General features: G+C 64.6%; 47 protein-coding genes, 1 tRNA gene and 2 pseudogenes (2 of these 50 cut by a window edge). 20 read left to right on the top strand and 30 right to left on the bottom strand.

The genetic code is table 11. From position 1 onward, the window contains the following. The 3 genes in view from BM052_RS11315 to BM052_RS11305 are tightly spaced (at most 14 nt apart) and all read left to right on the top strand, a layout consistent with a single transcriptional unit that may run on beyond the window. Positions 1–250, top strand: the final stretch of a protein-coding gene (locus BM052_RS11315; protein WP_091146770.1) for a ShlB/FhaC/HecB family hemolysin secretion/activation protein. 1,481 nt of this gene lie to the left of the window's left edge; 250 of the gene's 1,731 nt are visible here — the last part of the coding sequence; the start codon falls outside the window, past its left edge; its stop codon occupies positions 248–250. 14 nt (positions 251–264) lie between these two features. After that, positions 265–7,098, top strand: a complete 6,834-nt coding sequence (locus BM052_RS11310) for an S-layer family protein (protein ID WP_091146769.1) — start codon at positions 265–267, stop codon at positions 7,096–7,098. 2 nt (positions 7,099–7,100) lie between these two features. Then, the gene (locus tag BM052_RS11305; protein ID WP_177198438.1) at positions 7,101–10,259 is read left to right on the top strand and encodes a CHAT domain-containing protein; all 3,159 of its coding nucleotides are present in this window, start codon (positions 7,101–7,103) and stop codon (positions 10,257–10,259) included. Between the two features lie 33 nt (positions 10,260–10,292). Here the strand turns inward: BM052_RS11305 and BM052_RS11300 are convergent, their stop codons facing one another. From BM052_RS11300 to BM052_RS11265, 8 genes are all read right to left on the bottom strand, one after another. Continuing rightward, complete coding sequence (locus BM052_RS11300) at positions 10,293–11,183, bottom strand: phosphorylase family protein (RefSeq protein WP_091146765.1); 891 nt, start codon at positions 11,181–11,183, stop codon at positions 10,293–10,295. Beyond that, a complete protein-coding gene (locus BM052_RS11295) occupies positions 11,173–11,799 on the bottom strand; it encodes a TetR family transcriptional regulator (RefSeq protein WP_091146762.1) in 627 nt (208 codons plus the stop codon). The genes BM052_RS11300 and BM052_RS11295 overlap by 11 nt, the downstream gene beginning before the upstream one ends. Positions 11,800–11,837: 38 nt before the next feature. Next, positions 11,838–12,638, bottom strand: coding sequence for an SDR family oxidoreductase (locus tag BM052_RS11290; protein ID WP_091146759.1), 801 nt, complete (start codon positions 12,636–12,638; stop codon positions 11,838–11,840). A 183-nt stretch (positions 12,639–12,821) separates the two neighbouring features. Continuing rightward, positions 12,822–13,124, bottom strand: coding sequence for a hypothetical protein (locus tag BM052_RS11285; RefSeq protein WP_143084817.1), 303 nt, complete (start codon positions 13,122–13,124; stop codon positions 12,822–12,824). Between the two features lie 80 nt (positions 13,125–13,204). After that, on the bottom strand, positions 13,205–14,653 hold the full coding sequence (locus BM052_RS11280) for a putative 2OG-Fe(II) oxygenase (protein WP_177198437.1): 1,449 nt from the start codon (positions 14,651–14,653) through the stop codon (positions 13,205–13,207). A gap of 27 nt (positions 14,654–14,680) precedes the next feature. Then, the gene (locus tag BM052_RS11275; protein ID WP_177198436.1) at positions 14,681–15,844 is read right to left on the bottom strand and encodes an aspartyl/asparaginyl beta-hydroxylase domain-containing protein; all 1,164 of its coding nucleotides are present in this window, start codon (positions 15,842–15,844) and stop codon (positions 14,681–14,683) included. Positions 15,845–15,860: 16 nt separating this feature from the next. Next, a complete protein-coding gene (locus BM052_RS11270; RefSeq protein WP_091146750.1) occupies positions 15,861–17,912 on the bottom strand; it encodes a tetratricopeptide repeat-containing sulfotransferase family protein in 2,052 nt (683 codons plus the stop codon). A 108-nt stretch (positions 17,913–18,020) separates the two neighbouring features. Then, the gene (locus BM052_RS11265) at positions 18,021–21,095 is read right to left on the bottom strand and encodes a TonB-dependent receptor domain-containing protein (protein WP_091146747.1); all 3,075 of its coding nucleotides are present in this window, start codon (positions 21,093–21,095) and stop codon (positions 18,021–18,023) included. A 513-nt stretch (positions 21,096–21,608) separates the two neighbouring features. Here BM052_RS11265 and BM052_RS11260 point away from each other — a divergent pair. The 3 genes from BM052_RS11260 to BM052_RS11250 all read left to right on the top strand — a co-directional run bounded on the left by BM052_RS11260 (position 21,609) and on the right by BM052_RS11250 (position 27,667). Next, positions 21,609–22,157, top strand: coding sequence for a hypothetical protein (locus BM052_RS11260; RefSeq protein WP_091146745.1), 549 nt, complete (start codon positions 21,609–21,611; stop codon positions 22,155–22,157). A gap of 378 nt (positions 22,158–22,535) precedes the next feature. Then, complete coding sequence (locus BM052_RS11255) at positions 22,536–25,682, top strand: TonB-dependent receptor domain-containing protein (RefSeq protein WP_091146743.1); 3,147 nt, start codon at positions 22,536–22,538, stop codon at positions 25,680–25,682. Positions 25,683–25,732: 50 nt separating this feature from the next. Beyond that, the gene (locus BM052_RS11250) at positions 25,733–27,667 is read left to right on the top strand and encodes a tetratricopeptide repeat-containing sulfotransferase family protein (protein ID WP_091146740.1); all 1,935 of its coding nucleotides are present in this window, start codon (positions 25,733–25,735) and stop codon (positions 27,665–27,667) included. On the opposite strand, the gene BM052_RS11245 is transcribed toward BM052_RS11250, so the two are convergent. The 3 genes from BM052_RS11245 to BM052_RS11235 all read right to left on the bottom strand — a co-directional run bounded on the left by BM052_RS11245 (position 27,637) and on the right by BM052_RS11235 (position 30,051). Then, positions 27,637–28,767 (bottom strand): glycosyltransferase family 4 protein, encoded by a 1,131-nt coding sequence (locus BM052_RS11245; RefSeq protein WP_255406087.1) that lies wholly within the window; start codon positions 28,765–28,767, stop codon positions 27,637–27,639. The genes BM052_RS11250 and BM052_RS11245 overlap by 31 nt on opposite strands. 124 nt (positions 28,768–28,891) lie before the next feature. Then, entirely contained in the window at positions 28,892–29,239 is a 348-nt protein-coding gene (locus tag BM052_RS11240; protein ID WP_177198435.1) for a GtrA family protein, read from the bottom strand. A gap of 119 nt (positions 29,240–29,358) precedes the next feature. Beyond that, entirely contained in the window at positions 29,359–30,051 is a 693-nt protein-coding gene (locus BM052_RS11235) for a hypothetical protein (RefSeq protein ID WP_091146735.1), read from the bottom strand. Positions 30,052–30,258: 207 nt separating this feature from the next. Here BM052_RS11235 and BM052_RS11230 point away from each other — a divergent pair, with 207 nt between their 5' ends. Together BM052_RS11230 and fahA are read left to right on the top strand one after the other, a co-directional pair. After that, positions 30,259–30,702 (top strand): RrF2 family transcriptional regulator, encoded by a 444-nt coding sequence (locus tag BM052_RS11230; protein ID WP_091146734.1) that lies wholly within the window; start codon positions 30,259–30,261, stop codon positions 30,700–30,702. 101 nt (positions 30,703–30,803) lie between these two features. Beyond that, positions 30,804–32,147: a fumarylacetoacetase gene (gene fahA / locus BM052_RS11225; protein ID WP_091146731.1), complete on the top strand. Its 1,344-nt coding sequence runs from the start codon at positions 30,804–30,806 to the stop codon at positions 32,145–32,147. A 25-nt stretch (positions 32,148–32,172) separates the two neighbouring features. Here the strand turns inward: fahA and BM052_RS11220 are convergent, their stop codons facing one another. The 3 genes from BM052_RS11220 to BM052_RS11210 form a co-directional block, all read right to left on the bottom strand. Continuing rightward, positions 32,173–32,484, bottom strand: a complete 312-nt coding sequence (locus BM052_RS11220; protein WP_255406093.1) for a PilZ domain-containing protein — start codon at positions 32,482–32,484, stop codon at positions 32,173–32,175. 162 nt (positions 32,485–32,646) lie between these two features. Continuing rightward, complete coding sequence (locus BM052_RS11215) at positions 32,647–34,134, bottom strand: AMP-binding protein (protein ID WP_091146727.1); 1,488 nt, start codon at positions 34,132–34,134, stop codon at positions 32,647–32,649. 25 nt (positions 34,135–34,159) lie between these two features. Then, positions 34,160–34,236, bottom strand: a tRNA-Arg gene (locus tag BM052_RS11210). A gap of 99 nt (positions 34,237–34,335) precedes the next feature. On the opposite strand from BM052_RS11210, the gene BM052_RS11205 reads away from it, so the two are divergent. Both BM052_RS11205 and recF read left to right on the top strand, forming a co-directional pair. Then, positions 34,336–35,124: a queuosine precursor transporter gene (locus tag BM052_RS11205; RefSeq protein WP_091146724.1), complete on the top strand. Its 789-nt coding sequence runs from the start codon at positions 34,336–34,338 to the stop codon at positions 35,122–35,124. Positions 35,125–35,171: 47 nt separating this feature from the next. After that, a complete protein-coding gene (recF, locus tag BM052_RS11200; RefSeq protein ID WP_091146723.1) occupies positions 35,172–36,284 on the top strand; it encodes a DNA replication/repair protein RecF in 1,113 nt (370 codons plus the stop codon). Positions 36,285–36,301: 17 nt separating this feature from the next. Here the strand turns inward: recF and rbfA are convergent, their stop codons facing one another. The 11 genes from rbfA to pspF all read right to left on the bottom strand — a co-directional run bounded on the left by rbfA (position 36,302) and on the right by pspF (position 46,668). Then, complete coding sequence (rbfA, locus tag BM052_RS11195) at positions 36,302–36,694, bottom strand: 30S ribosome-binding factor RbfA (RefSeq protein ID WP_091146720.1); 393 nt, start codon at positions 36,692–36,694, stop codon at positions 36,302–36,304. A 14-nt stretch (positions 36,695–36,708) separates the two neighbouring features. Next, positions 36,709–37,245, bottom strand: a complete 537-nt coding sequence (locus BM052_RS11190; RefSeq protein ID WP_091146719.1) for a DUF1697 domain-containing protein — start codon at positions 37,243–37,245, stop codon at positions 36,709–36,711. 537 nt (positions 37,246–37,782) lie between these two features. Further along, complete coding sequence (infB, locus tag BM052_RS11185; RefSeq protein ID WP_091146716.1) at positions 37,783–40,425, bottom strand: translation initiation factor IF-2; 2,643 nt, start codon at positions 40,423–40,425, stop codon at positions 37,783–37,785. Between the two features lie 17 nt (positions 40,426–40,442). After that, complete coding sequence (locus BM052_RS11180) at positions 40,443–41,225, bottom strand: DUF448 domain-containing protein (protein WP_091146714.1); 783 nt, start codon at positions 41,223–41,225, stop codon at positions 40,443–40,445. Then, the gene (gene nusA, locus BM052_RS11175; protein WP_091146711.1) at positions 41,206–42,825 is read right to left on the bottom strand and encodes a transcription termination factor NusA; all 1,620 of its coding nucleotides are present in this window, start codon (positions 42,823–42,825) and stop codon (positions 41,206–41,208) included. Before nusA ends, BM052_RS11180 begins: the two co-directional genes overlap by 20 nt. 3 nt (positions 42,826–42,828) lie before the next feature. Further along, positions 42,829–43,389, bottom strand: coding sequence for a ribosome maturation protein RimP (gene rimP, locus BM052_RS11170; protein ID WP_091146709.1), 561 nt, complete (start codon positions 43,387–43,389; stop codon positions 42,829–42,831). 346 nt (positions 43,390–43,735) lie between these two features. Then, on the bottom strand, positions 43,736–44,041 hold the full coding sequence (locus tag BM052_RS11165; protein WP_255406085.1) for a JAB domain-containing protein: 306 nt from the start codon (positions 44,039–44,041) through the stop codon (positions 43,736–43,738). Between the two features lie 29 nt (positions 44,042–44,070). Then, entirely contained in the window at positions 44,071–44,574 is a 504-nt protein-coding gene (locus BM052_RS20095; RefSeq protein WP_218151547.1) for a hypothetical protein, read from the bottom strand. A 29-nt stretch (positions 44,575–44,603) separates the two neighbouring features. Beyond that, complete coding sequence (locus tag BM052_RS11160) at positions 44,604–44,927, bottom strand: hypothetical protein (RefSeq protein ID WP_255406084.1); 324 nt, start codon at positions 44,925–44,927, stop codon at positions 44,604–44,606. Positions 44,928–45,001: 74 nt separating this feature from the next. Further along, a complete protein-coding gene (locus tag BM052_RS11155) occupies positions 45,002–45,517 on the bottom strand; it encodes a helix-turn-helix domain-containing protein (RefSeq protein ID WP_091146707.1) in 516 nt (171 codons plus the stop codon). A 113-nt stretch (positions 45,518–45,630) separates the two neighbouring features. Next, positions 45,631–46,668 (bottom strand): phage shock protein operon transcriptional activator, encoded by a 1,038-nt coding sequence (pspF, locus tag BM052_RS11150; RefSeq protein WP_091146705.1) that lies wholly within the window; start codon positions 46,666–46,668, stop codon positions 45,631–45,633. 164 nt (positions 46,669–46,832) lie between these two features. Between pspF and BM052_RS11145 the strand changes: the two genes are divergently transcribed. The 6 genes from BM052_RS11145 to BM052_RS11120 all read left to right on the top strand — a co-directional run bounded on the left by BM052_RS11145 (position 46,833) and on the right by BM052_RS11120 (position 49,252). Beyond that, entirely contained in the window at positions 46,833–47,027 is a 195-nt protein-coding gene (locus BM052_RS11145; RefSeq protein WP_091146702.1) for a hypothetical protein, read from the top strand. Further along, entirely contained in the window at positions 47,024–47,914 is an 891-nt protein-coding gene (gene pspA / locus BM052_RS11140) for a phage shock protein PspA (RefSeq protein WP_091146700.1), read from the top strand. The genes BM052_RS11145 and pspA overlap by 4 nt, the downstream gene beginning before the upstream one ends. A gap of 93 nt (positions 47,915–48,007) precedes the next feature. Further along, positions 48,008–48,397 (top strand): PspC domain-containing protein, encoded by a 390-nt coding sequence (locus tag BM052_RS11135; RefSeq protein WP_091146698.1) that lies wholly within the window; start codon positions 48,008–48,010, stop codon positions 48,395–48,397. Between the two features lie 38 nt (positions 48,398–48,435). Further along, a complete protein-coding gene (locus BM052_RS11130; protein WP_091146696.1) occupies positions 48,436–48,720 on the top strand; it encodes a hypothetical protein in 285 nt (94 codons plus the stop codon). Then, entirely contained in the window at positions 48,717–49,007 is a 291-nt protein-coding gene (locus tag BM052_RS11125) for a hypothetical protein (RefSeq protein ID WP_091146693.1), read from the top strand. Before BM052_RS11130 ends, BM052_RS11125 begins: the two co-directional genes overlap by 4 nt. Next, on the top strand, positions 49,004–49,252 hold the full coding sequence (locus BM052_RS11120) for a hypothetical protein (protein WP_091146691.1): 249 nt from the start codon (positions 49,004–49,006) through the stop codon (positions 49,250–49,252). Before BM052_RS11125 ends, BM052_RS11120 begins: the two co-directional genes overlap by 4 nt. A gap of 362 nt (positions 49,253–49,614) precedes the next feature. Here BM052_RS11120 and BM052_RS11115 read toward each other — a convergent pair. Beyond that, a pseudogene (locus tag BM052_RS11115) lies at positions 49,615–50,950 on the bottom strand (IS1380 family transposase). Positions 50,951–51,192: 242 nt separating this feature from the next. Here BM052_RS11115 and BM052_RS19480 point away from each other — a divergent pair. Next, complete coding sequence (locus BM052_RS19480; RefSeq protein ID WP_143084814.1) at positions 51,193–52,014, top strand: hypothetical protein; 822 nt, start codon at positions 51,193–51,195, stop codon at positions 52,012–52,014. A gap of 145 nt (positions 52,015–52,159) precedes the next feature. Here the strand turns inward: BM052_RS19480 and BM052_RS19475 are convergent. From BM052_RS19475 to BM052_RS11095, 4 genes and pseudogenes are all read right to left on the bottom strand, one after another. Continuing rightward, positions 52,160–52,318, bottom strand: a pseudogene (locus tag BM052_RS19475) (IS701 family transposase); the annotation flags it as partial. Positions 52,319–52,337: 19 nt separating this feature from the next. Further along, on the bottom strand, positions 52,338–53,609 hold the full coding sequence (locus BM052_RS11105; RefSeq protein ID WP_091146686.1) for a TolC family protein: 1,272 nt from the start codon (positions 53,607–53,609) through the stop codon (positions 52,338–52,340). After that, positions 53,606–53,809: a YgaP family membrane protein gene (locus BM052_RS11100; protein ID WP_091146682.1), complete on the bottom strand. Its 204-nt coding sequence runs from the start codon at positions 53,807–53,809 to the stop codon at positions 53,606–53,608. Before BM052_RS11100 ends, BM052_RS11105 begins: the two co-directional genes overlap by 4 nt. 32 nt (positions 53,810–53,841) lie before the next feature. Beyond that, a complete protein-coding gene (locus tag BM052_RS11095) occupies positions 53,842–55,122 on the bottom strand; it encodes an NAD(P)/FAD-dependent oxidoreductase (protein WP_091146680.1) in 1,281 nt (426 codons plus the stop codon). A 101-nt stretch (positions 55,123–55,223) separates the two neighbouring features. Here BM052_RS11095 and BM052_RS11090 point away from each other — a divergent pair, with 101 nt between their 5' ends. The 3 genes in view from BM052_RS11090 to BM052_RS11080 are tightly spaced (at most 27 nt apart) and all read left to right on the top strand, a layout consistent with a single transcriptional unit that may run on beyond the window. Next, entirely contained in the window at positions 55,224–55,562 is a 339-nt protein-coding gene (locus BM052_RS11090; protein WP_091146677.1) for a rhodanese-like domain-containing protein, read from the top strand. Between the two features lie 27 nt (positions 55,563–55,589). Next, the gene (locus BM052_RS11085; protein WP_091146674.1) at positions 55,590–56,615 is read left to right on the top strand and encodes an efflux RND transporter periplasmic adaptor subunit; all 1,026 of its coding nucleotides are present in this window, start codon (positions 55,590–55,592) and stop codon (positions 56,613–56,615) included. Further along, positions 56,612–57,671, top strand: partial view of an efflux RND transporter permease subunit gene (locus tag BM052_RS11080; RefSeq protein WP_091146673.1) — the beginning only. The gene runs 2,186 nt beyond the window's last position; 1,060 of the gene's 3,246 nt are visible here — the first part of the coding sequence; its start codon is at positions 56,612–56,614; the stop codon falls past the right edge of the window. Before BM052_RS11085 ends, BM052_RS11080 begins: the two co-directional genes overlap by 4 nt.

Below are 57,671 nucleotides of genomic sequence, written 5' to 3'. Positions count from 1 at the left end.
GCTGCCGATCGCCAACTTCAGCGTGCAGGCCAGCGGCTTCTACGACTGGGTCCATCTGGAAAACCTCGATCCCGGCACCAACGAGCCCAAGCGCACGCTGCGCTCGGTCGGCGGCGGGCTGCGCTTCATCCTGCCGCAGCGCCTGGTGATCGACCTGACTTATGCGCACCCGCTCGACAAAGTGCTCAGTACCGATGCCAAGAAGCCCGCGGATCGCCTCCTGATCTCGCTCACGGCCAAGCTGTTCTGATGGGGAGAGGTACGATGACTGCCGACATTCGTAGCACGGGCCGTTCCAGGTTCGCTCGCCCTGCCCGTCGCAACCGCAGGCTGGGCCTGCTCGCTTCCAGCGCGCTGGTCGGCTCGGTTCTCCTTGCGTCGCCCGCGCTTGCCCAGAACCTGCCCGAGTTGCCGGGCAACCCCCCGCTTCCCGCCGCCGCCAATGGCGCCGACATCTCGGTCGCCGGGCCCAACATGACCATCGATCTCAACGATGCCAGCCGGATCATCGATTTCGCGTCCTACAACATCAGCGCCGGCCGGACCGTTACCTATACCACCGACGACACCTCGCTGACCGGCCTGGTCGCGGTCAACCGCGTGCTGACCGGCGGCGGCGCCTCGCAGATCGACGGTTCGATCGTCGCCAGCCTCGGCGGCGGCAATTCGATCAGCGTATGGCTCATCAATCAGGAAGGCATCACTTTCGGATCGAATGCCACCTACAGCGGCGGGAGCCTGATGCTCTCGACGCTCGATTTCACGGATACCGTCGATGCCACGTTCCGCGCCAACTTCGCGGTCGCCGGGGCCGCGACGTCCACGCCCTTCGGCTTCTCCGGAACCAGCACGAGCCCGATCGTCCTCGGCAGCGCCGGTCTCAACGTCTCCGGCTCGATCGTCGCGGTCGGCCAGAACATCACGGCCGACAGCGCGCTGACCACCGCCGACGGTTCGATCGTCCTCATCGCCGGGACCGACGTCACCTTCGGTTCGGGCCTCGGCAACCCGCTCAGCTTCACCGTCAACGCCGGCACCGCGCTTGGCGGCGCGGTCACTGTCAACGATGACCTGACGGGACAATCGGTCATCGTCGCGGGCGGGCTTCAGGCCAATCTGACGGCGGCCCTGCTCAATGTCGATGCCGCCGCGACCCTCACCGCCACCGCCAACGGCGGCACCGTGACCCTCGCCACCGCGAGCACCAGCCACGGCGCCGACACGATCACCATCAACAACGGCTTGAACGCGGCGCCTTCGATCGTCACGGACGGCAATCTCACCGCCGCCGGCATCGCTGCCGACATCGTGGTCAATTCGGCGGCCGACCTGACCGGGGCGAGCGCCTTCGACGCTACCGGTAACGTCCTGATTACGACGACCGGCCTCGCCAACCTCACCGGCGCGATCGACGCGGACAACGCCATCACCGTCACCACCGGGGACGACGCGACCCTGGGCGGGGATCTGACCGCCGGCACCGATGTCTCGCTGACGGTGAGCGGCAATGCGCAAGTCACCGGCGCGGTGACGGCCACCGGGCAGGACATCCTCGCCCTCGTCGGCGGCAATGCCTCGTTCACCGACACGCTCACCGCCGGGCGCGACATCGACCTTGGCGCCGGAGGCACCATGACCGTCGGCGCCGATGCCCTGGCGGGCCGGGACTACCTTACTCAAGGCTCCAGCGTCACGCTGGGGGACGTAGGCCAGACCTTCACCCAGAGCGCGGGCCGGGCAGTGACGGCACACGCCGTCACGGGCGACGTGACCGGCCTCGGCACCCTCACCCTGCAATCGGGCGGCGGCGCCGACGCGACCTTGCAGGCCGACGCCGGGGAAGTGAATTTCGCATCCGCCACTACGGTGGACGCCGGCACGGGCGATGTCGTCGTGACCAGTTCGCCGGCGATCACACTGGGCGACGTCACCGCCGCCAACCTGTTCACCTTCGGCAATACGGCCCTGACCTCGACCGGCGCGATCACCACCGGCAACCTGACGATCGCCAATGCCCTGACGATCAATTCCACCGCGGCCTCGGTGACGACCGGCGACATCGACATCCAGAACTCCGGCGCGGCGCTGACGATCCTGGCAGGCGGCGTGGCCAGCGACGTGACGACCGGCGCGCTCGCCACCAATCGCGGAGACATCCTGGTCTCGGCGGGCCGGGACATTGCCCTGGACAGCGCCTCCACCGCACTCACCGATCCGCCCAATGCACCGGTCGCGGGCTCGATCGGCCTGTCCTCCGGCCGCTCGACGCAGACAGGCGCGCTGATCGCCGGCACCGACATCGCCATCCGCGCGGTGGGCACGATCGCCGTGACCGACGCCACCGCCGGAGACGACATAGACGCCCTCGCGAACGGCGATATCTCGCTGACGAACGGCACGATCCTGGGAACCGGCGCCGATACCAGCGCCGTCACATTCGGCGCGACGCCGGGCATCGCCGGCGCGGTAAGCCTGGCCGGCGCGGAAGACCCGGCGCTGGTGGGATCGACGCTGCGGCTCATGTCCGCCGGCGCGGGCGTGACTTCAACCGGCACATTGGCCAACGACGGACCGGGCAACGTTGATATCTTCACCAACGGCGACATCGACCTCGCCACGGTGACAGCCGCGAACGGCTCGATCTCGCTCCTGGGCTTCGGCTCGGTGAACGCCGCCAGCCTGACCGCCAGCGACGACATCCTTGCCGGCGCCGCCGTCGATATCAATTTCGCCAGCGCCACGGCGACCGGCGGCACCCTCGATATCGATGCGACCGGCAATGCGCGGGTCGACATCGGGATCGCCGGCACCGTGATCGATATCAGCGCGGGCGAATCGATCAATTCAGCCACCTCGCTGACGACCAGCGGCGGCAACGTGGTGCTCGACGCCAATAACGCGATTTCGTTCAACGCTGTTGCGGCGGGGGGCGGCAACGCCAACCTCACCGCGACTGCCGGCGCGATCAACGGCACGAACGTCTCCGCCGATCTCGACGTGAACGCCACTGCCGCAACCAATGTCACATTGGCCACGGCGACCGCCGGCGGCGCGCTCAATGTCGGTGTCGGCAACAATGCCTCGGTCGGCACTGGCACCGCCGCCACGCTGATCGACATCGCCGCGGGCGGCACGATCACCTCCGCGACCTCGCTGACGACCACGGCGGGTAACGTGCTGCTCGATGCGGTGGGCAACATAACCGTTGACTCGATCACCGCCGGCGGCGGCAACGCCAACCTCACTTCGGCCGCCGGTTCGGTCACCGGCGGCAATGTCAGTGCCGGGATCAACGTCAATGTCTGGGCCGCTACCGACGCGGCCCTGGCCAGCGCCACGGCCGGCGGCCTGCTCGATGTCGACGCAGGCAACAATGCCTCGGTCGGCACCGGCGCTGCCGCCACGCTGATCGATATCGACGCGGGCGGGGCCATCACCTCGGCCACCTCGCTCACGACGACGGCGGGCGACGTGCTGCTCGATGCGGTGGGCAACATCACTGTCGGCACCGTCACGGCAGGCGGCGGCAACGCCAACCTCACTTCGACCGCCGGTTCGGTCACTGGCGCCAATGTCGGTGCCGGGATCGACGTCAATGTCCTGGCCGCTACCGACGCGGCCCTGACCAGCGCAACGGCCGGCGGCGTGCTCGATGTCGACGCGGGCAACAATGCCTCGGTCGGCACCGGCGCCGCCGCCACGCTGATCGACATCGACGCGGGCGGCACGATCACCTCCGCGACCTCGCTCACGACGACGGCGGGCGACGTGCTGCTCGATGCGGCGGGGAACATAACCGTTGGCTCGATCACCGCCGGCGGCGGCAATGCCAACCTGACTTCGACGACCAGTTCGATCAGCGGCAGCGCGGTCCAGGCGGACCTTGCCGTCAATGCCGCCGCGCCGGGCGACGTGACGCTCGGCTCCGCCTCGGCGGGGACCAATTTCAATGCGAACGCCGGCAACGACCTGTTGGTCGGCATCGGCACGGCGGGGGGAACGATAAACGCCATCGCGGGACGCGACATTGCCTTCACCTCCGGAACGGCCGGCATGGACATCAACGCCAACGCCGGTCGCAACGCGGCGTTCACGGCAGCAACCGCCGGGGGCATTCTCAATGTCGATGCCGGCGGCAATGCCGCTGTCGGCACCGGCCAAGCCGGTTCGCTGATCGATGTCGATGCGGGCGGCGCCATTACCTCGGCGACCTCGCTTACGACCACGGCCGGAGACGTGCTGCTCGATGCAGCGGGTAATATCACCGTCGCGGCCGTGACGGCTGGTGGCGGCAATGCCACCCTGACCTCGACCGCTGGTTCGGTCACCGGCGGCGATATCAATGCCGGCATCGACGTCGATGTCGCGGCGGCAACCGACGCGGCGCTGACCAGCGCAGCGGCCGGCGGTGTGCTCAAGGTCAGTGCATCGGGCAACGCGGCTGTCGGCACTGGCGCTGCCGCCACGCTGATCGATATCGACGCGGGCGGCGCCATCACCTCCGCCACATCACTCACGACGACGGCGGGCGACGTGCTGCTCGATGCGGCGGGAAACATAACCGTTGGCTCAATCGTCGCCGGCGGCGGCAATGCCAACCTGACTTCGACAACCGGTTCGATCAGCGGCAGCGCGGTACAGGCGGCCCTTGCCGTCAACGCGAATGCGCCGGGGAACGTGGCGTTCGGTTCGGCGTCGGCGGGGACCGACCTCACGCTCAATGCAGGCAATGACGTGCAGGTCGGCACGGGTTCCGCGGGCGGCACGATCAACGCCAGCGCGGGCCATGACGCTTCGCTCGCGACGGCGACGGCTGGCGACACTCTCAAGGTCGATGCGGTACGCAACGCTTCCGTCGGCACCGGCGCGGCCGGATCGCTGATCGATGTCAGCGCGGGCGGCACGATCACCTCGGCGACTTCGCTGGCCACCACGGCGGGCGACGTGCTGCTCGATGCCGTGGACGACATCACCGTGGGCGCCGTCACGGCGGGCGGCGGCAACGCCAAGCTCACTTCGGCCTCGGGCTCGATCGGCGGCAATTCGGTCACGGCAGGCCTTGCCGTCGATACGACGGCGGCAGGCGACGTGGCGCTTGGCTCCGCTTCGGCGGGCACGGTGCTGAACGTCGACGCCGGCAACGACGTGCTGGTCGGCGCAGGCTCGGCCGGCGGAATCATCAATGCCGCCGCCGGGCGCGACGCCATCTTCACCTCCGCGACCGCCGGCACCGACATCAACGCAAATGCCGGCCGCAACGCCGCGCTGACCACGGCGACCGCCGGCGGGATCCTCAACGTCGATGCGACGGGCGATGCCGCGATCGGTACGGGCGCGGCAGGTTCGCTGATCGATATCGATGCCGGCAGCACGATCACCTCGGCGACTTCGCTGGCCACCACCGCAGGCGACGTGCGGCTCGATGCGGCGGGCAATGTCACCCTCGCCGCCGTCACGGCGGGCGGCGGCAACGCCGACCTGACTTCGACCTCGGGCTCGATCAGCGGCAACTCGATCACCGCAGGGCTCGCCGTCAATGCGAAGGCGGCAGGCGACGTCGCCCTTGGTGCGGCTTCGGCGGGGACCGATCTCGGTGCCGATGCCGGCAACGACGTGCTGATCGGCTCCGGTTCGGCCGGCGGCACTGTCAATGCCACCGCCGGACGCGATGTTGCACTCGCCACCACGACGGCGGGCACCGACATCAACGCCTCGGCGGGCCGCAACGCCGCGCTGGCCACGGCGACCGCCGGCGGCATTCTCAAGGTCGATGCGGGCGGCAACGCCTCGGTCGGGACCGGCCAGGCCGGCACTCTGATCGATATCGACGCGGGCGGGACGATCGCTTCGACCACCGCGCTGACCACCACGGCCGGGAACATTCTGCTGACGGCGGCCCAGAACGCAACGCTCGCCGCCGCCACGGCGAATGGCAGCGGCGCAAGCATCACCGTCGAGGCGAAGGACGTGACCATCAACGGCGCCCTTGTCGCCAGCGACACCGGAAGCATCACGCTGCGCAACAACGGCGGCATGCCGACGGTGGTCGGGAACAACCCGAAGACCAATGTCGCCGCCTTCTCCGTCGACAATGGCGAACTCGCCCGCCTCGATGCCGGCTCGGTCGTCATCGACTCCGGCAGCCGCGACCTCGAACTGGCGACCATGACGATCGGGGCCGATACGGGTTCGCATGACGTCCGGTTCCTGAGCACGGGCAATGTCGAATTCACCGGCCCGATGACCGTGGCCGACACCGCCGCCGCCCGCACCGTGCAGATCGGCGGAACGCTGGACGACCTCGGAGACGATGCCGCCGCCGAGAATCTCGCGCAGATCATCACCGCCCGCATCGACCAGCACGACAAGCCGCAAATCCTTGCCGGTTCGGCCATCATCGAACTGCGCGGCCAGAAGATCCTGTTCGGCACCGGCGCGATGGTGGATCTCTATCTCACCAAGACCGACCAGGAGATCGCCCAGATCGTGGGCGATCGCGCGTCGCTGCTCTATTTCGATCCGGCCGCGCAAACCGTCGATACCTTCCTCACCGCCCGGCAAGTGACCGTCGCCTACCAAAACTTCGCGTTGTTCCAGAACACCCTTCCGACCGGCAACCGGGGTGTGGCGATCAACTCGGCGGCCGGCGGCACGCCCGACCCAACGCAGCTGGCGCTGCGCCTGATAAGCACCGGCGGGGACACCCCCAACGGCTTCTCCATGTTCGGCACCGTCAACGGCTTCATCGGCACCACCGCCGCCGTCCTGACCAACGATGCCGTCCAGATCTTCAACCCGGACGGCAATCCGAACCAGGTCCGCATCAACCGCGGCAGTTCGCGCCTCAACGGCTGCGTGATCGGCGCGCCGGAGAAGGGTTGCCTTTCCACCGACGTGCCCCAGCCGGCCTTCAATTTCTACGATGAACGCAAGGCCGCCCTGTTCAGCGCGACCGACGATTCGACGATAGCCGTCAGTCCCCTGATCGGACGCGGCAATGACGGCCTGATCGTCAACATCGCCGACTCCCCGGTCGGCATCGACACCATCGAGTGCAGGCCGGAAGACACCGCCTGCAACAAGACCGAGGGCCAATGAGCATGAAGTCGATCCCCATGGTGCGCGGCCTGAAGACCACCCTCGCCTTGGCATCCTCGCTATCGATTCTGGCTGCGATGCTCGCCGCGAGCCCTGCCCTGGCGGCGGGCTCCGCGCCCGAACGATTTGACCTCGGCACCAATGCCAATGGCGATTCCTGCTCGGCTTCACGCCTGTGGAACGCCGGCGAAGGTCCGGTTCGCTACGATTCCGATCAGCCCTATTTGATAAGTTGCCGGGGCATTGCCGCCGCCGATGCCCAAGGTTATCTCAGCGCCGCCAACAAGCCGACATCGCTCGACAATTGCGGCGCGGCGGTGTCGGTCGATCTCGCGGGCATCGGCCCGGCCGAAGTGCGGCGCTGTATCGACGCGACGCTGGGCAAGGTCGCCGTGGACGTGCGCTTCAGCCTTGCGGGCGTGGCCTGGCAGGGCGCCGCGCTCGATCCCTCGGTCGGCGCGCTCGAGGCGGCGCTCCGGGTCCTCGCCTTGGGCGCCGCGCTGCCCAACAGCGATACGGCCGCGAAATCATCGATAGACCTTGCCGCGATACCGGCGGGACAGGCCTTTCCGGCAGTGGGAGAGGGCCGGGCCATCACGCCCGAGGCCGCGCTTGCCGACGGTGTGGCGGCACTCCAGACCGGCCGCCTGCTCGATGCCTCGCGCACGCTCAACGATGCCCTTCGCGCCTTCGCCACCGCCGACGTTTCGACCCGCATAGACCTGCGCCTTGCCGCCGGACTGGCCGAATCGAACCTCAGCCAGTTCGAACTGGCCGAAGGACATTTCGCCGTGGCGAAGGATCTGCTGCGCACCGCGCAGAACTTGCCGCGCGGCGACCAGCAGGAACAGCAGCTGGCGACATATCGCGGGATCGACCTCATCAACCAGCACCGCTGGCCCGAAGCCATCGCGGCGCTCGCCCGCGAAAACACCAGGGCCGGCGGCCTGGCGGACCCCCTCACGCTGAGCCGCCTCAACGAGGAGGCGACGGCCAGCGCCGACAGCCTGCAATCCCAGCTGGGCGACGAAAGCCTCCTGACGAGATCGCTGCTGGAGGCCCAGCGCAATCTGGCGCTGAGCGTCGCCTATCTGGGGTCGAACCAGGTCGACGCCGCCGACGCGGCGCTGCGGAAGGCGGCCGAGGCCGGCCGCGTGCTGGTGACTCGAATCACGCCCGAACGCATCGTCTGGCTGCGCACCGTGATCGAGCGCCAGCAAGCGCGCATCGACGTGCGCCGCGGCAACATCGGCAGGGCCCTTGCCCATTTCGACTGCGCGATCAACGCGCTCAGCGGTGGCCTTCCAGGCGGCGGCTGCCTGTTCGCGGGCGGCCAGCCGGTGAGCGACACGTTCCAGAACGCCCCGCTGCTGGTAGAGACCCGGCTCGAACGCGCCAGCGTGGCCTCGCGCGATCCGGCGCTCGATTCGGACAGGGTTCTGGCGAACTACCGCCAGGCGATGCAATCGCTGCCCAACCTGCAAGGCACCGGCTACGTCTCGCTCGCGGCGCTCGAACGCTACTTCGTGCTGCTCACCAAGGTGCGGCAGACCGAGGCCCGCGACGAAGAGTACTTCCACGCGATGCAGATGATCGGCGAGCCGGCGATCGCGCGCGAATACGCGCAATTGCAGAAGGTCGTCTCGGCCGATGCCGGCGTCGCCGACCTGCTGCGCCGCCGGGGCCTGCTCGAACGCCAGCTCATCCGCCTGCGCACCGAGATTTCGGGCCTTGGCGTGACGAGCGGACCCGAGTTCGAGAAGCTGGAGCAGGAACGCCAGGCCGCCGACGCGGAGCGCGATACGATCAACAGCCAGCTCATCGCCAGCAACGGCATAGGTGCGCTGGAAGACGAGCCTGCGACGATCGCGCAAGTACGCGCGGCGCTGATGCCCGGCGAAGCCTATCTCAAGCTGTCGCAGCTCTACAGCACGATGTTCGGCATTGTCATCACCAGGGACCAGACCTGGATCTACGAAGTCGCGGGCGGCCTGGCGAAGACCGATGCCCTTGCCGATGGCGTGCTGACCAGCGCCCGCATGGACGAGGCGACCCGCACCATCAGCTTGTTCCAGGTCACCAAGGCCTCGCAGCTGTTCCAGGCGATCACCGGCCCCGCCGCCGACGCGGTCGCGCATGCCAGCCGGATCATCTACAATCCCGCCGGCAAGCTGCGCCAGCTGCCGTTCGCCGTCCTGGTGACCGACCCCGCGTCCGCCGATACCTATGAGAAGCAGCGTCTCAAGGGGGACTACAGCCAGGTCAGCTTCGTCGCCCACCGGACCGAAACTGCCGTGGCACTCTCACCGCGCGCCTTCCTGCGCGTGCGCAGCGACGTGGCTCCGTCTCGTGCACCGGGGAAATTCCTCGGCATCGGCGAAAGCGCCGCGCCCGAACCGGCGGGACCGGCCGCCGCGCAAAGCAAGATGCCGTTCGATTGCTCCGTGACTTATGCCACCTGGGCCGGCTATCTCGGCCAGATCAAGCCGATCAGCGCGCACGAGATTTCGGTCGCGGCCACGGCCCTTGGAGTCGCCGACCCGCCGGAAATCACCGGTGCCGCCTTTACCGACGTAAGCCTGCTGAACGGCCCCGCCTCGACCGAGCTCGGCCGCTACCAGATCCTGCACTTCGCAACGCACGGCCTGCCTGAAACGCAAGTGGACCTGCCGCAGTGCAAGCTCCATCTCCCGCCCGCGCTGCTGACGACGCTTGCCGCTCCCGCTTCCGATGGCCAGGTGCTGTCGGACGGGCTGCTGTCGTTCGACGAAGTGGCCAGGCTGGAACTCGACGCCAACCTCGTGGTGCTCTCGGCCTGCGACACAGCGGCGGGCACAAGCGCCCAAACGGCACTGAAAGCGGGCCTGGAAAACTCTTCACCCGCTCTGGACGGCCTTGTCCGCTCGTTCATCGCCGCGCGCGCCCGCGCCGTGATGGCGACGTTCTGGGCAGTGCCGGTACTCAAGGAATCGGATGATCTGATGGCGACTTTCTATGGCATCGGACGCACCGGCGCGATGTCGAACTCGCTAAGGATCGCGCAGAACCAGATGATCGATACGCGGCGCTATTCGCACCCGTACTACTGGGGCGCCTATTTCCTGGTCGGCGACGGTGCCAAGACGATGCTGTCCCAGCCCGGCCAGGTGGCGATGAAGTAGGAAGGCGGCTTCGACGGCACCTTCCGCCCGGCTTCAGTCCCGCTCGCCGAAGATGCGGCAGGCGACCGCATCCAGCCGCGCGACCAGCTGCGGATCGCGCGCCGCGGGCTCGGTGACGAAGGCATGTTCAAGCGCCGTGTCGATCGGGCTCGGCGCGCGCAGGGACGGCAGGCTGGAGGCCAGCCTGTGCAGCGTGTCGCGCGCGATCCGCGCATTGGCGTGCATGACCTCGAGGACGTGGGACACTTCCACCCCGGCCTCCTCCGCGCGCCAGCAGTCGTAGTCGGTGACCATGCCGAGCAACGCGTAGGGCAGTTCCGCTTCGCGCGCGAGCCGCGCCTCGGGCATCGCGGTCATACCGATGACGTCGGCGCCCCAGGCGCGGTACAGACGGCTTTCGGCGCGTGTCGAGAATTGCGGGCCTTCGATCGCGACATAGCAGCCGCCGGCATGAACTTCCGCGCCGGCCAGCCGCGCCGCCGATGCCGCCAGCCCGGAAAGGCGCTCGCAGACCGGATCGGCCAGGCTGACGTGGGCGACCAGGCCGGGTCCGAAGAAGCTGCCCGCCCGCCCGGCGGTGCGATCGATGAACTGGTCGACGGCGACGAACTGCCCCGGCGCCATCGCCTCGCACAGCGACCCGACCGCGCTCAGCGCCAGCACGTCGGTAACGCCGCAGCGCTTGAGCACGTCGATGTTAGCGCGGTAGTTCACCTGGCCCGGCGGAATGCGGTGCCCGGCCCCGTGCCGCGCGATGAAAGTAAGGCGCACGCCGCCCAGCCGCCCGGTGACGACCGGACCCGACGGATCGCCAAACGGGCTGGAGACCGGAATCTCCTGCGCCTCTTCCAGGTCGATGCCGCCGGCAAGGCCCGATCCGCCGATCACGCCGATGTGCCAGGATGTGCTCTTTTCAGCGCGCAAGGATACCTGCCATGATGATGTCGATGGTGTGTTCGCGGTAGCGATCGCGCAAGGTCTCGGTCAGCGTGTCCTGGTCGAAACAGTGCTTGAGCACCAGCCGCGCGGAGAAGAACCGGTCGACCGCCCCGGTCACCGTGAAGTAGAACAGCTGTGGATCGATTTCACGGAACACGCCGGCCTTCACGCCGTCACCGATCAACTGCTCGTAGGCGCGGTAGATCGGCGAGAGATAGCAGTCGGCGATCCGGCGCGCCTCGGCATCGTCGCTCTCGCGCACCATGCGCATGGTCAGCCGGTTGAGGTAGGGCACCTCGTAGAACGTATCGACGACCTTCCACAAATGGCGCCGCAGCTTCGCCTCCGGCTCCCAGCCGTCCTTGGCCAGCAGCGCGTCGACGCTGGTGACGATGGCCTGCCAGTCCCGATCGAGCAGCGCCTTGAGCAGCCCCGCCTTGTTGCCGAAGTAGTACTTGACCAGGGCCGAATTGAGTCCGGAACGCAGGCTGAGTTCGGACAGCGAGATGTCGACCACGTCACCCTCGCGCATGATCGCGCCTGCCGTGTCCAGCAGCAGCGCGCGGGCGCCCGGTGGGGCCGAAAGATCTGCGTCCGCCATGTTCCGGCTCTTCACTGTCCCGCCCTTTCGCGCAAGCGCTACTTCGGCCCCATGCGGATGGCGCCGTCGAGGCGGACGGATTCGCCGTTCATGTAGTCATGCTCGATCAGGAACAGCGCGAGCCTGGCATATTCCTCGGGCTTGCCCAGGCGCTTGGGAAACGGGACCATCGCGGCCAAGGCCTGCTGCACCGGTTCCGGCATGCCGGCTATCATCGGCGTCTCGAAAATGCCGGGCAGGATGGTGTTGACCCGCACGCCGTCATTCATCAGATCGCGCGCGACCGGCAGCGTCATCGCCAGCACGCCGCCCTTGGAGGCGGCGTAGGCCGCTTGGCCGATCTGCCCGTCCTGCGCGGCGACCGAGGCGGTATTGACGATCGCGCCCCTCAATCCATCCTCGCGCGATCCCGCCGCGTCCACCGGATCGAGCGTGGCCATGCCGGCCGCCGACTTGCTGATGCAGCGGAAAGTACCGACCAGATTGATGGCGATGGCCTTTTCGAACAGCGCCATGTCGTGCGCCTTGGGCTCGCCGGTCTCGCGGTTCTTGCCGACGGTCTTGGCGGCAGGCGCGATGCCGGCGCAGTTCACCAGCACCCGCTCCTGCCCATGGGCCGCGCGCGCTTTCTCGAAACCGGCGATGACGCTGGCCTCGTCGGTCACGTTCACGTCGCAGAACACGCCGCCGATCTCCGCGGCCAGCACCTCGCCCGCCTCGCGATTGAGATCGAAGATCGCAACCCGCACCCCCTTCGCCGCCAGCGCCCGCGCAGTGGCCGCGCCAAGCCCCGAGGCACCGCCGGTAACGACGGCGGCAACGCTGCTATCGAGATTCATTCCTGGGTTCCTTTCCGAACGAACCGCCCGCACCCGTCGCCCGGATCGGGCGTGCGGACGCGATCCGATTTAATCGATCGGTTAAACAGCACTTCCGGGGAGGTCAATCGGTCAGGACGAAATCTTGCCCGGCGTCATGTCCGCGCAATGGGCGCCGGCCTCCCGGCTCCACAAGAGACCGGTTCAGCTTGCCGGCTGCAACCCGCGCTGGACTTGTGAACGCTCGATATTGGAACGATCGCTGCGGCGCTGTTCATCCCACTGGCTCTTGAGCATGCAGACTTTCTTCGAACGCAGAAGCGAACCGATCTCCTGCACGCGTTCGCAGATCATGGGATCGGCTTTCTTTTCGGCCGGCCCGGAGTCGGCAGACGCCACATCAACTTTCGGCACGGCGGTGGTGGCAGCTTCGGAAGCAGGCTCGGCAAGGGCAGGGAAGGCGATCAGAACGGTCGCGGCAACAACGATACGGGAAATAATGTGCATCAGCACCTCCGCGGCACGAGCACATAGCTCAAGTACCTGATTTGAGTAATATCACAGGCTATGACGAATTGGCGCTTTCTTCAAGTATGCGCGATATCGAAAGCAATCGTCATCCTTTCCCCGGAACGAAATGGCCGCGTTCCATGCCACATCCACGACGGGAACAGGACCAGCCGCCCCTCACGCGGTTCCACCGAATGGCGCGGCTCGAGGTCGACCCCCAGCCCAGCCGGCGCCGCGCCAAGGTCAAGCTGCCCTTCCTTGCCTTCAAGGCCACCCGGAACCGAAAGATACAATGCCGAACTGACCCAGCCTTGCGGGTGATGATGCGCGGTATGGAAGCCGGCGTCGGTCAACCGCACCGACCAGCTGCCGGCAAAGCGCGGACGCGCGGCACGAGCTTGCGAGAGCATCGGATGCGCGGCCTCTGGCGCAGGAAGTGCGGAAACGAATTGCGCGACCTCACGGCGCAACACTTCGCGCACGCACGCGATCTCGGGATCCATGCGCGCCAACAGGGCGCCCTCCGTCTGCGTGCCGCCGCGCACGGATTGGTCCAGGAATCTGCCCGAGCCGCGATGTAGCCGCTGCAGCAAAGCCCGCAGCCGATCGAGCCCGATTTGCCGTGAATCGAGATCGATGACTTTGCAAATGCCGGGTCGCCCGTCGAGCCAATCCGCCCGGGGATCGCCGGCGAGCCGCCAGGCCAATGCCGCGTAGGGCCACATACCCTCCGCACCGCGCGGCGCGAGCCAGGGTTCGGCTTCCCCCACGGCACGTCGCAAATCGCCGGTGCGCAGCCAGTGCCGGACGCGCCAGACCGCATGGCCGATCTCTTGGGGAGCCCCCAGTACGGCAAACAGCGCGGCGGCTTCTTCGCTTCGTCCCAATTCGTCAAGCGCCGCCGCACGCGGCAGTACGAAAAACGCAAGAGCACCGCGAATCGCGATAGCCCGCTCTGCCGCCGCCAATGCATCAGGATACCGTTCGGCTTCGAGCAGGAGATCCATGCCCAGCTTGCGCAAGGCATCCCCCTGCGGAAAGCGTTCGAGCGCGCGTTCGATCGTCGATAATGCGCGGTCGCCATGCCCGGAGAGAGCGGCAAGCTGAGCGTACCGGCGATGACCTTCCATCCACCCCGGGTTGGCGGCCAGCATCGCGTCGAGTTCGGTCAGTCCGCGCTCCCCCTCCCCTTCGGCAAAGCGCGCCGAGGCTAGCCCCAGGCGGATTTCCGCCTTGCCGGGGGCCAGGCCGATCGCCTGCTCGAACAAGGCCGATGCAGGATAGCCGGCTTCAAGCGAGACGTGTGCCAGTGCATGGGCAGCGCCCGGATTTCCCGGTGCGTATCGCCGGGCCTCATTGAGTGCCGCGATGGCCTCGCCACGCCGATCCAATGCGCGGCGCAGCATGGCCATCCAGTGAAGCAGCGTGACGTCCTTCGGATGCGTTTTCAGCCAGGCGGCAAGGCGCGGCTCGGCCAATTCCTCCGCGCCGCTGGCCAGCGCGTGTTGGGCCAGATCGGCAAGCATTTGAGCATCTTCCGCCATTCCCGCCTTTCAGCCTTGCGCCGCGGCAGCGCCTTCGCACGCGATCATGGCTGCCACCGCCGCGCGCTCGACTTCCGAAAGCCCGGGGTGCCAGACATCGAAAATGAATACGATGCGCAAGTCGTCGCTTGGGTTCATCGCCTCATGCTCGATGGTATCGTCGAAAGCGAAGGCCTCACCCTCGCGCCACAGGCGCGTCTCGGCGCCAACGCGGAACCAGCATCCGTGGGGCACGACCAGCGGCAAGTGACAAACCAGCCGCGTGTTGTCGACACCGACATGAGGAGGGATCGCGGTGCGCGAGGCCAGCAGCGAGAACATCGCGTTGGGCGAAGCGCCGGACACGCGCGGCTGCGGCAGGCGCGACAGGGTCTCCAGGGTTCGCGGCGCCTGCGCGGCATTGTGCGCAACCTCTATACCTTGTTTGAGAAGATGGATCGCCGACCAGTCACGATTTTTGTTGAGCGGTTTCCATTGCGCCAGCGCCTCTCGTTCCTCGTACTGGATATAGGGTTCGAATTGAGCGTGTCCGGGCTGCATCAACGCGAGCATTTCCGCGCGAATCGCTTCAAACCCGGCCTCCAGTTCAGCCAGCCATGGCATCGTGTGCCGCGGATGGAATTCGCGCTCGACGAGGCCTGGATAGTGAAAGTGCGTTGGCTCCGAACGGTAGACGCGGGTCTTGCGCAGGATGTTTTCACGAAAACGGGCGATGCGCCAGGCCTGGTCTTCGTCGGCCCGCGTGCCGACGGCGGCAACCGCTTCCTTCAGCCGCTGTTCGCGCGCCTCCTGCCAGGCTGCGTGAAAGGCTTCGCCGGCAGCGAGCGCGGCGGCCAAAGGCGGCGGCAGCGAAACATCGGGTTTCTGCGCGATCGCCTCGGCCCAGGCCTCGCCGGCGCCTGGATCCTGCAGTCGTTCGAGCAGGCCGGCGCGCATCATCAGCGCCGCGAAATCGAGCGGCGCTATCCCCAATGCCTGGTCCACAGCCTCCAGCGCGCGGCGCGGCTGGCGCAAAGCCCGGCGCAACCCCGCCAGCTTGAGCCACGGCACCACCGCCGCTCCGCCCAACCGCTCTTCGGAATCGAGCAGCACTTCCAGCTGCCGAGCGGCCGCCGACAGGCTACCGGCCGCGACCAGCTGGTCAATCTCGGCCATGCCGGACGACAACGTCATTGCCGGATGCCGGCGCTCATGCCGGTTCGGCGGAGAGCCCCGAAGGCTCGCCCCAAGGCGGTACGCGATCGTCATCCAGCGAATAGCCAAAGCGCTCGGCCCACGGCCGCAGCCGTTCGAACACGGGCGCAAGATGCTTTTCATACCGATGCCAGCGGCCGGCGGCACGGGTGTAGATCGGCTCGGTCACCTGCGAGTAGCTGGCGGTGCGCACCACGCCGCGCGCGCGGGCAGTCTCACGGTGATCGAAACCCTCACCCACCCAGGGCAGGTCAAGCCAATCGAACAGTGGCGCCAATTCGCGCGCCTGATCGGCCACCAGCCTTTCGTAGACCACCGTGCGCACCGGAAGATCAAAGACCTCGCGCGCCTTGGTCCAGTAGGAAAAGCTCAGATCATACAATTGCGCCGCCGTCTCCAGCTCGAGGAAATTGCTCATCGCGTGATTGGTGCGAAAATTGGTGATGAAGCAACTGAGCAGCACGTCGCACGGATGCCGCAGCGCGAGAATGAACTTGGCATCCGGGAACAGGCGACGGATCACCGGCACTTTGTTGAGGTGAAGCGGATGCTTGTCGATCACGACCGTATCGGAACGCAGTTCGCCAAGCGCTCCAACCTGCTCGAAGTAACGCGCGCGCGCTTCGGCGATCACCTGGGGACCAAGACCGGGCAGCGCCTCCATACCGCCAAGATCTCTTTCGATTTCGGCAATGAAATGTTCTTCCTCCAGCACCAGCGTGCCCGGGGCCGACATCAGCATGGTGTCGAGCAGGGTGGTGCCGGAACGAGGGAAACCGAGCAGGATGACCGGCGCTGCCCGACCCTGCGGCGGCGAAGCAGTCCAGCGGGAGACCCATTCCTGCGTCAACATGGCGATCCCGTCCTCAACCATTTCGCGATAGGCGGTTGCACGGGCCGCCGGGTTTGAGGGCTCGGCGAGATGGCGTTGATTCATCTCCGTGAATTCCGCGAAGGCTTCGTCGTGTCGTCCCATCCGGTCGAGCAGGATGCCGCGTAGCTGGTGCTTGCGGTTGGCGACCACTACGTCGCCGGCCGCCTCGAGCGCGACGAAAGCTTCCTCGATACGATTGGCGCGCTTGAAGCGCAGCGCATCGATAAAGGAAAGCGTTGCCGCATCGCCGCCGGCGGCCACCGCGCGCGCGCGCAGCGGTTCCAGTTCGGCCTCGCGGTTGGTGCGCTCATAAAGTGCGGCAAGCCCGACCAGCGAAGGCCAAAGGGTGGGTTCGATCGCCAGCGCCGCCTCGAAAGCCGGTTCGGCCACGGCATAGTCGTTGCGCTTGGACGCTTCCTGGCCGTAGTCGGAAAGCACGCCCGCATCTCCGGGCGCGCGGCGCGCGGCTTCCGCGAGCATCTCATAAGATCGATCGTCCGCCCCCGCGCGGCGATAGAAGGTCGCCAGCGCCAGCACTGGCACAACGTCGGCAGGATCGGCCTTGGCGGCATCCCGCAGGATCTTCTCACCTTCCTCGAAGCGTTCGGCTTCTATCAACGCATTGCCCAGATTGATCCGGATCGGCGCTGCATCCGGCGCCAGCTTGAGCGCCTTTTGGAGCATGTTTGCGGCCTCGCCATGCCGGCCCAAAGCACTCAGCGCATTGCCGAGGTTGTTCCACAGGCTCCAGTCTTCAGGATACTTGGTCAGGACCATGCGATAGAAGCGCACCGCCCGTTCGAACTCCTCGGCCTCCTGCGCGAGGTGGGCACCGAGACGAGCGAGCCGTAGACTAGGTTCGGCAGCGGCCGAACCATCGTCGCAAAGGGCCAGTGCTTCGGTCGAACGCCCCATATGGAACAACGCCTCGGCAAGGTTGGCCCGGACGGTCAGATCCTGGGGACGATGCCGATGCGCCACCCGCAGGTAGGTAATGGCGCGATCGAAGCGGCCACGGCGCGATTCCACGGCGCCCGCCAGCGCAGCCAGTACCGGGTCATCGCCATGTGCCGCGAAAGTGGCCGCCGCCATGACCGCCGCCTCGTCGAACCGGCCGGTCCGCGCCAACGACGCGATATGCTGGATATGCTCCTGAGAGGTAGTTGCTGCCATGCACGATCCAGAAGACATGGACGGTCGATCTCAAACCGACCGAAAACAATAAGGCGGCGGCCTTCCTCGTAGAAGACCGCCGCCAAGGCTAGTCGCTTTTTATCGCGATTAGAAGTTCAACGTCACGCCGGTGAAGATGTAACGGCCGAGCGAATCGTAGGTGCCCGGATAGGTATTGCCGTTACAGATCACGCTGGAGCAGGCGCTCTGCGACACCAGCGGAGGCTGCTTGTCCAGAATGTTCGTCGCACCCAGGCGCCAGGTGAAGTGATCGCCGATGTCATAAGTCAGCGTCAGATCGAAGTAGTCCTGCGAAGCGATCTTTTCGTCGAGACTATTGGTATCGCCCCCTTCGAACTTCACCTCCGAAAGGTGACGCCACTGCAGCGACGCACCAATGCCACTGGCCATCTTGTACGTCACGCGGGCCTTGTGACGCCACTTGGGCAGCGGCGTAGCGGCCGAACCCCCGCAGGTCGGCCCATAGACGCCGGCGCATTCATACGCGGCGTTGAGGCCATCATCGACGACGTAACGGTCAAGCAGCGTACCGACCAGGCTCAGCGACAAAGTTCCGTTCGTACCGATTTCGGTAGCCCAGCTGCCGTTGAACTCGATGCCCCGGGTCTCGACACCACCGACGTTGACAGGGGTATCGATCACGTAGCCGTCCGAACTCAGCCACAGAGAGCCGGCCGCATTGCGCTTTACCAGGGCACAGGCATCAAGGTTCACATCATCGACGCACGAAGTCAGGATCGCATCCGCACCGTAACCCTGGATGGCATTCTTCACCTTGATGTCGAACCAGTCGACACTCAGCGACAGCCTGGGGATCCAGCGCGGCTGGATTACGACACCAAGGGCCTTGGTGGTCGCCTTTTCCGGATTGAGATCCGGGTTGCCGCCGATCACGCCGTTGTACTGCTCGGCCGGATTGGCTGTGACCTTCTGGCCAACCGCCAGACCCTGAGCGATACAGCCCACATCGGCCTCCGTGATGGTGAAGCCGGCACAAGGGTCGGTCACACCATCAAGCGCAACGATCTGCGGCGCGAACAATTCCTGAATGTTCGGCACGCGAACCGCGCGGTTGTAGCTCGCACGCAGACGGATGTCCGAGACCGGAGCCAGATCGATACCGAGCTTGAAGGTATCCGTGTTGAACGTGCGGCCGTTCGAGATCTTGTAGTGCGAATAGCGATAGCCACCATTGAACGACAAGTTTTGAACGAAGCCGTCCTGGATCAGCGGGATATCAATTTCGCCGAAGAACTCAGCGACCTTGTAGCTGCCTGCGGTATCCTTCGTGGGCGCGCCCTGACCGGTAAGGTCACCGGTGTTGAAGGCGTTGTCGGCCTTCAATTCCAGTGCATCGCGGCGGAATTCCACACCAAGCGCGACACTGATGCCATCCGACGCCAGCGGCGACTTGATGTCGTATTCACCAAGCAGACCGCTGAAGGTAGCGCTCGCGATCTGCTGCGAGGTCTGCCCCTTCAGGAAGCCGGTCGCGCTCAGGTAGTCGACCGCCGCTTGCGATATCGTTCCCCCGAAGATGTCGTAAGGAACGCAGTTCGGGTCAACGCCAGTCAGAGCGACGCGGCATACCGCGTTGCCCGTGCTGGGATCGGTGACCACGTCCAGGGCGTTGTTCAGGCGGGCGGTCGAGAACTCGTTGGAATAGACCTGCGAATAGTTGGTTCGGCCGTACTGGTAGTACGCATCATAGGACCACGCCTTCCCCAGTTCACCACGCGAACCGATGACGGTGCGGAATGCGGTGTGCTGAAGGTCGGAAACACGCGGACCGCCTTCGATGTTACGGCGCAACAACTGGAAGAACGCCTTGTTGTAGCTCCCGCCCGTGGTCGGATCGATGAAAGTCATCGGGCTGGGGGCGTCCGTGCCATTGAGCGACTCGTAAAGGCTCGATACCAGCGGGAAGGTTCCGAGATAATCGACGACCAGGTTGCGATCGGCACAGATCAGCGAACGCTGCGCGTCCGACATAAGCGCATTGTCGCAATTGATGGTCAGCGTGTTGCCGAAGTCCCCCGAAGGCGCGATCTGCGCCAGCGTCCGGTCGTCCATGAACATGAATTCCATGTACGGGTGGATCGCTTCGTTGATCTCGTAGTCGGCGAAGACGCCAGCCGTGTAGCGCTCGTCCGGACGCTGGAAGTAGTTCAGCGGCGCGTAGTTGTAACGATTGATGAGCCCGCGGGTGAAAGTGCCCGCGCCCAAACCGCCAACGGTCGAGGTCGTGCCGGTGAAGCCCCCTTCCTCGCTCGTACCAGTACCATCATAGTAGATCCCAGTACCGATCGCATTGGTAAGCGAGCCGCCGCAGCTGAAAGCGCCAGCGGCGTTGGCCGAAATCGTGCAGGACGAGTAATCGCGCTTGCTCTGCAGAATCGGCCGGGCCTTGCGATAGCCGACATAGGCGGTGATATGACCACGACCATCGTCAAAGCCAGCGCCGAACGCAGCGGTGAGATCATACTGCCCGCCATCGGTAACGTTGCCGGTCGGATAGTCGAAGCCCGAAAAGCCCTGCGACTGGCGCGCATCGAGCAGCGGCGTGATGAACTTGTTTCGATTGCTATGATTGTAGACGCCGTAGTTGGCGTCGATCTTGAAGCCTTCGAATTCCGTGTCCATCACGAAGTTGACGACACCCGCCACGGCGTCCGCGCCGTAAGTCGCCGAAGCGCCGCCGGTCAGCACGTCGACGCGCTTTACCAGCGCGGCTGGAATGAAGTTGAGATCGGCTGCCGAACTGGTGGTGTTCGGATCGCCAGTCATCAGCCGGCGTCCGTTAATCAGCACCATGGTGCGCGACGGACCAAGGCCGCGAAGGTCGACCTGCGCGGTGCCCGTGGCACCGTTGGCGAGCGTCGAGCTCTGCGCCGCGACGACCTGCGGCAGCGAATTGAGCAGGTCTTCGGTGCGAGTCGTGCCCGACAGTTGGATGTCGGCCGATGTCACGGTGGTGATCGGCGCGATCGACTGCTGGTTCGGTGCGACAATGCGCGTCCCGGTCACGACGATCGTATCGGACGGAGCGGCCTCTTCCTCGGCGGCGGTGTCCTGCGCATATGCTGCGCTGCTGAACAGGGCGAAGCCCAGCACCAACGGTGCTGCACCCGCCTTGAGAGCGGTTAGAGTCTGGTTCTTCACAAGCGTGTCCCTTTTTCTAAGGCGCGGTGTGACCCGGTGCGCCTTGGATACCCCGACAATGCCCCCAGCCCGTGAGCTGCACGAGCAGCGCCGGAAGATATCCTTTCATCGCGCAAAGGCGGACTTGGTCAAAGATGTTTGACCAGGCTTTGCAACATTCGTCAGGACTTGTGGCAAATGGGCAACAAGCCGGTGCACCATGCATTCGAGCAGGGAAAAATGGCCCTGTTTCCGTGAGGTAACTTCCTGCGCGCAGCCGTGTCCCGGGCGCAACATCATTTCAGGTTCGCCGCATGCGGTGCTAGTATTGCTGCTAAGGCCCGCAGCGGAGCGGCAATCTGGCACAAGATTGGAACGCCCTGGCCAGCTTGTTCCTTGCAGGAAAATGCACTAAGCGCACCGGCCGCCTCACTCGTGCCGCGACAAATCCCGTTGGCGAGACGCGCGAGACGCTTGCCCCGGCGTCATGCGGCTTGCTACGCATTGCTCCCGCTTGGCAAGGAAGGGCGTGTTTTGGGCAAGAGCTATGTCGCGGCGCTGACTGCAGCGGCCCTCGTATCGGGCGTATCGGGGCCCGCCCTGGCGGGAGACGACAAGGCGAACACCCCGCCGCCACCGGAACTCTACCAGCAGTTGATGGCCTGCCGGGCCGTGACGGATGCCGGCGAGCGCCTTGCCTGCTACGATCGCCAGATCGCGGCGTTCAGTGAGGCCGCCAGCAAGCACGAGATCGTCATCTCCGACAAGAACGCGGTCAAGGCCGCCCGGCGCGGCCTGTTCGGCTTTGCCGCGCCGATCGGCAAACTCATGGGCTTCGGCGGCGAGGACGATCGGGCCGAAGAGATCGAGCAGATCGAGACGACCGTCGCGGGCGTGCGCCGCTCAGCCGCCGGCTGGCGCCTCGAACTTGAGGATGGCAGCACCTGGGAGCAGAACGACACACGCGACTTCGTGCTCTCGCCCAAAATCGGCAATGCGGTAAGGATCAGCCGGGGAGCGCTGGGAACCTACCTGGTATCAGTCCAAGGTCAACGCGCCGTCAAAATGCGCCGCATCAACTGAATCGCCGCACGAACAGTTCAAACGTTTGCAGGCACCCCGACTGGTAAGAATTTTTCAATAAACCTTACGCAAAAGTAATCTTCGGAGCAGATCTTGCGCTGGAGCAACACTTCTGTTGCACAAACGAGTTATCCGGCTGTCAATATCAACAATGACAAGAAATGCGAATGCCAAAAGATTGTGACATTTCAGCCACAAGTAAAGTCCCAATCACAACGATGCTGCAAAAAGGGTTGAACAGCGGTTCAGGTAGGACAACAAACTGAGGCCATTGCAGCAAAGCGCACGAAAGAAGCGCGAGCCTGCACACAAGGAGGCTCTGCCAGGATTGGTCACGCGCCTGACGGGTCGTCCGAATGCAACAAGGGACACACCAACGTGAAAACATCGATCAAGAAGGCGGCGCTGTGCAGCGCCACGTGCCTGTCCGTCGCCTCAATGGCAATCGGAACGACTGCTTCGGCCAACGCACAGGAAACGACGGCCGCGACCGCTCCGGAGGACTCCGCTCCCCCGTCGATTGTCTCGGAAAACGTGCCGGTTCAGAGTGACGGCACGATCATCGTCACCGGTTCGCGCATCCGCCGCGATAATTTCAATACGCCGGGGCAGGTGAACATCTTCACTCGCGAGGACAGTGTCCTCGCCGGTACACGCTCCACTGCAGAAGTATTGCAAAGCGCTACGGTGACATCGGGCACATCGCAAATAAACGGCTCATTCCTCGGCTACGTTTCGGAAGGCGGTCCGGCCGCCAACACGGTCGGCCTGCGCGGCCTGTCTTCCTCACGCACCTTGGTTTTGCTCAACGGCCGTCGCCTAGCCCCTGCAGGCGTGGGGCCGCAACTTGTCGCCGCCGACCTCAACGTATTGCCAAGCGCCGTCATTCAGCGCGTCGAAGTGTTGCGCGAAGGCGCATCGTCAGTCTACGGTTCGGATGCCATCGCAGGCGTCATCAACGTCATCACCGATCCAAAGGTCGAAGGCATCACGCTGGATGCCTTCACCGATCAGCCTGTCACGCATGGCGGTGGCGGTCGAACCTACCGGGGCTCGGTCGTGGCCGGCAAAGTGTTCGACCGCGGACATATCACCGCATCGTTCGAATATCGTGAACAAACGGGGATGCGTGTAAGCGATCGCGGCATCTTCAGTTGCCCGCGCGATCTCTATTTTGACCCTACAAGCGGAGCCGAAGTCGGCGCCATCGATCCTGCAACGGGTCAGTTGATGTGCTTTCCCTACACGACCGGTGGCAACTCCGGCACCGCCAGCGGCTACGGCATCTTTTTCAATTTCAACAACGGTTCCGCAGGCCGCATCACTTACGACAAGGACGGAAACACCCGACTGGTCAATGGCCTTTTCCGGGTCGGCCCCAGCCCAACGCAGTTGCGGGACCACATCCTGTCACCAATCCGTACTTACACCGGTTACTTGAGCGGTGCCTACGAACTGGGCATGCTGGGTGACGCAGAGATCTATACCGAAGCGCTGTTCACCCGCCGTGAATCGCATCAGGACTTCTCTGGTCAGATCAGCATAAACCAAGCCAACCTCGATCCTGGTGTCGAAGTTTACGGTGGCAGCTATGATGGTACGCCGCTTTCGGAATATGGCTACCCGACGAGTCCATTCTTTCCGACCGCCCTGTCCGATCAAGGCATCAATTATTATACGCCCTTCATCCTGCCCAACACACTTCGCAAGAGTTCGCAGCGCGTGGACTTCCTACGTTGGAACGGCGGCCTGCGGGGCAGCACCGGCCTTGGCGATTGGCGTTATGATGCGAACTTCCAATATTCACACACAAAGTCGCGTTACAGCATCACGCAGACCACGCCAGAGCGTCTTAGCAATGCGCTCAAAACGATACTGGCTCCGGCCGGCACACCAGCCGATCTGATTACTTATGCCACTTCCTATCAGGCTGGCGCCGGGAACGGTTATACTTGCGCCTCGAACGTCGATGGTTCGGGCAATTTCATCTCCGGCTCAACCTGTGTTCCACTCAACATGTACGATGTCGACATTCTGGTTAACGGCCAGATTCCGGCGAATGTATACAACTATCTTTATCAGCCTGATGTCGGTCACACAAAGTTTGACCAGACGACAATCTCGCTCAACATGGACGGTTCACTGTTCCAGATACCCGGCGGCATGGTTCGCGCGGCGGTCGGATACGAACATCGCCATGACAAAATCAATGACACACCCTCGATCGATGCGCAGAACGCCAACCTCTACAACTACAGCTCTGCTCAAATTACTAAAGGAAGTGATACCGTCGACGAGATATATGGTGAAGTAAACATTCCTATTCTGAGCGAAATTCCATTTTTTAAACTTCTAGAACTTAACCTATCCGGACGATATACACATTATAAATCATATGGATCAGACTTCACATACCACGCCAACGCCCAATGGGCGTTAAATGACTGGATTCGATTGCGTGGAAACTATGGGACTTCATTTCGGGCACCCAATCTTTATGAGCAGTACGTCGCAGACCAGACTGGCTTCTATAGCGGGAGTGTCGATCCATGCTCTGGGTTCGGCACCGCCTACAGCCCGACCGACACGGTTTACAAGAATTGCCTTGCAGTCTTGCAGCCGATCCTGGGTGCCAATGCCGTAAACTACGTAGCGACATCCGGGCCGCAGGTAACGACCCGCGGCGGCGCGGGACTGCTTGATGCCGAAAAGTCGCGCTCGTGGGGCTTCGGCACAGTGTTGACCGTGCCATCCGGCCCCATCGATTTCTCATTCGCGGTCGATTACTGGAACGTCCGGGTAAAGGGTGAGGTTACGACTCTCAACAATCTCATTCTCAATCGCTGCTACGAGGCGGAGGACTTCCCGAACAACCAATATTGCGACCTCATCGACGCACGCCGTCCGGCAGGCGATCCGCAGCAGGGAACATTGTCCTCATTCCTGAATCCGTACCTGAACGTTTCGTTGCAGTCGGCATCGGGCGTCGATTTCGACATGCGGTTCAGCGCACCGATCGCTGGCGGCACTTTCGTCGCTCGGGCCGAAGCGACCCGCAACATCCATCAATATTATCAACTTTTCGCAGAGGACGAAAAGACGGATTATAACGGCACACTCGGCGTCCAGGGCTTCGGCGCTGGTCCGAAGTGGGTTGGGAATCTTAACCTCAAGTACGAATTTCCTGGCGAGAAGACCATCGTGCGTTGGGGAATCAAGTATGTCGGCAAGCAGGATTCTTCGGCCGATGGTGAGGGCATCCCTTCTCCGTTCCTAGGGGCGGTAGATTATGATCTTGTCGCCGAAGCCTATTGGGAACACGAGGTATCAATCCAGTGGAAAATCGAGGACCTGGGCGAGGTCACGCTGGGCGTAAACAATCTGTTCAACGCCAAGCCGCCGATCATCTCCTCGTGCCCGGTTTCCGCGTGCCAATACACCCGCATCGGCAACCGCTTCAATTCCAGCAACTACGATATGGTCGGCCGCTCGGTGTTCATGAACGTCACGCGCACGTTTAAGTAGGACACGCTCCCGAATCGTCGACGGAATACGGGATAGGGGCAGCATCAAGGGTGCTGCCCCTTCTTGCGTTCAAGCCCGGGAGTGCGGAAAAGCACCACAAGTACATCACACCCGCGATGGAGGCCGATATGGCGCTACTGCCGGGTCAATCAGACCCCGATATCGTTTCCCGCCTTCACGCCGCGGCCGCCCGCTTCGAAACTGAGCCTGAGGCCGCCCGCGCAGAACTCGAGGCACTCATAGCGGAAGAACCTGACTGCCTCCCCGCCCGGCGCGCGCTGGCACGCATGTTGCGGCACCACGGGGAGCTACAACGGGCCGGCATAATCGAGCTTGAGGCGATAACGCTAGGGTTGCAGCGCCCCCAATTCGTCAAGGCGCAGACCGCCTTCATGGCCGGAAACCTCGATGCCGCGGAACCCCTGATCCGGGCGCACCTCCGGTCCGATCCTGAAGATCCCGCAGGTGCCCTGATGCTTGGAGAGATCGCGGCGAAAGTTCATGCCCGCAAGGAAGCGGAAAATCTGTTCGGCCGGGCTATCCTGCTGGCACCCGCCTATGGCGAGGCCCGGCTCGCACTAGCCAGGCTCTTGCGTGACCAAGGGCGTTACACCGAGGCGATTGAAGCACTAACCGGCTTGCTCACGCAGCAGCCGGCCCACCTTTCGGCACTGGCCCTACGTGCCGCGATCCTGGTACAGTTGCGCCGCTTCGACGAAGCCGACCGGGCTTTCGAGGAAATTCACGAACGCCATCCACAGGATGCGCGCAGCTGGGCCAACCATGCCCACATGCTCAAGACAGTCGGCCGCCAAGCAGATGCCATAACGGCCTATCGCCACGCCTTGACCATCGCACCCTCTCATCCCCAGTCGTGGTGGGGCCTCGCCAATCTCAAGACCGTGCGCTTCACGCCGGACGATGTCGAGAAACTCCGAAAGGTGATCGAAGAACACGATGGAGCCGCGAGCAAGGACGATCACATTCATCTCCTCTACGCCCTGGGCAAAGCGTGTGACGACAACGACGATGTCGCGGCAGCCTTTGAAGCCTACAGCCAAGGCGCAAGGTTACGGCTCCAGCAGGTCCCACACGATCCGGACAAGGTGACCGAGCACGTGCACAAGTCCACACAGGTCTGCACGCCGACCTTCTTCACCGCACGTGGAGGCTGGGGCAGCCCGGCGCCCGATCCGATCTTCATCGTCAGCCTTCCCCGCTCGGGTTCCACGTTGGTGGAGCAGATCCTGGCCAGTCATCCGCAAATCGAGGGCACCGAGGAACTCCATGACATAGAACGCATTGCGTTGTCGCTGGCGCCGACCGGAGGAACCGGCGGCTGGCTCGATGTCCTGCCCACGCTCGATTCCACGAAGATGCGGGAGCTAGGCGATCACTATATCGATGCCACGCAGCGCTTCCGCCACACTGACCGGCCGTTCTTTACCGACAAGATGCCGAGCAACTGGATATTCACCGGCCTTATCGCGGCGATGCTGCCTAACGCCAAGATCATCGATATTCGACGTCACCCACTCGGCTGCGGCTTCGCCAACTTTTCGCAGCACTTCAATTGGGGCATCAACTTCTCTTACGATCTGTCGCACATCGGCAAATTCTATACCGCCTATGTCCGCCAGATGGCACATTTTGACTCTGTGCTTCCGGGGCGTATCCATCACGTTACTTACGAAGATCTGGTCGAAAACACCGAAGCGGAAATAAGACGCCTGCTCGACTACCTGGAGCTACCTTTCGAACCAGCCTGCCTGCGCTTCTTCGAGAACCCGCGCGCGGTATATACCCCCAGTTCAGAGCAGGTCCGCTCACCGATCACGCGCGAAGGAATGGAACGCTGGCAGCGTTACGAGGCATTCCTGGGGCCGCTCAAGGAGGCATTGGGGCCCGTGCTTGAGCATTACCCGAATCCGCCCCCCAAACCCCGGCACCATCCTCAGCACCCTCGGCAGGTCAGCGATCGGTAGGCTTGCGCCGCCGATTCCGAGGCGGCGTCCCAGGAATAGCGCATGGATTCGCGCCGGGCGGCAGCGGACATGGCGCGGCGCAGGTGGGCGGACAGGGCGAGTTGGCCGATCGCTTCCACATAAGCCGCGATGTCGTCTGGCGGGCAGAGGAATCCATCTTCGCCGTGGCTCAGGATGCTCCGGCTGTTCTGGGCGTCGGCGCTGACCACGGGCAGTCCGCTGGCCATGGCTTCGACAAGGACATTGCCGAAGGTCTCGGTCGTGCTCGGGCTCAGCAGGACATCGGCGCTCGCGACCGCGCGCGCCAGCGGCGCATTCATCAGATGGCCGGTAAAGACCACGTTCGCCAGCGGATCGAAAAGCCCGGCGGCGGGCCCCGCGCCGACGACGAGCGGCCGGACGGGCAATCCGCGTTCCTGGAGGGCCTTCACCACCGCGACGAACGTCGCGATCCCCTTTTCGATGACGAGGCGGCCGAAGAACAGCACCACCACCTCTTCATCGCCGATGCCTTGCGCGCGCCGCCAGTCCATGTCGCGCCGGGAGGGATTGAACAGGTCTCCGTCGATACCCCTGCTCCACACGGAAGCGCGATCGTCGCCGCGCATTTCCTTCAGTTCGTCCACCAGCGCCATGGTCGGCGCGAGGACATGGTCGCACCGCCGATAAAAGCGCCGCAGATGGGCATCGAGCACCGGCCTTGCCCAACCCAGGCCATAATAGTCAAGGTAGGTCTCAAAACGGGTATGCATGCTCGCGACGATCGGCACGCCGGCTTCCTTCGCGAAAGTCTGCGCGCGGCATCCCAGGATATCCGGCGTCGAGACATGGATGGCATCGGGCCGGAAGCGCGTGATATCCTCGCGCAGCGCGCGGTTCAGGCCCAGGGCGAGACGGAATTCGCTGCGGACCGGAAGCGTAATCGACGGAACCGGGACAAGCGTTCCGGCAGGCTCGAACGCCGGAGTATCGGTCACCGGCGAGTAGACGCGAACCGTAAATCCGGCGCGTTCCTCCAGGTAGCCAACCAGCATGTTGAGCGCTTGGTTCGCGCCTTCGCGCAGATAATTGTAATTGCCGGAGAACAGCGCGATCCGCATGATTCAGGCCGCGGCCCCGAGCCGCCTGGAGCGAGACTGATCTTCTCCCTTCGCCGTTGCGGGGCGGCGGGGCGATCCAATGCGGTCTGGTATCGCCTGTGCGGATGTCGAATAGCAACACATCCTAAACCTGCCGGAAATTCAGGACCGCATTCAGGACGAACACCACCAGCCCGGCGAACACGGATACGACGATACGGGCGACGAGATAGTTCATCGCCGTGAACCTGAGCATCAGCGCGTAAAGACCCATGGTCACGAACAGGCCGACGCCCGCGTTGATGAGAAACAGGACATATCCCGTTCGCAGACCCCGTTCGGAGCCGCGAAATATCCAGGATCTGCCCAGCGCGTAATGGAGCGTGTTGGCGATGACGAAGCCGATGCCCGCGGCGATCACTTCGTCCACGCCTGCCAGGCTCACCAGCATCCAGAGCGTCACCAGGCCGATCACGAAGACGAAACAACTCACGACGGTGTTCCGCATGAGCATGGCCCCCACCCGGACGGAAAGGAGCCTGGCGGCAAGACCTTGTCGCGGGGTGCCGCCAACGGCTTGGGAGACCTTGAAGTCCCGCCCCGATTCCCTGTTCATCGCGCCGCCAGTTCCGGCAACAATGCCTTGTTCGCGTCATCCGCCCATTCCAGGGCGTCGGCCCAGTCCTCGCGGCGCCTGATCCAGGGATTGAGAAACAGGAACGGCAGCTTCACGAACAACAGTTCCACGTGAATGAAACTATCGATCGCGCGTTCCCACCGGCTCGGTCCCCGCCTTGCATGCGCGCTTACCCAATCATCGTAAGGGGTCCAGTGGCTCGGCTCGTCCTTGCGGATGATTTCGAAGATCCGGGTCAGGACGGGATCGCTGCGGACGAAGCGGTTCGACAGCAGCACTTCCACCTGCCTGTACCCGCGCTTTTCAGTCAATGAAATCACCCGGCACAGCCGTTCGAACAAATCGTCACGATTGACCACTTCCTGCGTGTCGAGACGGGCGATGGGCACGCCGAACACGATTTCGACGAAACGGTCGATATGGCCGAACGTGCGGTCCACCGCGAGCGGCATGACCCCGCGACGTTCGAACCAGCGCTGAAACATCACGTAATGCTTCCGTTCGTCGGCACGGTGCCGTTCTATCCGGGCAAGCAGTTCCAAATCGTCCGGGGAGCGCTTGCGAACCGCATCCAGCACCCTGTCGATCGCGGTATAACCACGATGTTCGTTGTAAATATAGATACTCCCGAGAACGTCGAGATATCGTCGTCTTAGCCGAGCGAGCATTCAATTCTCCAAGCAGGCAAGACATGGCAGCCCCGATCATCGGTCGGCTGCCCGGCAAGATGCCTAAACCTCAATCCTCATGCCCGCAATTCGGAAACGAACAGCGGGCCGCGGCGGGTGCCCATGCCCGTGTCGACGGCAAGGCGGCTTGACGACTCCGGACCAACGAGCGCAAGGATCGGTTTTTCTCGAGATTGTTCCCGTTCCATGCTTTCGCAGAAAACCCGCTATGCGATCCGGGCCATGCAGCACCTTGCGGACAAGCACGGCCAGGGACCGGTGCCGCTGACCGAGATCGCCGAGGCCCAGAATATTCCGGCCAAGTTCCTTACCGTCATCCTCTCCGAACTCGCCCGCTTCGGCATTGTCGCCTCGCAGCGCGGCAAGGACGGCGGCTATTGGCTGGGCGTCTCGCCGATCGACATCACTTACGGCGACCTGATCCGGGTGATGCGCGGATCGCTGGCGCTGGTGCCTTGCGCCAGCCGCTTCGCGCACGAGACCTGCAAGAATTGCCTGGAGGAAAAGGACTGCCGCACCCGCGCGCTGATGCTGCGGGTGCGCGATGCCACCGCCGACCTGCTCGACGGCATCCGCCTGTCGGACCCGATCGAGCTGGTTCCCGCCGCCGAGGACGAAACGGTGCAATAGCGCCCTTGCCCCCCGCTTGCCCCCCCCCCCGGGCCGCGCGCACCGCGAACGGCCGTTGATCGAATTGGCCTTTCCAAGGACGGACGACTAGAGACTTTCCCATGACCATCACGATCAATTCCATCACCGCCGCGTCCACCGCGACGCTCGACGAAACCCATGATCCGGCCCGCGAATCCTGGGTTCCGGGCGCTAACGGGCATGCCGACTTTCCGATCCAGAACCTGCCGCTGGGCACGTTCTCTCGCAGCGGCGATATGCCGCGCGGCGGGGTCGCGATCGGCGGGATGATCCTTGATCTGGCAGCGCTGGCGGAGTCCAGCCTGCTGGATGGCGAAGCGCTGGAAGCGGCGGGCGCGGCGGCGGGTCCCTCGCTCAATTCGATGCTCGCGCTTGGGGCCGGCCCACGCCGCGCGCTGCGTCGGCAGGTCTCGGCCCTGTTGGCCAAGGATGCGCCCGAGCGCGCGCGGGTGGAGGCGCTGCTGGTGCCCATGGTCGAGGCCGCGATGCACCTGCCCGCGCAGATAGGCGACTATACCGACTTCTACGTCGGCATTCATCATGCCACCAACATCGGCAGCCTGTTCCGCCCGGACAATCCGCTGCTGCCCAATTACAAACACGTTCCCATCGGCTACCACGGCCGCGCCTCCACGATCCGGCCGAGCGGCGCCGCGGTGATCCGTCCGCGGGGGCAGACCAAGGCCGCCGATGCCGACGCCCCTTCGTTCGGACCGGCCGCGCGGCTCGACTACGAGCTGGAGCTGGGCATCTGGCTGGCCACCGGCAGCGAGCTGGGGGCGACGATCCCGATCGCCGAGGCGCTCGATCACGTCGCCGGGCTCACCTTGCTCAACGACTGGTCCGCGCGCGATGTGCAGGCCTGGGAATACCAGCCGCTCGGACCGTTCCTCGCCAAGAACTTCCTGACCACGGTATCGCCCTGGATCGTCACCATGGAAGCACTGGCGCCGTTCCGCCGCCCCCAACCGCCGCGTCCCGCGGGCGATCCGCGCCCCCTGCCCTATCTGTGGGACGAAGCCGACCAGCGCGAAGGCGCGCTCTCACTGGAGCTCGAAGTCCACCTCAGCAGCGCGGCCATGCGCGAAAAGGGCATCGCGCCGCTGCGGCTGAGCCATGGCCCGGCGAGCAACATGTACTGGACCATCGCGCAGATCGTGGCGCACCATGCCTCCAACGGCTGCCAGATGCAGACCGGGGACCTGCTGGGCACCGGCACCATCTCGGGGCCGGAACAGGGATCGCAAGGCAGCCTGATGGAGATCGCCGGCAACGGCAAGCAGCCGGTGGAGCTGCCTACCGGAGAGACTCGCGCATTCCTGGCGGACGGAGACGAACTCTCGCTTTCCGGTCGCTTTGTGGCGCAGGGCGCGGTGCCGATCGGTTTCGGCGAATGTCGGGGGATAGTCGCGCCGGCGCGGTGAAGGGCCCCGATGTCAGGCCTGCGCGTCAGGCGCGCCGCTGGGGCATGATCGCGGCATGGGCGGCGGCGATATGATCGAGGATCGGGCCATAGATCGGGCGGTCGAACTCCACCCCGGCAAGATCACCGCTGATCCACCGGACGATGCCGGTCATCCCCTCCATGCCTTGCGGCCGCAGCACCACGCGGGTGCCGACCCGGAAATAGATGCCGCGCATCCGCACGCAGCAGCCCTCCGTCGAAATATCGGAGATCTCCCCATTGTCGCGCAGCCCGCTCTGCGTGCGGCATTGCACGGCCATCGACACGGACCGTCGAGCAGAACGCCTGGGAAGCATGGGGCGAGTCATGAAGGAAATTATGACCGCAACTGGTTTATCAATGGTGTATGCACCCAGCGCCGACCATCGCCAGGTGCGGATCACCAGGGCACCGCGCGAGTGATCCTGTAGCCGTCTCTCCCCCCCTTTGGGGCGGCTTGGGTGCTTTTCAAGGGCCTCTCAAGCCGGTGCAAACAATCCCGCATACTGCTCTCGCAGCAGCTTCTTCTGAATCTTGCCCATGGTGTTGCGCGGCAGAGCGTCCATGGTGAAGATCGCCTTGGGCACCTTGAACGCGGCCAGTTCCTTGCGCATCGCCTCTCGCACCGCTTCGGGATCGAAAGGCCCGGCCGGCTGCACCACCGCCACCACCGCCTCGCCGAAATCCGGGTGCGGCACGCCGATCACCGCCGCTTCGGCCACGTCCGGTCGATCATCGAGCAGCGCCTCGACCTCGGCCGGATAGACATTGAGCCCGCCCGAGATAATCAGATCCTTCTCCCGCCCCACCAACTGGACATAGCCCCGGGCATCGATCACGCCCATGTCGCCGGTGATGAACCAGCCGTCCGGACGGAACTCGCTCGCTGTCTTTTCCGGCATCTGCCAGTAACCCTTGAAGATATTGCGGCCCGCGACCTCGACGATGCCGACTTCGCCCTGCGGCAGGACCCGGCCGGTCTCGAACTCGGCGATGCGCAAGCCGACGCCGGGCAGCGGCGGGCCGACGAAGCCCGCACGGCGCTCGCCGTCATAGGGGTTGGAAGTGAGCATCCCGGTCTCGGTCATGCCATAGCGTTCCAGCACGCGGTGTCCGCAGCGCTCCTCGAAAGCGCGGTGGATATCGGCCGAAAGCGGCGCCGAGCCGGAGATGAACAACCGCATGTGCCCCGCACTCTCGCGCGTGAAGGCGGGATCGGCGAGCAGCCGGACATAATAAGTGGGAACGCCCATGAGCACGGTGCTCTTCGCCATCAGCTCGATCACCCTGGCGCTCTCGAACCTGGGTAGAAACACCATTGAGGCGCCAGAGAACAACACGCAGTGAACCGCGACGAACAGGCCGTGGACATGGAAGATCGGCAGCGCGTGGATCAGCCGGTCCTCAGGCGTGAAGCGCCAGAACTCGATCAGCATCTCGCCATTGGAAGCAAGGTTGTCCTGGCTGAGCATCGCCCCCTTGGGCTTGCCGGTGGTGCCGGAAGTATAGAGGATCGCCGCCACGTCGTCGCTCGCGCGTGGCACCGGCGGAGCCTCGGCCTCGGGCAGGTCGGCAAAGAGCGCCGCCAGCGTGGAGACCTGCATTCCACCGCCGCCGATCCGGCCGAACACCTCGGCCGAGGATTCCCGGCATACCGCCAGCACCGGCGTCGCGTCCGCCGCGAAGTAATCCAGCTCGGCTTCCGTATAATCGATGTTGAGCGGCAGGTAGATGGCGCCGGCCCGGATCGTCGCGAAGTACAGGATCAGGGTCTCGACGTTCTTGTCGGTCTGCACCAGCACCCGCTCGCCCGGCGCGACGCCCAGCGCCTGCAGCCGCGCGGCAAGGCGGCCGGCCAAGCGCCCGATCTCCCCATAAGTCCAGGCGCGCGCACCGTCCTCGACGAGAATCCTGTTCGCGAACCGCTCGAAGCTTTGCACAAAACGTGAATAGAGATCGCCCGGCACCGTTCCATTCTCCCCGGAATATGCATGGCGCGCCCGGCAGGGTTCGAACCTGCGACCCCAAGCTTAGAAGGCTCGTGCTCTATCCAGCTGAGCTACGGGCGCGCGCGTGCTTCCCATAGCCGCGCTTCGGCCCCCGCGCAAACCGCCAATGGTTCGCAACTTGTGCTTTGCGCGAAGGCGAAGGCGGGTTACGCATAAGTCATGAACGACGCGCATCTTTCCCGCATCGACGGCGTCACCGGCGCCCGGCGCCACTTCCGCTATTTCGACTATGTGATGGTCGCCTTCGTCGTGATCCTGCTGCTGTCGAACCTGATCGGCGCGGCCAAGCTCGCCGATGTGGAGGGGGTCACGTTCGGCGCCGGCATCCTGTTCTTCCCGGTGAGCTACGTGCTGGGCGACGTGATGACCGAAGTCTACGGCTACGCCAATGCCCGCCGCTGCGTCTGGGCGGGGTTTTTCGCGCTGATCTTCATGGCGTTCATGAGCTTCGTGGTGGTCGCCATGCCGCCAGCAACGGACTGGGGCTGCGCGCAGAGCGGCGACCCGCAATTCGCCTCGATCGTCGCCGCGACCGACGCCGGCACGGTCTGCCAGTCCACTTACGTTTCGGTGTTCGGCAGCACCTGGCGCATCGTGGCGGCATCGCTGCTGGCGTTCTGGGCGGGCGAGTTCGTCAATTCCTTCGTGCTGGCCAAGATGAAGCTCTGGACCGGGGGCAAGTATCTGTGGACCCGCACGATTGGCTCGACGGTGTTCGGCCAGGCGGTCGACAGCATGATCTTCTATCCCGTCGCTTTCCTCGGCGTGTGGTCCACGCATTCGGTGCTGATCGTGATGGGCACGAACTGGGCGATGAAAGTTGCCTGGGAAGCAGCGCTGACGCCGGTGACCTACGCGGTGGTCAACTGGCTCAAGCGCCGCGAAGGCGTCGACGTCTATGACGACAACGTGGACTTCTCGCCTTTCGCCAAGGCGCGTTCGGTCTGACACCAAGGTGGCATTGACGGTGCGAAGCGGCTAGTCCCGCCGCAACCATGCTCGACCGCATCCTCCTGTCCCGTTTCCGCAACCACCGCGAGACCGCGGTCGAAGGCACGGCGCGGTTCAACCTGCTGGTGGGGGAAAACGGCGCCGGCAAGACCAACGTGCTGGAAGCGATCAGCCTGCTGGCCCCGGGACGCGGCCTGAGGCGCGCGCAGCTGGCGGACATGCCAGGACAAGGCCCCGAGGCCGGCGGCTTCGCGATAAGCGCGCGGCTGGCCGTGTCCGGCGGCGAGCCGGTGCGCATCGGCACTGGAGTAGCGCCCGAGCGACCGGGACGGCGCATCGTGCAGGTCAATGGCGCCGAAGCACCGGCGGTGCGGCTCGCGGAATGGCTCTCGATCGGCTGGCTCACGCCGGCGATGGATCACCTGTTCGTCGAGGGCGCGGGCGCGCGGCGGCGTTTTCTCGATCGGCTGGTGCTGGCCATGCGGCCCGGCCATGCCGGCCATGTAAACCGGCTGGACACCGCGCTGCGCGAACGCAACCGCCTGCTTGCGGACGAACGCATGCCCGATCCGCGCTGGCTGGACGCGATCGAGGCGCAGATCGCCGAGGCCGGCGCCACTGTTGGCGCGGCGCGCGCGGAACTTGTCGACCGGCTGGAAACGACGCTGGCCGCTTTGCCGGATTCGCCTTTCGCCCGCCCCTCGCTCGCCTATCTGCCGGGCGGTCCGATAGGGAACGATGCACTGGCCGCGGCCTTGCGCGAGGGCCGCGCGCGCGACCGCGCCGCCCAGCGCACCCTCACCGGCCCTCACCGCGATGAACTGGCGGTCACGATGGCCGGCAAGGGCCAGCCTGCGGCCGAATGCTCGACAGGCGAGCAGAAAGCGATGCTGATCGCGATCACGCTTGCCCATTCGCGGTGCCTGGAAAGCAGCGGCGAGGACCGTCCACGCCTGCTGCTGCTGGACGAAGTTGCCGCCCATCTCGATCCACTGCGCCGCGATGCCCTGTTCGACCGCCTGCGCGCCGGCTCCGCCCAGATCTGGCTGACCGGCACCGAGCCCGCCCCGTTCGCGGCAATCATGAGCGAAGCCGCCGTGTGGGAAGTCAGCCAAGGTACGGTGCGGCGGATTTCCGCTCCGCCGAACAACGCCTAGCGCGCCCGGAAACGCGCTCAGCCCTCCAGATCGCGCTTGACCCGGGGATCGTTGAGCAGGGCGTCGATCCGGCTTGCCTCGTCGAAGGTCTCGTCGGCGCGAAACTGGATCTTGGCGGCGAACTTGAGCTTGAGCCGCTGGGCCACCTCGCGCTGGAAAAAGGCGGTGTTGGTACGCAGCGCCTTGAGCACCGCCTCCTCGTCCTCACCGAGCAGCGGCTTCACATAGACCGCCGCCTGCCGGAGATCCGGCGTCATGCGCACTTCGGTGATCGAGACCGAATGCGCCGTCAGCGTATGGTCATGCACTTGCTGGCGGGCGAGGATTTCGCTGAGCACGTGACGGACCTGTTCGCCCACCTTGAGCAGGCGGACCGAGTGCTGTTCGGGGGTGAATTGCTGGCGTACCATCGTGAATTTCCGTTTCAGCCCATCTTGGCGAGGATCCGCGCCAGCGAGCGCACATTGCGCGCGGTGCCGCGGCATCCCAGCCGGCGCTCGATGAACGCGGCGGTAAGCTTCGAATTCCCCGCGCCATCGACATAATCGATATAGAGCGCCCGATCCCCCAGCGCGAGCTTTTCCCCGCCGCGCCCGGCATGATCGGCAAGCAGTTTCTCGAAGCGCTCCTGGCTCGGCTGGCATTCAAGGAAATGGGTATGGACCTGATTGTCGGCGCCGATGCCTGTGAAGGGATTGTCCTCCACCGCCGCACGCACTTCATCGCGGCTGCGCACCGCGACGAAGCTGTCGATATCGAAGCGATCACGCATCATGTGGGCGAAGAGGTCTTCAAGTCCTTCGGTCGGGCGATCGTCATAGTCGAACAGCACGTTGCCGCTGGCGATCACCGTTTCGACGTTGAGGAACTCCTCACGCTCGAAGGCATAGCGCAGATCGGCCATCGACAACCGGTTACCGCCGACGTTGATCGAGCCGAAGAGGGCGATGTAGCGGGTCATTCCGGAAAATTCGCCAATTGATACAAGAAGACTATCATGACCGTGACGATTTCCACGTTAAAAGCCTTCCCGTTGCAAGCTGCGATAGGAACGACGCGACGGATGGGAACAAGGACCAGAGTTCCATTTCTTGCAAGACCCATGAACGATCGCCCACCTTGAGGCCGGCCCGATCGACCGAAAGCAGTTCGCGGTAGGGTATCTTGATAAATTCGCCACCTGTGGATATACAATAAACACCACAGTCGATGCTTTCACATCGCTGCCTGAGCCCGGGTGTTCCAGCGCCCGGGCTCGCTTATTATCGGAGGCTGGCGTTCCAGCGCCAGCCTCCTCACCCGTTACTTGCGGTTCAACTCGATGAGCTTGACCACCAGTTGCAGCAGAGCGACCAACAAAGTCGCCGTGCCGATCACCAGGATTGCCACAGTCTCAATTTTCACATCATATCACCGCCTTTCCGTCGCAAGCAGCGACCGGAAAGGCTTAGGCGATCACGATCGATCGCTGGATTAAAATTCGGTCAAGCCCGCCCTGTTACAACGTCCGTTCGCGCTCCGTCACCTCGAACACTTCCAGGTGGTCGCCGGGCTTGATGTCGTTGGTGTCGGCCAGCACCACGCCGCATTCCAGGCCCGCGCGGACTTCGTCCACGTCGTCCTTGAAGCGGCGCAGCGAGGCGATCGTGGTGCGCGAGACGATGACGTCGTGGCGGGTGAGGCGCGCGTTGATGCCCTTGCGGATATAGCCTTCGAGCACCAGCAGACCGGCGGCCTTGTCCTTCTTGCCGGCCGGGAACACCTGCTTGACCTCGGCGCGGCCGACCACGGTTTCGATCCGCTCGGGCCCCCAGATGCCGGCCATCTGCTTGGCGATCTCGGCGGTCAGTTCGTAGATGACGTCATAGTACATCATCGGCGTCTTGCTCTTCTCGATCTGCTCGCGCGCCTTGGCGTTCGGGCGGACGTTGAAGCCGACGATCGGCGCGCCGCTGGCCGAGGCCAGCGTCACGTCGGTCTCGGTGATCGCACCGACGCCGGAGTGCAGGATGCGCACCTTGATCTCGTCGTTCGAGAGTGTGTGGAGCGCATTGTTGATCGCTTCGACCGAACCCTGCACGTCCGCCTTGACGACGATCGGGTATTCGATGACGTTCTGCTTGGCGGCGAGCGCCGAGAACATCGTGTCGAGGCTGGCCGGCGCCATCGCAGTGCGCTTGGCGGTCGCCTGTTCCTGGCGATAGGCCGAGACTTCGCGGGCCCGCTGTTCGCTTTCGACCACGGTCAGTTGGTCACCCGCCATCGGCACGCCGCCCAGGCCCAGCACCTCGACCGGCAGCGACGGCGGCGCCTGCTTGATCTGGCGGCCCTTGTCGTCGAGCATCGCGCGCACGCGCCCGCTCTCGGTGCCGACCACGAAGATGTCCCCGACCTTGAGCGTGCCGCGATTGACCAGCACGGTCGCCAGCGGCCCCTTGCCCTTGTCCAGCTTGGCTTCGATCACCGTCGCCTCGGCATCGCGATCGGGGTTGGCGCGCAGTTCGAGCAGCTCGGCCTGGAGCAGGATCTTCTCGATCAGGTTATCAAGGCCCGTGCCGGTCTTGGCCGAAACCTCGACGTCCTGCACGTCGCCGGACATTTCCTCGACGACGATTTCATGCTCGAGCAGACGCTCGCGTATCTTCTGCGGGTTGGCCTCGTGCTTGTCGCACTTGTTGATCGCCACGATCATCGGCACGCCGGCGGCCTTGGTATGGTTGATGGCCTCCACCGTCTGCGGCATGATGCCGTCGTCGGCCGCCACCACCAGCACCACGATGTCGGTGACATTGGCGCCGCGCATGCGCATCTGGGTGAAGGCGGCGTGGCCGGGCGTATCAAGGAAGGTGATGAGATCACCCCCCTTGGTCTTGATCTGGTAGGCGCCCATGTGCTGGGTGATGCCGCCCGCCTCGCCGCGTACCACGTCGGTCCCGCGCAGGGCGTCGAGCAGGCTGGTCTTGCCGTGATCGACGTGACCCATGATGGTCACGACCGGCGGACGAATCTTCAGAGTCTCCACGGCATCGACGTCGGCGGAGCTATCGAGATCGACATCGCTTTCAGAAACGCGCTTGATGTTGTGGCCGAACTCGGTGACCAGCAGTTCCGCGGTGTCCTGGTCAATCGTCTGGTTGACGGTGACCATCATGCCCATGTTGAACAGCGCCTTCACCAGGTCGGCGCCCTTTTCCGCCATGCGGTTGGCGAGTTCCTGGACAGTGATCGCCTCGGGAACCACGACGTCGCGGACCTGCTTCTCACGCTGCTGCTGATAGCCGCCGAAGTGCGCGCGGCGTTCCTTCTCGCGGGCACGCTTGAGCGCGGCGAGCGAGCGGGCGCGGGCGCCCTCGTCCTCGTTGAGCGCGCGGTTGACGGTCAGCTTGCCCGACTGGCGGCGATCGCCCTTGCGGTCACGCTCTGGGCCGCGCGGAGCCGGAGCACCCTTCTTGGCTGGCTCGGCCTTCTTGGCGGCGCCGTTGGCGGCGGGCTCCGCCTTGCGCGCCGTGGTTTCCGGACGATGAACCGGGGTGAAGCGGCGCGGGGCCGGGGCGGGCGTAGCGGCCGAGGCAGCGGGCTCGGCTACCAGGGCGTCGGCCTGGGCATCGACGGCCGCAGGCGACTCGGGCACTGGTGCGGGCTGGGCGTCCTCCACCACCGGGAGCTCGGCGGCTTCGGTTTCGACGCTCGTGGATGCGGTCGCTTCCTCCTGCGCCTTCCTGCTTTCGAGGGCGCGGTTTTCCTCGGCGCGGCGCTTCTCCGCCTCGATGGCGCGCAGCTTCTCTTCCTGCTCGCGGCGGTTGGCTTCCTCAAGCGTGTTCAGCCGGGCTTCCTCGGCTTCACGCAGCAGGCGCGACTGCATTTCCTGGCGGGTTTCTCCGGCAGGCACGATCGGCTTCTTCGGCGGAGCCGGCGGAGGCGCGACCTTCTGCGGCGCGGGCGCGGCGACCGGACCCTCCACCTTGGCTTCGACGACGCCTTCCGAACCGGGCTTGCCGATCAGCTTGCGCCGCTTCACCTCGACCACGACCTTATTGGTGCGGCCGTGGCTGAAGGTCTGCTTGACCTCACCCGCTTCCACCGAGCGCTTAAGCCCAAGCGGCTTGCGGCCCAGGGTCGGTTTGTTGTCGGTCTCGCTCATAAGTCTCGTCGTGCCCTTCAATCTCTATTCGCTTCTACCCGACCGTGATCGGGTATCGTCACGAGCACGGCGTCAGGCGCCTGCCCGTTATCATCATCCATGCCGGCTGCGCCCTTATCGGACGCAGGCCCCACCTGGGCCTGCTCCTGGGCTCGCCCCTGAAAATGCAGGAGGCGCCGCAGCAGCGATGCGACTCGATTGGCCGCGCCGCGATCGGTCAGCGCCAGGTGAACGACGTTGTCGCGGCCCAATGCCACAGACAGCGTCTCCCGGTCCAGTGGCAAGCGTGTGCCTTTAAGGCCGCTTCCCTCGGCGTCACTTCCGACCCGCCAGGCCTGGTCCAGCTTGCGTGAACCGTCCTCGCTCGCATCGGCGGCATGGGCGAGCCATGCAACCCGGCCCTCACGCGCGTTCTGCGCGATGCGATCCGATCCCATCAGCAGCTTGCCCGATTTCAGTTCGAGGCCCAGCCGCTCGGTCAACGCGCGCATCAGCGCCTGTTCGATCCGGTCCGGCAGGTCGTCGGGAATGGAAAGCGGCGCCCCCTTGAAGGCGCGCGCCAGCGCTCCCTTGAGCTTGCCCTTGGCAAGCGCTTTTTCAAGATCCGCCCGCGATACCCCGATCCACCCGCCGCGCCCGGGCGCGCGCGCATGGACATCCGGAAGCACGAAGCCATCGGGTGAAATCGCCAGGCGCAGGAACTCGCCCCGCACAGCCTTCTCGCCGGAAAGGATGCAGGTCCTTTCCGGGCTGGCGCTATCGATGTCGGAGCTTACGCGCTCATTGCGAGGACTCCGCATCGGCGGCCTCCTCGGTTGCGGGTTCGTCGTCGAACCAGTGGGCGCGAGCGGCCATGATGATCTCGTTGCCCTGCTCTTCGGTCAGGCCGTATTCGCCAAGCACGCCACCCTTGTCCTCGTCGCGCGCGCGGCGGTTCACCGAACCGTCGCGGCGGCGCTGCTCGGTGCGTTTCTTGGCAATGAGCTCGTCGGTGGCAAGATCGGCCAGATCGTCAAGCGTCTTGATCCCAGCCTTGCCGAGCGTGACCAGCATGGCCTCGGTCAGGTGCGGCAGCTCGGCGATGGCATCCTCGACGTCAAGGGCGCGGCGTGCCTCGCGGCTGGCTTCCTCGCGGCGCTCGAGCGCTTCGTGGGCGCGGCTCTGGAGTTCCTCGGCCAGTTCCTCGTCGAAGCCCTCGATCGCGGCGAGTTCGGAAAGCTCGATATAGGCGACTTCCTCCAGCTCGCTGAAGCCTTCGGCAACCAGCAACTGCGAGAGAGTCTCGTCGACATCCAGCTCTTCCTCGAACATCTTGGAACGCTCGGTGAATTCCTTCTGGCGCTTCTCCGAGGATTCCTGCTCGGTCATGATGTCGATCTGCGAGCCGGTAAGCTGGCTGGCGAGACGCACGTTCTGGCCGCGGCGGCCGATCGCGAGGCTGAGCTGGTCATCGGGCACGACGACCTCGATGCGGCTTTCCTCCTCGTCGATGACGACGCGGCTGACGGTCGCGGGCTGGAGCGCGTTGACGACGAAAGTCGCGGTATCCTCGCTCCAGGGAATGATGTCGATCTTCTCGCCTTGCAGTTCCTGCACCACGGCCTGGACGCGGCTGCCCTTCATGCCGACGCAGGCGCCGACCGGATCGATCGAGTGATCGTGGCTGATTACACCGATCTTGGCGCGCGAACCGGGATCGCGGGCCGCAGCCTTGATCTCGATGATGCCGTCGTAGATCTCGGGCACTTCCTGCGCGAAGAGCTTCTTCATGAACTCGGGATGCGCGCGGGAGAGGAATATCTGCGGGCCGCGGTTCTGGCGCTCCACCTTCAGCACGATGGCCCGCACGCGCTCGCCGACACGCGCGGCCTCGCGCGGGATCTGCTGGTCGCGGCGGATCACGCCCTCGGCGCGGCCAAGGTTGACGATGACATGGCCGAACTCGACCGACTTGATGACGCCGGTGATGATCTCGCCGGCGCGATCCTTGAATTCCTCGTACTGGCGGTCACGCTCGGCATCGCGGACTTTTTGGAAGATCACCTGCTTGGCCGACTGCGCATCGATGCGGCCAAGGTCGACCGGCGGCAGCGGATCGACGATGAAGTCACCCAGCTTGGCGCCCGACTGGAGCTTTTCGGCCTGCTTGAGATCGATCTGCTTGAAGTAGTCCTCAACCTCCTCGACCACTTCGACGACACGCCACAGGCGCAAGTCGCCAGTGCGCGGATCGAGCTTGGCGCGAATGTCGTTCTCCGCGCCGTAACGGTTGCGGGCCGACTTCTGGATGGCTTCTTCCATCGCCTCTATGACGATCGACTTGTCGATCATCTTTTCCGATGCGACCGAGTTGGCGATCGCAAGCAGCTCGGCACGGTTGGCGGAAATCGCACTGGCCATGGCTTAGTCTTCCTGTTCCTCGAGAATCTCGTCGGCGCCGCTGGTATCCAGCGGGCGGGTTGCGGCAATCAGCTTGTCGGTCAGGACCAGCCGCGCGGAATGAACGTCGGCAAGCGAAAAGGCTATGCGGCCGGACTTGCGGTCGTCGAACAGCACGGTCTCGCCTTCCAGGCCGGCGAGCTCGCCATGGAGCGCCTTGCGGTTGCCGTCAACCGGCGCCGTCAGGTTCACCTTGGCCTCATGCCCCGCCCAGTTGACGAAATCCTTGGGACGGGTCAGCGGACGGTCGATCCCTGGCGAGCTGACCTCGAGCCGATAGGCCTCGTCGATCAGCACTTCGCCGGCTTCCTCGATCGCATCCATGCGGTCGGAAATGCGGTGCGAGAGCTTCACGCAGTCATCAAGCACCAGTTGGCCGGTCGCCGGGTTCTCGGCCATGACCTGCAGCGCGATCTCGTCGTCGCCGACTTCGCTCTTGCCGAAGATTCGCACGCGCACGAGATCGAAGCCGAGGGCCTTGACCTCGGGCTCGATGACTTGCGTGATGCGGGCGATATCGGCCACGCGGGAAACTCCGGTTAAAAACGATGCATTGACGCCGCATCGATGCAACGCGGTTTCGCGCCAGCCCCTTCCGGCGCCAGCCCGAACCTTGTTTCACCAATGTCGGGATAGGGGCCAGATAAGCTCATTGCCCCAAAAAGGCAAGAGGCCCGATGGCGCGCCATTCCGCTCGCCCTTCTCCATGGAACCTGCGTGCGCCGGGTACTTTTCCCGGCGCACGACAGGCCGCCACTCCCCCGGGGGCCTCCACCCTGCCCAAGCCCGAGTCGAGGCAGGCTCGCGGGCAAGGTTCCCGGCGCCCGTACAAACCCTGTGCCGGCCTGTGCGGGCGCGGGAATTTCGCGATCTACAGCATCAAGCCAGCCCTTCGCATGCTCACCGCGGACCGGCCGCCGACCACGACATGATCCAGGAATTCAAGCTCCGTCGCCCGCGCCATGGCCGCCAGCGCGCGCGTCGAGGCGACGTCCCGCGCGCTCGGCCACGGAATGCCGGACGGATGATTGTGGACCAGCACGAAACCGCTCGCATCGAGCGTGAAGGCATGTTCGAACAAGAGCCGATAGCGCGCCGAAATCGAGCGCGGCCCACCATCGCACCGAGCCAGATGGCCACAGAGATCTCCGGTCCCGTCGAACAGCATCTGGAGCATGACCTCGCGGCGCAGCCGTCCCAGGTGCTTTACGAGAATTTCGAGTAACGAGGCCGAGACCGGCCGGACGCAACAACTGCCCGGGACCAGTTCTGCCAGGAGGGATCGCAGCCATGGCGCCGCACCCGGCGCAGGTGCAGCACCGTTCCCGCCAGCATGGCGATCATCGCCCCGAACGTTGGCGCGCCGCGCATCACGGCATAGACGAATGGAGGGATGCCGATATCGGCCCACCTCGCGAAGTGCGCGCTCAAACTCAGGATTTGCAACGATGTCGCCCATATGGGCCAGATCCTCCGGGCCTGCAAAGCGAGAAATCCGAATCCGATGGTCCCCGTCACGTCCGTCGACAGCGATATTGGATCGACCGACGTGAAATGACTTGGAAGAACGCGCACTGCCCCGACCTGCCACACGCACATGCCGAAAATGAGGAAACCGCCCGCCCTTTCGGGCGCGCCGCCTTTCCAGATGGAGAGCACAATGCTGAGGGTCAGAACCAGGAAAAACACGAATTGTTCCGGGTGTTCCACCTCAGTCCCCTTGCGTTCGCATGGCCGGTTCAGACAACGCCGCGCGCCCGCGCCATGTTGCCGTCAAGAAGCGCCGTTTCGGGGCATTCAGCGGCAATGTCCATGGTTTCGGCCAGCTTCGAAAGATCGCTGTGCGCCCGCACGAGTTCGGAGCGCGCCTCCACCAGGCTTTTCTGCATCGCGGCGACACGCGCCAGCGGGCGCTGTCCGTGGACCGCGGCATTCTCCGTGGCCAGGCGCGCGCGGGCCATTTCGGTGAGCAATTCCCCGGATTTCGCAAGCAGTTCGTCCATGCCGTCCTCAACCGATTTGATACTGCGCGCGATCCGCATGCTGGCAATTTCAGAATTCATGTCTTCGTCTCCGACTGCGCTGGAGCGCTCGTTCCCGATCGAAGGCGATTTTTTGCGCGGGTGCGGTTTACCAGTTATATTAACTTGCCCAGCGCGTTCGCAATCGCCAGCACCGAGGCCAGCGTCATTGCCATGATAAGCGCCAGGACGAAGATCGCGGCCACCCGTCCGCCTCTTCCAAACCTCGCATCAAAGGCCTCCAGGCCTGTCGGTCTGACATTCTCGCCATCGAACCAATCCGGATGCCGCCGCATCGAGGCGGTATCGGAAAGGACGAAGACTGGATCGGCCGGCAGGTCCTGATCGCCATCCTCGATATCCTGGCTATCAAGGTCGACACGGGATAATCCACATGTGGTTTTGCCACATTGTTCCAGCAGCTGGGCATAGCGGCGCGCGGTGTCCTTGCGATTGGCGGTTCCCCACTTTTCGCGCACGGCATTGATCCGCTGGTCCACCGTATTCGGCGCGATGCCCAGTTCCCGCGCAATTTCCTTGGTGGTGCGGTGCATCACCAACAGATCGAGCACCTCGGCCTGCTTGAGCGTCAGGCTTTCCAGGAGTTCAATCGGGGGGATTTGTTCGGACACGGTGGCGGTGACTCGTTTTCATTCCGCTAGTGGATACAGCAACAGGCCGGCCGGGCCAAACGGGCAGGCAACAATCAGAACGCCGCGCGCGACCGGTACATCCTGCGCGGCGACTAAGCGGCACTCGTGACATTTTCGTGCAGGCCATGCTTCTTCATGCAATGGCGCAGCTGATCGTAAGTGAGCCCCGTCGCCGCGGCAGCCCGGCGCTGGTTCCAGCGATGACGATCGAGCGCATCGCGCAACAGTCCGCGCTCGTAAGCCTCCACCGCCATGCGCAAGTCCTCCGGGATCGGAACCGCAGCCCCGCGCGGTAACGACGCCGCCGTACCGACGGCCGGATCGGCAGACGGCGACACCTGGCGCGGCGGCTCCTGCCACGGGCTTTCGAAAGGATCGAAAACGATCTCCGCGATCGGCTGGTCCTCCCGCCCCCAGCGGTAGACCGCGCGCTCGACGACGTTGCGCAGCTCGCGCACGTTACCCGGCCAGCGATGCGCTTCCAGCACTTCCAGTGCCGATTCGGCGAATCCCGGCCAACCGTCCCACTCCAGCTCGGCCGCCATGCGCCGGCCGTAGTAGTCGGCCAGTTCGAACACATCGCCCTCACGCGCGCGCAGCGGCGGCAGGGTAATCACCTCGAAACTGAGCCGGTCGAGCAGATCGGCCCGGAAGGTGCCTTCCTCTGCCATGCGCGGCAAGTCGGCATTGGTGGCGGCGACGATGCGCACATCCACCGTCACCGGCCGCGAGGCGCCGATGCGCACGACTTCGCCGTATTCGATCGCGCGCAGCAGCCGTTCCTGGGCCGCCATCGACAGGTTGCCCAGCTCATCCAGGAACAGGGTCCCCCGATCCGCTTCTTCGAAACGCCCGGCGCGGGCGCGGGTGGCGCCGGTGAAGGCGCCCGCTTCGTGCCCGAACAGCTCGGCCTCGATCAGCGTCTCGGGCAGCGCGGCGCAATTGAGCGTCACCAGCGGCTCGCCCCAGCGCGGCGAGAGGCGGTGGAGCCGCTGGGCGATCAGTTCCTTGCCGGTCCCGCGCTCTCCGATCACGAGTACCGGACGACGGATCGGGGCGGCGCGGCTCGCCCGTTCCACGGCGTCAAGAAAAGCCATCGACTGGCCAATGAACTGAACGTCACGCTCCATTCCAAAATATTAGCGTGAATTCCCATTGATTGGCAATTCATCTTCGCTGCAGATCCCGGGCAAAAATGCGAATTCCGCGAAAATCCGCCACCCCAGGCATTTGGCACACCCCTTGCTGAAAGCCGAGGCATCAAGTGAGTTCAGGAATTTCGAGGGAACACCCCATGCAATCGCGCAACGCCGATACCGCACCAGCCGCACGGTCCATCCGCTCGACACTGGCCCGCACGAAGCTGGATTGGGCCATCATCATCAGCCTGCTGGCGATGGGCGCGTTCAATCTGGCGGTCATGGCCGACCAGTTCGGCGCCACCAAGGCCTATGCCGCAACGCCGGCCTGCGGAGCCTCGCTTGCATGAGCAGGCTCGACGCGGAAATCGAAATCCTGCAAAATCCCGGCCAAGGCACGCGGAGCGACAAGCCCTTCGGGGCTTTTGTTCCCCGCGCCGGCACCCGTTTCTACAACCCCGCCGACGATAGCGATTATCGCCCCGGCCAGTCGCATTTTCGCCCGACATCCATAAAAGGAAACATCAGGATGGGTATCTTCTCGCGCACCCGCGACATCATCGCCGCCAACTTCAACGACTTGCTCGACAAGGCGGAAGACCCGGCGAAGATGATCCGCCTGATTATCCTCGAGATGGAGGAGACCCTGGTGGAAGTCCGCACCAGCAGCGCGCGCACCATCGCCGACCAGAAGGAGCTGCGCCGCCACGTCGGCAAGCTCGACAAGCTCCAGGCCGACTGGAGCGACAAGGCCCAGCTCGCGCTCAGCAAGGACCGTGAGGATCTCGCCCGCGCCGCCCTGCTCGAAAGGAAAAAGGCCGCCGAGATGGCAGACCAGCTGCGCACCGAGATCGCCGTGCTCGACGACGCCCTGCGCGCCTACGAGGAAGACATCGAGAAGCTGCAAAGCCGCCTGCGCGAAGCCCGCAGCCGCCAGTCGTCGATCGCCGCTCGCTTGCAGAGCGCCGAGAATAGAGTCAAGCTGCGCACCTTGCTCTCGAGCGAGCGCGTGGACGAAGCGATGGCCCGGTTCGACCAGCTTGAGCGGCGCGTGGACTACGCAGAAGGCCGGGCCGAGGCGATGAGCCTCTCCGACCGGCGCCAGCCCACGCTCGCCGAGGAAATCGCCGCCCTCGCCGACGGCGACAAGATCGATGCGGAACTGGCCGAGATGAAGCGCGCGATGGGTCCAGGCGGCCAGGGTGCGCTACGCGAGGCCGGCGATCCGTCCGAATAACGCAAGCGCGCTTGCATCCCGGAAGCGCGCCCCGCCCTTCAAGGGCGACGGGCCATGACCGGGACGTTGTATCTTCAAGGGAAGGGAAAACCAGTGTCACGCGGACAATTCTATCTCGACAAGTCGAACGCCAAACTGGCCGGCGTATGTTCGGGCATCGCCGACTATACCGGGGTGGATACGTTCTGGATTCGCCTGGGCGCGGTTCTGCTCACGCTGTTCGGCTTCTACCTGACGATCCCGATCTACATCGCCGTCGCCGTGCTTGCCGACAGCCGCCCCATGGCCCTCTACAGCGAGGCCGAGGAAGAGCGCCTGCTGCGCCGGATGGAGCGCCGCCGCGCCCGCCAGGGCTTCGGCCGCTCGCGCTCCAGCCGCCTGCGTTCGGACCTGTCGGACCTGGACCGGCGCATCGCCGACATGGAAGCGCACTATTCCAGCAGCAGCTCGCGCCTGGCCGCGGAAATCGACAGTCTGCGTTGAACAGCCTCCGCTGAAGCGAAAACCACAGGGGGACCGAAATGGACCATGGAACTCTCGCGCTGCTGATCCCGCTCGCGCCGTTCATCATCGGCGGCTTCGCGATCTGGACCCGGCACCAGCGCCGCATGGCCGAGCTGCACGCCCAAGCCACTGCAGAGAAGGCCGCGCAGTACGCGTCGCACTCGCGCGAACTCGAGGAACGCGTGCGCGTGCTTGAGCGGATCATCACCGACGGCGGCTATGACACCGCGCTCCAGATCGAGGCCCTGCGCGACCAGCGCGAGGTCGAGGCCCAGCGCGCGCCCAGCGAGACACGCCAATGAGCCCGGGAGACGTCATGGCGTTCACGGCGCTGATGGTCGCGCTCATCACCGTCGTGTCGATCCTCGCCGGGGCCTACAAGCGCCACCTCGCGTACCGGGAGCGCAAGCTGGAGATCATGGTCGGCCAGACCGCCGAAAAGGCGGCGCAGTACGCGGCGCATAGCGCCCAGCTCGAAAATCGCGTGCGCGTGCTCGAACGTATCATTACAGATGGCCGCAGCAGCGACATCGCCATGCAGATCGAGGCGCTGCGCGACATCGAACCGACAGAGGCCACCACCCAATGAGTTTCTGGAACGCCGTCGTCGTTCTCTTCGCGATCGGGTGCTTCACCTGGCTGCGAATGCAGAAGTACCGCGCGCTGGGCGACAAGTCCGGCGGACGCCAGGGCTACGACCACACCGCCCGCGAACACGAACTGGAACGCGAGGTAGAGGAAATGCGCAAGCGCATCGCCGTACTCGAACGCATCGCCACCGACGAACGGCGCGGCAAGGACCTCGCTCGGGAAATCGAATCGCTGCGCGATTGAAACCCGCCTGAAGCGTTGTCAGACGGGATGCTGGATGCCGGACGGCGGCCTGGCCATGGATTTGGCCGCCATGACCACTCTCGGCACGCGGCGGAGGCCAGTCGCGTGATCGAAAAGAGGGTGGCGAACGGACCTACCGATCAAGCGAAACACACCATAATCACCAGTGTGATCCCGACTATGAACAGCCAACTAACCGCTCTTATTCGTGACGAAGTTGTTGCCGGGGAAGATCAGTTGTTGGCGGCAGCAGGCGGGTGAGCGAGCCGAGTGCCTCCGCTGCGTCTTTTTCACCGCGGATGTTTGATGGCTTGCGGGGTTGGAGGACGGGGTTTGGACGTTCGGCGGCACGGCCGCGCCGGTTAAGTCGGGGCTGGTTTGAGAGCGGCGGCGACGGTGCGGAAGGTTTCGGCATCGGGGCAGGCTGACGCGAAGGCTACCCTGATGCGGGAAGCGGTTTCGATGACGCGGGCGGCAACCTTGAGCAACCGCAGGCGCAACGTCGCGAACTCGGCGGCGGCCAGCGCGGTTGCCTTGGGGATTTCCTGCTGGATGCGCCACAGCAGCCAATAGGCGGCGGTGTGCAGGATGAGCCGCATCTGATTGGCGTTGGCCGATCGGCACGAAGTGCGATCACTGGCGAGCTGGGTCTTGTGGCGCTTGATCAGGTTCTCGGCCTGACCACGGGCACAGTAGAGCGTATCGTAGATGTGCTCGGCAGAACCATCGGTCAGCGAGGTCACGACATAGCGGATGTCCATGCCCAGCGTGCTGGCCTCGATCCGGGCGACGACGCGGCGCTGGCACTTCCAGCTTTTTGCGCCGTAGCGGGTTTGGGCATAATTGCGCAGCACCGGGTCCTTCCTGATCGCCCGCTTCGTCGCGCAGGCATCGGCAGCGGTGACGATTTCGTGATCGGCGCGCAGCACGGCGTTGGTCGGCAGACCAAGCACGTAGTCGACGCCGTGCGCCTCGCACCAGGCCATGACCTCAGGCCGGCCGTAGTGCCCGTCACCGCGGATCGTGATGTGTGTGTCTGGCCAGTGCCTTTGGATATGGCGCACCAGGCGCCGGATATGCCCGGTCGCCTCTGCACCCGACGGCGTCTTGCCGGTGCGCAACAGCATCGCCACCGGCCGGCCGGTTGCCGTATCGTACACATGGATCGGCAGGAAGCAGCGCTCGCCGTGATGCCCGTTCCAGAAGGAGAGCTGCTGGTAGCCGTGAACCACGTCACAGGTGTAGCTTCGCTGGCCTTCAGCTCGTCGATGTCCAGGGTCACTGCCTTGGGCGGGGCCGGATAGCTCGCGCAATAGATGTCGACCATCGCGGCCATCAGCTTCGCCAGCTCGCGCGTGGTCGGTGCGTTCTCCCACCGGCTCATCGTCGGCTGACTGGCAAGCCCCACGCCCGATCCCGGCAGCTTGCCCAGCGCCAGGCGAAACCCCGGATCGTCGCGCACGCAGGCGCATCGAGGTCATCGGCGTCCTCGTAGCCGCAGGCGATCGCAAAGATGCGCGCACGCAGAATGTCGTCCAGCGCATGGATCACCCGTGATGGGTCACGCCGATCGGCCATGCAGGCGGCAAGCTGCTGGCAGATTCCCATCTCGCGCTCAGCTTGCGCCAGCAACAAAACACCGCCGTCAGACGTGAGCCGGCCACCGTCGAAGGCGGCTGTGACTTTCTTGCGCTGCACTGCTGGAAACCAAAACCGGGCGCGCTATCTTCGCATCCGGCGGGTGTAGGCTGTGGCATTTATTGCCTCGTTGCAGGACTGGCTTCGACACCCATTTTCCTACTTCAAAGCAATCGCTTACGCTACTCCCGCCAACCCCTCAGCACCGCACCGGTGAATATGATGGGCTAAAGACTTAATTGCCGATCCATTACCCTTTTTGGATTTTTGGAGTCGGCAAACAAAGATCGTGGAGGAATCACATGGGGACGACATTCACAGCTATCGAACGAGCATTTCTCGTTGGAGCGGCAATATTGGCGACGATATCTGTCTCGGTGAAGTTTGTCCCTAAACCGGCTGATACGGTTATGTCTGCCCCGGAATTGTTCGATCAGGCTTTGGCCCGCATTGACAATATTGACACCGCAGAAGCGGAGGTAAGGCGATGGGCCGGGAATAATGCTACCCCCGTCGCGACTGCATATGCGATTGAGATGCTGCTGCGAAAACGGTTCTATCATTCCTATTCATACTATTCTGTATCTGATGATTGGGTTCTATGGCTCGCCTCGTTTCTTCGGTCAGATGTGGCACAGAAAGTGGAGCCTGATGACATTTTGAAACAACCTTGGGCTGGATGTAGTCAGCAAGCCATCGTGGCTCAGGTGCTTTTGAAAAGATTTGGATTCAGATTTGCAACACTTGGCACGTCTGATCCAAAACATTTTACGAGTATCGCTAGCCTGAACGGCATTTGGTATTATGTGGATTCGTGGGATGGTGTTGGACGAAGGAGATTTGGCCCGATATCATTCGGTTTTCTCAGGTCTGGGCTCGCGAATTCGCGGTTCACTGGCGCATATTCGGCTAAATGGCTAAGTGCGATCACCTCAGGTCATTTTGTTATCAAAGATATAGATCGATTACCTGGACACCATTTGCGTTCATTTCATTCTTTGACTCGGTTTATCAGTAAATTTGGTTGGGTGCTATGTTTGCTCGGATTTGCCGCCGCTTGGATGCTAAGGGTCGGGCTGCCTGCGATGAAGAACGCCGGTGTGTTGATCGCCGCTGAGAAGTGACCCGGGAGGGGCACAAATTTGAGCTGAGCATTGCTGTCAACGCGGGGATAAAATGGGGCCCTTGAGTGCCAGCGGGAACCCCCATGTCATCGCACGCACTTTGCCCTGCGCGACGACCAGCGCGCGCCTCGACGATCGCCTCGGAACCGAGAACATAGCCTCTGCAGGCTCGGCGCAGCGCCTGTTCAACATCGCCGACACCATGCACCGCGTCTGCGGCAACCCAGGAGAACGGCACTTCGGCTGCCAGCGCACGCTGTATCATCTGAACGGCCAAGGCCGGCTTGGTGGCGAAGATTAAAGCATCGCCGTCTCCTCCATCTTCAGTAACGGCCCATCAGGCTGAGCAGGCGGTAGGCCGCAACGATGCGATCTGTGCCGGCCTGCAAGGCGCCTGCCTCGGCAGCAATCGATTCGCGCTCGGCATCGAGCAGGTCGAGCTGCGGCTTCATGCCGACCCGAACCTCGTGTCGCACGCTGTCGAGCGCTTGCGCCGCGGCGCTTGCCTGATCGGTTGCCGCCTGTTCGACCAGTTGCGCCGTGCGAACATCCTGAAAGGCAGAGATGACCTGCTCTTCGACCTGCATCCGCATGGCCCGCACCCGCGCATCGGCTGCCCGGACACTGCTATCCGTCTCGGCGACCTTGCCCGACGCTCGGCCGCCGCTGAACAATTCCCAGCGTGCACGGATGCCAATGGTCGCGCTGTCCGCCCGGTAGTCGGGGAAGGACTGGTCGCGGACGGTGGCCCCCTCCGCGAAGGCGCCGACCGTGGGCAGGCGCTCGGCCCGCGCGCCGCGCGCCGCGGCCTGAGCCGCGCGCAGGCTGGCCTCGGACTGTGCCAGCGCGGGATTGTTGCGGGTTGCCGCGTCCATCGCCTCGTCGAGCGTGGCGGGAAGCACGGGATTGGACGGGAGCGGCTGGAGATCTGCCGGTTCAAGGCCGGTCAGGTTCCGAAAATGCGCCTGTGCCGAGACTTGCATGCCCCGTGCGCGGGCAAGCCCGGCGCGCGCCTCGGCAAGACGGGCACCCGCCTGGGAGACATCGGTACTGGGGCTCTCGCCCACGCGAAACTTGAGGCGGGCCTGACGCTCGATCTCGGTCGTCTGGGTAACGAGGCGGCCGTAGAGATCGACCATGCGGGCAGTGGTCAGCACGTCGCCATAGGCCTGGGTCACCGCCATCACGAGCCGGCTGCGCGTGCCTGCCTGCCCCGCCTCGGCGCCGGCGATGCCGGCGCGGGCCTGATCGATCCCGGCGCCGACCCTGCCCCCGGTGAAAAGGGGCTGCTCGACCGTCATCTGGGCGGCGCGGGGCGTCACGTTGGCCGCGCCGAGGCCGAAGAAGCCCTGCGGATCGAGGCGGCCATAGCCGATCGTACCGCTGAGCGTCGCGGTCGGCAGTCGGCCGGCCTTCGCCTGATCGAGCCGCGCTCTGGCCGCATCCGCATCCGCGTCGGCCGCGGCAATCTCGGGCGCATGCGCGATGGCCGCGGCAAGCGCTTCTTCAAGCGTCGTCGCGTGCCCCACGGTGCTCAGCGCCAGCGGAGCGGCAAGCCATAGCATCAGGCGCGCAATGCGGCGCTTGCTCGTCATTTGAACGCGGTGCCCGGACGGACGCCCATCGCCTTGAAAACTATCGCTGCCGGACAGAAGCCAGTGAAGCCGGCCTGGATCATATTGACCCCGGCAAAGGCACTGAGGCCGATCCACCAGGGATGGACGGTGAAGGACAGCACGATCCCCAAGAGGACGACACAGCCTGCGAAAATCATGACGGCGCGATCGAGAGTCATTGTGTTTTTCCTTTCCGTGTCGAACGAGGCGGTCACATCCGCAGCTTCTTGATGCCCATGACGTGGAGCGCGAGCTTCTCGTAGAAGGGTTCGCTCTCGCCCCTGCGCACCTTGCGGAGGAAGTATTTCTCGAAGCCGATCTTCGCGAGATGGACCCACTTGCCGCTGGCCGACCAATTGACGTTGCGCGGCGGAATTTGCGGCTGTGCGACGAAGGCGACGCCGCCATCGCCGAAGTCAGCCAGGCAAACCGCGTTCCAGGTCGCTTCGGTCGTGGGTTCCCTGCCGTCGAGTATCGCATCGAGATTGGCCGCGATCGCGGTCACCATGCTTTCGATCATGAAGCCCGTCTTCGGCACGCCGACCGGCACCGGCGTCGGCCCGGTGGGCGGGATCGCGACGCAGACACCGAGCGCAAAGATTTCCGGGAAGGCCGGGTTGCGCTGATGCTTGTCGATCAGGATGAAGCCGCGCGGATTGGTGAGGCCGGCGATGTCGCGCACGGCGGGAACGCCCCGGAAGGCCGGGAGCATCATCGAGAAGGCGAACGGCAGGTCGTGGGTCCGGGCGACAGCGCCGCCCTCGGCGATTTCCTCGACATGCATCGTGCCCGCCTCGACCCTGGCGACGCTGGCATTGGTGACCCATTTGATGTGCCGCTCGCGCAGCGTGCTTTCGAGCAGGCCCTTGGTGTCGCCGACGCCGTCGAGGCCGAGATGACCGATATAGGGCTCGGCGGTGACGAAAGTCATCGGCACCTTGTCGCGGATCTTGCGGCGGCGGAGCTCGGTATCGAGGATCAGCGCGAACTCGTAGGCCGGGCCGTAGCACGACGCCCCCTGCACCGCGCCGACCACGATCGGCCCGGGATTTTCAACGAAGCGGTCGAAGGCTTCGGCTGCGGCCGAGGCATGCGCGGTCTGGCAGATCGAAACGGTATGACCGCCATGCGGCCCAAGCCCTTCGATTTCGTCAAATGCCAAATCAGGTCCAGTTGCAATTACAAGATAATCATAATTGACATCGCTGCCATCATTGAGTTCGAGGCGCTTTTCAGTCGCATGCAGGCGCTTCGCGCCAACCGAGGTGAAGCCGATCTTCTTCCTGGCGAAGATGGGCGGCAGGTGCACCTGGATGGCTTCGGGCTCGCGCCAGCGAACCGCGACCCAGGGGTTGGAAGGTATAAAGGAATAGGTGTCCGATTCGGACACCATCATCACCTCGGCCCGGCCCTTGGCAGCCGCCTGGATTTCATAGGCTGCGATGGTGCCGCCCAAGCCCGCGCCCAGCACCACGATCTTCGGTTTGTTCATGATGCTCGTTCCTCTCACCGCGAATATCTCGCTTGACTGAATATAATGATTACATGATATATGCAATATACAAATTGATAGCTCAGCGATGGAGACCCACCATGTTCGGATTCGGCAAGGCCAAGGCGCACCGGGAGATCGATGCGCAGACCCTCAAAGCAATGCTGGCCGATGGTTCGGCGCTCCTCGTCGACGTGCGGGAACCCGACGAATTCGCCGCCGAGCATATCAAGGGTGCAGTAAACGCCCCGCTTTCGAAATTCGCACCGCGTAATGTTCCGGATGCAGCGGGCCGAACGATCGTGCTCCAATGCGCTGGCGGCAAGCGGTCGGGCCTCGCGCTCGACCGCTGCGCCAGCGCGCAGTCGAGCATCGATACGCATCTCGCGGGCGGTATCGGCGCCTGGAAGGCCGCCGGCCTGCCGGTCGAACGCGGCTAAGGCCATGCAACGGGGGAGCCATCGGCAATGACAAAATGGGCATGGATGGTCGCTGGTGCGGCGTTGACGCTGACGGCCTGCGGCGGCAGCGCGCCGAGCGAGGAAAAGGCGGCGGCCTTGCCCGCCGGCGAACGGCTGACCGTCGCGCTCGCAGAGACCGCCGACATGAAGGCGGTCGGAGCCGAGATAACGACGCGCGACCAGGCCCAGGCGCTTGCCCGCATTCCCGGCACCTTGGTCAGTCTCAGCATCCGCGCCGGCGACATGGTGACCAAGGGCCAGCGCATCGGGTCAATCGTCGATACGCGCCTTGGCTATGAGACGAGCGCGGCAGGCGCGCAGGTTGCCGCCGCGCAAGCCGAAGCCGCGCGCGCGCGGGGCGACCTCGCGCGCGTCCAGGATCTCTACAATCACAATGTCTATGCCAAGGCTCGCCTGGATCAGTCGGTCGCCATGGCGCGCGCCGCCGATGCCCAGGTCGCGGCTGCCCGCGCCCAGCAGAATGCGCGCGCGAGCGTCGCTGGACAGGGCGCGGTCCTCGCGCCGGCCACCGGCCGTGTTTTACGCGCCGATATCCCCGCAGGCTCGGTCGTCGCGCCGGGCATGTCGATCGCGACCGTGACCGCTGGCCCGCCGGTCCTTCGGCTTGATCTGCCGGAATCGCTGGCCGACGCGGTGCATGTCGGCGCGCATGTCGCGGTCGCCCAGGAAGATTTGCCCGACGGGTCGCGCCAGGGGGAGGTCACCCAGATCTATCCTGCAGTCGCCGGGGGGCGAATGCAGGTCGATGCGACTGTGCCCAGCCTTACCACTCAACTGGTCGGACGCCGGGTTGGCGTCATGATCGAGGTTGGCCGGCGACGCGCCATCATCGTCCCGCGCCGCTTCATTTCGACGCGCTATGGCATCGACTATGTCGATGTCGTGACACCTGATCGGCGCGTCAGCGCGGTGGCGGTCCAGACCGCGCCGACTGTCGAGCCCGACAAGGTAGAAATTCTCGGCGGCATAACCGCGGGCGACACCCTCTTCGCTCCGGGAAGCCGCAAGTGAATCTCGGCCTCTCGGGACGCCTCACCCGCGCGACGATCACCTCGCCGCTGACCCCGCTGTTCCTGCTGGCGGCCATCGCCATCGGCCTGCTCGCGCTCTTCACGATCCCGCGCGAGGAAGAGCCGCAGATCAGCGTGCCGATGGTCGACATCCAGGTCTCGGCGCCGGGCCTGTCGGCGCCTGATGCCGTCCAACTGGTCGGCATCCCGCTCGAGACCATCGTCAAAAGCGTCGACGGGGTCGAGCATGTCTATACCCAGGCCGAAGACGATGGCGTGATGGTGACCGCGCGCTTCCTGGTCGGATCGAACCCCGAGGACGCCGCGACCCGGATCGACGAAAAGCTGCGCGCCAATTGGGACCGCATACCGGTCGGCATCCCTGACCCCAAGGTCACGGTGCGCGGGATCAATGATGTCCCCGCCATCGTCCTGACGCTGTCGCCCAAGCCCGGCGCGGCCGGGCGATATGACGACCAAGCGCTCTATGCGCTCGCCGCCCGGCTGCGGACCGAGATCGCCAAGGTCGATAATGTCGGCCTCACCTTCCTGACCGGCGGGCGGCCCGAAGAAATTCGTATCGCGCCTGATCCCGGCAAGCTCAGCCAATATGGCGTACCGCTCGGCGGCGTTATCGATGCGGCGGCCCAGGCCAATCGCAGCTTCCCGGCGGGCAGCGTCCGCGAGGGCGGGCGAGCCGTTGCGGTCACCGCAGGCCAGACTCTGTCTTCGGCGCAGGAGGTCGGCATGCTCACCGTCCGCTCGGTGACCGGGGCACCGGTCTATCTGCGCGATGTCGCCGCGGTCACGCAGGGTCCGCGCGAGGATCAGGCGCGGGCATGGCGCTGGGCACGCAACGAGGGACGCTGGTCGAACGCGCCAGCCGTCAGCATCGCGATCGCCAAGCGTTCGGGCGCCAATGCCGTGGTTGTCTCCGAGGCGGTGCTTGCACGCCTGGAAAGCCTCAAAGGCAGCCTCGTTCCCGATGGGGTCGATGTCGCGGTCACGCGCAATTACGGCGCGACCGCGAACGAGAAGGCCAATGAACTTCTCTACC

It is taken from the genome of Novosphingobium sp. CF614 (genome assembly GCF_900113255.1).
Lineage (GTDB): Bacteria > Pseudomonadota > Alphaproteobacteria > Sphingomonadales > Sphingomonadaceae > Novosphingobium.
Note: the sequence above shows the minus strand (reverse complement) of the source record. Positions and strands in the feature narration are given on the sequence as shown.

Excerpts from the sequence above, each read along its gene's own strand:
- rbfA (WP_091146720.1), bottom strand. The coding sequence starts at position 36,694 with ATGGTACGCCAGCAATTCACCCCCGAACAGCACTCGGTCCGCCTGCTC.
- BM052_RS11105 (WP_091146686.1), bottom strand. The coding sequence starts at position 53,609 with ATGACGAGCAAGCGCCGCATTGCGCGCCTGATGCTATGGCTTGCCGCT.
- recF (WP_091146723.1), top strand. The coding sequence starts at position 35,172 with ATGCTCGACCGCATCCTCCTGTCCCGTTTCCGCAACCACCGCGAGACC.
- BM052_RS11145 (WP_091146702.1), top strand. The coding sequence starts at position 46,833 with ATGCAATCGCGCAACGCCGATACCGCACCAGCCGCACGGTCCATCCGC.
- pspA (WP_091146700.1), top strand. The coding sequence starts at position 47,024 with ATGAGCAGGCTCGACGCGGAAATCGAAATCCTGCAAAATCCCGGCCAA.
- BM052_RS11120 (WP_091146691.1), top strand. The coding sequence starts at position 49,004 with ATGAGTTTCTGGAACGCCGTCGTCGTTCTCTTCGCGATCGGGTGCTTC.
- BM052_RS11100 (WP_091146682.1), bottom strand. The coding sequence starts at position 53,809 with ATGACTCTCGATCGCGCCGTCATGATTTTCGCAGGCTGTGTCGTCCTC.
- pspF (WP_091146705.1), bottom strand. The coding sequence starts at position 46,668 with ATGGAGCGTGACGTTCAGTTCATTGGCCAGTCGATGGCTTTTCTTGAC.
- BM052_RS11085 (WP_091146674.1), top strand. The coding sequence starts at position 55,590 with ATGACAAAATGGGCATGGATGGTCGCTGGTGCGGCGTTGACGCTGACG.
- BM052_RS11165 (WP_255406085.1), bottom strand. The coding sequence starts at position 44,041 with ATGCTCCAGATGCTGTTCGACGGGACCGGAGATCTCTGTGGCCATCTG.
- BM052_RS19480 (WP_143084814.1), top strand. The coding sequence starts at position 51,193 with ATGGGGACGACATTCACAGCTATCGAACGAGCATTTCTCGTTGGAGCG.
- BM052_RS11230 (WP_091146734.1), top strand. The coding sequence starts at position 30,259 with ATGCTTTCGCAGAAAACCCGCTATGCGATCCGGGCCATGCAGCACCTT.
- BM052_RS11090 (WP_091146677.1), top strand. The coding sequence starts at position 55,224 with ATGTTCGGATTCGGCAAGGCCAAGGCGCACCGGGAGATCGATGCGCAG.
- BM052_RS11095 (WP_091146680.1), bottom strand. The coding sequence starts at position 55,122 with ATGAACAAACCGAAGATCGTGGTGCTGGGCGCGGGCTTGGGCGGCACC.
- BM052_RS11305 (WP_177198438.1), top strand. The coding sequence starts at position 7,101 with ATGAAGTCGATCCCCATGGTGCGCGGCCTGAAGACCACCCTCGCCTTG.
- BM052_RS11270 (WP_091146750.1), bottom strand. The coding sequence starts at position 17,912 with ATGGCAGCAACTACCTCTCAGGAGCATATCCAGCATATCGCGTCGTTG.
- BM052_RS11180 (WP_091146714.1), bottom strand. The coding sequence starts at position 41,225 with ATGCGGAGTCCTCGCAATGAGCGCGTAAGCTCCGACATCGATAGCGCC.
- BM052_RS11295 (WP_091146762.1), bottom strand. The coding sequence starts at position 11,799 with ATGGCGGACGCAGATCTTTCGGCCCCACCGGGCGCCCGCGCGCTGCTG.
- BM052_RS11290 (WP_091146759.1), bottom strand. The coding sequence starts at position 12,638 with ATGAATCTCGATAGCAGCGTTGCCGCCGTCGTTACCGGCGGTGCCTCG.
- BM052_RS11220 (WP_255406093.1), bottom strand. The coding sequence starts at position 32,484 with ATGCTTCCCAGGCGTTCTGCTCGACGGTCCGTGTCGATGGCCGTGCAA.
- nusA (WP_091146711.1), bottom strand. The coding sequence starts at position 42,825 with ATGGCCAGTGCGATTTCCGCCAACCGTGCCGAGCTGCTTGCGATCGCC.
- BM052_RS11205 (WP_091146724.1), top strand. The coding sequence starts at position 34,336 with ATGAACGACGCGCATCTTTCCCGCATCGACGGCGTCACCGGCGCCCGG.
- fahA (WP_091146731.1), top strand. The coding sequence starts at position 30,804 with ATGACCATCACGATCAATTCCATCACCGCCGCGTCCACCGCGACGCTC.
- BM052_RS11235 (WP_091146735.1), bottom strand. The coding sequence starts at position 30,051 with ATGCTCGCTCGGCTAAGACGACGATATCTCGACGTTCTCGGGAGTATC.
- BM052_RS11310 (WP_091146769.1), top strand. The coding sequence starts at position 265 with ATGACTGCCGACATTCGTAGCACGGGCCGTTCCAGGTTCGCTCGCCCT.
- BM052_RS11280 (WP_177198437.1), bottom strand. The coding sequence starts at position 14,653 with ATGCTTGCCGATCTGGCCCAACACGCGCTGGCCAGCGGCGCGGAGGAA.
- BM052_RS11125 (WP_091146693.1), top strand. The coding sequence starts at position 48,717 with ATGAGCCCGGGAGACGTCATGGCGTTCACGGCGCTGATGGTCGCGCTC.
- BM052_RS11160 (WP_255406084.1), bottom strand. The coding sequence starts at position 44,927 with ATGAATTCTGAAATTGCCAGCATGCGGATCGCGCGCAGTATCAAATCG.
- infB (WP_091146716.1), bottom strand. The coding sequence starts at position 40,425 with ATGAGCGAGACCGACAACAAACCGACCCTGGGCCGCAAGCCGCTTGGG.
- BM052_RS11130 (WP_091146696.1), top strand. The coding sequence starts at position 48,436 with ATGGACCATGGAACTCTCGCGCTGCTGATCCCGCTCGCGCCGTTCATC.
- BM052_RS11245 (WP_255406087.1), bottom strand. The coding sequence starts at position 28,767 with ATGCGGATCGCGCTGTTCTCCGGCAATTACAATTATCTGCGCGAAGGC.
- BM052_RS11275 (WP_177198436.1), bottom strand. The coding sequence starts at position 15,844 with ATGACGTTGTCGTCCGGCATGGCCGAGATTGACCAGCTGGTCGCGGCC.
- BM052_RS11285 (WP_143084817.1), bottom strand. The coding sequence starts at position 13,124 with ATGCACATTATTTCCCGTATCGTTGTTGCCGCGACCGTTCTGATCGCC.
- BM052_RS11190 (WP_091146719.1), bottom strand. The coding sequence starts at position 37,245 with ATGACCCGCTACATCGCCCTCTTCGGCTCGATCAACGTCGGCGGTAAC.